This window comes from Congzhengia sp., assembly GCF_037235575.1.
Lineage (GTDB): Bacteria > Bacillota > Clostridia > UBA1381 > UBA9506 > Congzhengia > Congzhengia minquanensis.
This window is the reverse complement of record NZ_JAXUNN010000033.1, coordinates 1-57,671: the sequence shown is the minus strand read 5'-3', so window position 1 is coordinate 57,671 and position 57,671 is coordinate 1. Positions and strand designations below refer to the sequence as shown.

The 57,671-nt window shown below is 46.4% G+C and carries 55 protein-coding genes and 1 pseudogene (1 of these 56 running past the window's edge); 12 read left to right on the top strand and 44 right to left on the bottom strand.

Annotated elements, in window-relative coordinates; genetic code table 11:
* From WIG73_RS08090 to WIG73_RS08065, 6 genes are all read right to left on the bottom strand, one after another.
* A protein-coding gene (locus WIG73_RS08090; protein WP_337400060.1) for an S-layer homology domain-containing protein crosses the window boundary here: on the bottom strand, positions 1 to 212 show its 5' portion. 2,590 nt of this gene lie to the left of the window's left edge; 212 of the gene's 2,802 nt are visible here — the first part of the coding sequence; the start codon lies at positions 210 to 212; its stop codon lies beyond the left edge, outside the window.
* Between the two features lie 104 nt (positions 213 to 316).
* Complete coding sequence (locus WIG73_RS08085; protein WP_337400059.1) at positions 317 to 1,738, bottom strand: spore germination protein; 1,422 nt, start codon at positions 1,736 to 1,738, stop codon at positions 317 to 319.
* 89 nt (positions 1,739 to 1,827) lie between these two features.
* Positions 1,828 to 2,934, bottom strand: coding sequence for a stage II sporulation protein P (gene spoIIP / locus WIG73_RS08080; RefSeq protein ID WP_337400058.1), 1,107 nt, complete (start codon positions 2,932 to 2,934; stop codon positions 1,828 to 1,830).
* Between the two features lie 142 nt (positions 2,935 to 3,076).
* Positions 3,077 to 6,778, bottom strand: coding sequence for a DUF4886 domain-containing protein (locus WIG73_RS08075; RefSeq protein WP_337400057.1), 3,702 nt, complete (start codon positions 6,776 to 6,778; stop codon positions 3,077 to 3,079).
* A gap of 138 nt (positions 6,779 to 6,916) precedes the next feature.
* Entirely contained in the window at positions 6,917 to 7,921 is a 1,005-nt protein-coding gene (locus WIG73_RS08070) for a uroporphyrinogen decarboxylase family protein (protein WP_337400056.1), read from the bottom strand.
* Positions 7,922 to 7,982: 61 nt separating this feature from the next.
* Entirely contained in the window at positions 7,983 to 9,449 is a 1,467-nt protein-coding gene (locus tag WIG73_RS08065; protein ID WP_337400055.1) for an ASKHA domain-containing protein, read from the bottom strand.
* 185 nt (positions 9,450 to 9,634) lie between these two features.
* On the opposite strand from WIG73_RS08065, the gene WIG73_RS08060 reads away from it, so the two are divergent.
* Complete coding sequence (locus tag WIG73_RS08060) at positions 9,635 to 10,273, top strand: corrinoid protein (RefSeq protein ID WP_177680796.1); 639 nt, start codon at positions 9,635 to 9,637, stop codon at positions 10,271 to 10,273.
* Between the two features lie 7 nt (positions 10,274 to 10,280).
* Positions 10,281 to 10,811: a DUF2284 domain-containing protein gene (locus WIG73_RS08055; protein ID WP_337400054.1), complete on the top strand. Its 531-nt coding sequence runs from the start codon at positions 10,281 to 10,283 to the stop codon at positions 10,809 to 10,811.
* A 52-nt stretch (positions 10,812 to 10,863) separates the two neighbouring features.
* Here WIG73_RS08055 and WIG73_RS08050 read toward each other — a convergent pair whose 3' ends face one another.
* Positions 10,864 to 12,015, bottom strand: a complete 1,152-nt coding sequence (locus WIG73_RS08050; RefSeq protein ID WP_337400053.1) for an AraC family transcriptional regulator — start codon at positions 12,013 to 12,015, stop codon at positions 10,864 to 10,866.
* Positions 12,016 to 12,203: 188 nt separating this feature from the next.
* Here WIG73_RS08050 and WIG73_RS08045 point away from each other — a divergent pair, with 188 nt between their 5' ends.
* Positions 12,204 to 13,172 (top strand): biotin--[acetyl-CoA-carboxylase] ligase, encoded by a 969-nt coding sequence (locus WIG73_RS08045; RefSeq protein ID WP_337400052.1) that lies wholly within the window; start codon positions 12,204 to 12,206, stop codon positions 13,170 to 13,172.
* On the opposite strand, the gene WIG73_RS08040 is transcribed toward WIG73_RS08045, so the two are convergent.
* Positions 13,169 to 13,630: a DUF4830 domain-containing protein gene (locus WIG73_RS08040; protein ID WP_249313373.1), complete on the bottom strand. Its 462-nt coding sequence runs from the start codon at positions 13,628 to 13,630 to the stop codon at positions 13,169 to 13,171. The genes WIG73_RS08045 and WIG73_RS08040 overlap by 4 nt on opposite strands.
* Before the next feature lie 181 nt (positions 13,631 to 13,811).
* On the opposite strand from WIG73_RS08040, the gene WIG73_RS08035 reads away from it, so the two are divergent.
* Positions 13,812 to 14,861: an aminopeptidase P family protein gene (locus WIG73_RS08035; RefSeq protein WP_337400051.1), complete on the top strand. Its 1,050-nt coding sequence runs from the start codon at positions 13,812 to 13,814 to the stop codon at positions 14,859 to 14,861.
* A gap of 13 nt (positions 14,862 to 14,874) precedes the next feature.
* Positions 14,875 to 16,404, top strand: coding sequence for a YifB family Mg chelatase-like AAA ATPase (locus WIG73_RS08030; RefSeq protein WP_337400049.1), 1,530 nt, complete (start codon positions 14,875 to 14,877; stop codon positions 16,402 to 16,404).
* 42 nt (positions 16,405 to 16,446) lie between these two features.
* On the opposite strand, the gene WIG73_RS08025 is transcribed toward WIG73_RS08030, so the two are convergent.
* The 27 genes from WIG73_RS08025 to WIG73_RS07895 form a co-directional block, all read right to left on the bottom strand.
* A complete protein-coding gene (locus tag WIG73_RS08025; RefSeq protein WP_337400048.1) occupies positions 16,447 to 17,286 on the bottom strand; it encodes an HAD family hydrolase in 840 nt (279 codons plus the stop codon).
* Position 17,287: 1 nt separating this feature from the next.
* Entirely contained in the window at positions 17,288 to 19,657 is a 2,370-nt protein-coding gene (locus WIG73_RS08020) for a glycoside hydrolase family 38 C-terminal domain-containing protein (RefSeq protein ID WP_337400047.1), read from the bottom strand.
* A gap of 18 nt (positions 19,658 to 19,675) precedes the next feature.
* Positions 19,676 to 19,888 carry a DUF1653 domain-containing protein gene (locus WIG73_RS08015; protein WP_337400045.1) on the bottom strand — a complete coding sequence of 71 codons (213 nt, stop codon included), beginning with the start codon at positions 19,886 to 19,888 and terminating at the stop codon, positions 19,676 to 19,678.
* Between the two features lie 13 nt (positions 19,889 to 19,901).
* Entirely contained in the window at positions 19,902 to 22,280 is a 2,379-nt protein-coding gene (locus tag WIG73_RS08010) for an endonuclease MutS2 (RefSeq protein ID WP_337400044.1), read from the bottom strand.
* Positions 22,281 to 22,298: 18 nt separating this feature from the next.
* Positions 22,299 to 23,240 (bottom strand): tetratricopeptide repeat protein, encoded by a 942-nt coding sequence (locus WIG73_RS08005; RefSeq protein ID WP_249313366.1) that lies wholly within the window; start codon positions 23,238 to 23,240, stop codon positions 22,299 to 22,301.
* A gap of 35 nt (positions 23,241 to 23,275) precedes the next feature.
* On the bottom strand, positions 23,276 to 23,518 hold the full coding sequence (locus WIG73_RS08000) for an RNA-binding S4 domain-containing protein (protein ID WP_337400043.1): 243 nt from the start codon (positions 23,516 to 23,518) through the stop codon (positions 23,276 to 23,278).
* Positions 23,519 to 23,533: 15 nt separating this feature from the next.
* Entirely contained in the window at positions 23,534 to 24,532 is a 999-nt protein-coding gene (gene trpS, locus WIG73_RS07995; protein ID WP_249313365.1) for a tryptophan--tRNA ligase, read from the bottom strand.
* Between the two features lie 75 nt (positions 24,533 to 24,607).
* Positions 24,608 to 25,213, bottom strand: a complete 606-nt coding sequence (locus WIG73_RS07990; protein ID WP_337400042.1) for a TIGR04100 family radical SAM protein — start codon at positions 25,211 to 25,213, stop codon at positions 24,608 to 24,610.
* Positions 25,210 to 25,971 carry a TatD family hydrolase gene (locus WIG73_RS07985; protein WP_337400041.1) on the bottom strand — a complete coding sequence of 254 codons (762 nt, stop codon included), beginning with the start codon at positions 25,969 to 25,971 and terminating at the stop codon, positions 25,210 to 25,212. The genes WIG73_RS07990 and WIG73_RS07985 overlap by 4 nt, the downstream gene beginning before the upstream one ends.
* A 3-nt stretch (positions 25,972 to 25,974) precedes the next feature.
* Positions 25,975 to 26,463, bottom strand: a complete 489-nt coding sequence (gene rnhA / locus WIG73_RS07980) for a ribonuclease HI (RefSeq protein WP_177678086.1) — start codon at positions 26,461 to 26,463, stop codon at positions 25,975 to 25,977.
* Positions 26,456 to 27,421 carry a bifunctional oligoribonuclease/PAP phosphatase NrnA gene (locus WIG73_RS07975; protein WP_337400040.1) on the bottom strand — a complete coding sequence of 322 codons (966 nt, stop codon included), beginning with the start codon at positions 27,419 to 27,421 and terminating at the stop codon, positions 26,456 to 26,458. The genes rnhA and WIG73_RS07975 overlap by 8 nt, the downstream gene beginning before the upstream one ends.
* Positions 27,402 to 27,764, bottom strand: coding sequence for a 30S ribosome-binding factor RbfA (rbfA, locus tag WIG73_RS07970; RefSeq protein WP_249313360.1), 363 nt, complete (start codon positions 27,762 to 27,764; stop codon positions 27,402 to 27,404). Before rbfA ends, WIG73_RS07975 begins: the two co-directional genes overlap by 20 nt.
* 40 nt (positions 27,765 to 27,804) lie before the next feature.
* Positions 27,805 to 30,063: a translation initiation factor IF-2 gene (gene infB, locus WIG73_RS07965; RefSeq protein ID WP_249313359.1), complete on the bottom strand. Its 2,259-nt coding sequence runs from the start codon at positions 30,061 to 30,063 to the stop codon at positions 27,805 to 27,807.
* 75 nt (positions 30,064 to 30,138) lie between these two features.
* Positions 30,139 to 30,441, bottom strand: a complete 303-nt coding sequence (locus WIG73_RS07960) for a L7Ae/L30e/S12e/Gadd45 family ribosomal protein (protein WP_249313358.1) — start codon at positions 30,439 to 30,441, stop codon at positions 30,139 to 30,141.
* Positions 30,442 to 30,705, bottom strand: coding sequence for a YlxR family protein (locus tag WIG73_RS07955; RefSeq protein WP_337400039.1), 264 nt, complete (start codon positions 30,703 to 30,705; stop codon positions 30,442 to 30,444).
* Between the two features lie 3 nt (positions 30,706 to 30,708).
* On the bottom strand, positions 30,709 to 31,737 hold the full coding sequence (gene nusA, locus WIG73_RS07950; RefSeq protein WP_249313356.1) for a transcription termination factor NusA: 1,029 nt from the start codon (positions 31,735 to 31,737) through the stop codon (positions 30,709 to 30,711).
* A 23-nt stretch (positions 31,738 to 31,760) separates the two neighbouring features.
* Positions 31,761 to 32,222: a ribosome maturation factor RimP gene (gene rimP, locus WIG73_RS07945; protein ID WP_249313354.1), complete on the bottom strand. Its 462-nt coding sequence runs from the start codon at positions 32,220 to 32,222 to the stop codon at positions 31,761 to 31,763.
* A 251-nt stretch (positions 32,223 to 32,473) separates the two neighbouring features.
* Positions 32,474 to 32,746 (bottom strand): zinc-ribbon domain containing protein, encoded by a 273-nt coding sequence (locus tag WIG73_RS07940; protein WP_249313352.1) that lies wholly within the window; start codon positions 32,744 to 32,746, stop codon positions 32,474 to 32,476.
* Positions 32,747 to 32,817: 71 nt separating this feature from the next.
* Entirely contained in the window at positions 32,818 to 33,435 is a 618-nt protein-coding gene (gene sigH, locus WIG73_RS07935) for an RNA polymerase sporulation sigma factor SigH (protein WP_249313351.1), read from the bottom strand.
* Between the two features lie 129 nt (positions 33,436 to 33,564).
* Positions 33,565 to 34,494, bottom strand: a complete 930-nt coding sequence (locus tag WIG73_RS07930; protein WP_337400037.1) for an RluA family pseudouridine synthase — start codon at positions 34,492 to 34,494, stop codon at positions 33,565 to 33,567.
* Complete coding sequence (gene lspA / locus WIG73_RS07925) at positions 34,475 to 34,954, bottom strand: signal peptidase II (RefSeq protein ID WP_337400036.1); 480 nt, start codon at positions 34,952 to 34,954, stop codon at positions 34,475 to 34,477. Before lspA ends, WIG73_RS07930 begins: the two co-directional genes overlap by 20 nt.
* A gap of 4 nt (positions 34,955 to 34,958) precedes the next feature.
* Positions 34,959 to 37,757 (bottom strand): isoleucine--tRNA ligase, encoded by a 2,799-nt coding sequence (ileS, locus tag WIG73_RS07920; protein WP_337400035.1) that lies wholly within the window; start codon positions 37,755 to 37,757, stop codon positions 34,959 to 34,961.
* A 55-nt stretch (positions 37,758 to 37,812) separates the two neighbouring features.
* On the bottom strand, positions 37,813 to 38,334 hold the full coding sequence (locus WIG73_RS07915; RefSeq protein WP_249313343.1) for a DivIVA domain-containing protein: 522 nt from the start codon (positions 38,332 to 38,334) through the stop codon (positions 37,813 to 37,815).
* A 61-nt stretch (positions 38,335 to 38,395) separates the two neighbouring features.
* The gene (locus WIG73_RS07910; RefSeq protein WP_337400034.1) at positions 38,396 to 38,956 is read right to left on the bottom strand and encodes a YlmH/Sll1252 family protein; all 561 of its coding nucleotides are present in this window, start codon (positions 38,954 to 38,956) and stop codon (positions 38,396 to 38,398) included.
* Positions 38,957 to 39,158: 202 nt separating this feature from the next.
* A complete protein-coding gene (gene sepF / locus WIG73_RS07905) occupies positions 39,159 to 39,584 on the bottom strand; it encodes a cell division protein SepF (protein WP_177680252.1) in 426 nt (141 codons plus the stop codon).
* Between the two features lie 73 nt (positions 39,585 to 39,657).
* Complete coding sequence (locus WIG73_RS07900; protein ID WP_177680251.1) at positions 39,658 to 40,332, bottom strand: YggS family pyridoxal phosphate-dependent enzyme; 675 nt, start codon at positions 40,330 to 40,332, stop codon at positions 39,658 to 39,660.
* Between the two features lie 20 nt (positions 40,333 to 40,352).
* Positions 40,353 to 41,579: an HlyD family efflux transporter periplasmic adaptor subunit gene (locus WIG73_RS07895; protein WP_337400032.1), complete on the bottom strand. Its 1,227-nt coding sequence runs from the start codon at positions 41,577 to 41,579 to the stop codon at positions 40,353 to 40,355.
* A gap of 165 nt (positions 41,580 to 41,744) precedes the next feature.
* Here WIG73_RS07895 and WIG73_RS07890 point away from each other — a divergent pair, with 165 nt between their 5' ends.
* Together WIG73_RS07890 and WIG73_RS07885 are read left to right on the top strand one after the other, a co-directional pair.
* The gene (locus WIG73_RS07890; RefSeq protein ID WP_177680249.1) at positions 41,745 to 41,888 is read left to right on the top strand and encodes a hypothetical protein; all 144 of its coding nucleotides are present in this window, start codon (positions 41,745 to 41,747) and stop codon (positions 41,886 to 41,888) included.
* Positions 41,889 to 41,949: 61 nt separating this feature from the next.
* Positions 41,950 to 42,885, top strand: coding sequence for an AEC family transporter (locus tag WIG73_RS07885; protein WP_249313333.1), 936 nt, complete (start codon positions 41,950 to 41,952; stop codon positions 42,883 to 42,885).
* Here the strand turns inward: WIG73_RS07885 and WIG73_RS07880 are convergent.
* Both WIG73_RS07880 and WIG73_RS07875 read right to left on the bottom strand, forming a co-directional pair.
* Positions 42,863 to 44,365 carry an amidohydrolase gene (locus WIG73_RS07880; RefSeq protein ID WP_337400031.1) on the bottom strand — a complete coding sequence of 501 codons (1,503 nt, stop codon included), beginning with the start codon at positions 44,363 to 44,365 and terminating at the stop codon, positions 42,863 to 42,865. The two genes, WIG73_RS07885 and WIG73_RS07880, sit on opposite strands and share 23 nt — an antisense overlap.
* Positions 44,366 to 44,434: 69 nt before the next feature.
* The gene (locus tag WIG73_RS07875) at positions 44,435 to 45,655 is read right to left on the bottom strand and encodes a 6-phosphofructokinase (RefSeq protein WP_337400065.1); all 1,221 of its coding nucleotides are present in this window, start codon (positions 45,653 to 45,655) and stop codon (positions 44,435 to 44,437) included.
* 169 nt (positions 45,656 to 45,824) lie between these two features.
* On the opposite strand from WIG73_RS07875, the gene WIG73_RS07870 reads away from it, so the two are divergent.
* The 5 genes from WIG73_RS07870 to WIG73_RS07850 all read left to right on the top strand — a co-directional run bounded on the left by WIG73_RS07870 (position 45,825) and on the right by WIG73_RS07850 (position 50,510).
* Entirely contained in the window at positions 45,825 to 46,802 is a 978-nt protein-coding gene (locus WIG73_RS07870; RefSeq protein WP_337400030.1) for a type I phosphomannose isomerase catalytic subunit, read from the top strand.
* A 34-nt stretch (positions 46,803 to 46,836) separates the two neighbouring features.
* Positions 46,837 to 47,766 carry a hypothetical protein gene (locus WIG73_RS07865; RefSeq protein ID WP_337400028.1) on the top strand — a complete coding sequence of 310 codons (930 nt, stop codon included), beginning with the start codon at positions 46,837 to 46,839 and terminating at the stop codon, positions 47,764 to 47,766.
* Complete coding sequence (locus WIG73_RS07860; RefSeq protein ID WP_337400027.1) at positions 47,756 to 48,352, top strand: XTP/dITP diphosphatase; 597 nt, start codon at positions 47,756 to 47,758, stop codon at positions 48,350 to 48,352. The genes WIG73_RS07865 and WIG73_RS07860 overlap by 11 nt, the downstream gene beginning before the upstream one ends.
* On the top strand, positions 48,349 to 49,365 hold the full coding sequence (locus tag WIG73_RS07855; protein ID WP_337400026.1) for a DUF3048 domain-containing protein: 1,017 nt from the start codon (positions 48,349 to 48,351) through the stop codon (positions 49,363 to 49,365). Before WIG73_RS07860 ends, WIG73_RS07855 begins: the two co-directional genes overlap by 4 nt.
* A 362-nt stretch (positions 49,366 to 49,727) precedes the next feature.
* Positions 49,728 to 50,510, top strand: a complete 783-nt coding sequence (locus WIG73_RS07850) for a copper amine oxidase N-terminal domain-containing protein (protein ID WP_337400025.1) — start codon at positions 49,728 to 49,730, stop codon at positions 50,508 to 50,510.
* 63 nt (positions 50,511 to 50,573) lie between these two features.
* Here WIG73_RS07850 and WIG73_RS07845 read toward each other — a convergent pair whose 3' ends face one another.
* The 7 genes and pseudogenes from WIG73_RS07845 to WIG73_RS07815 form a co-directional block, all read right to left on the bottom strand.
* Positions 50,574 to 51,974: a sodium:alanine symporter family protein gene (locus tag WIG73_RS07845; RefSeq protein WP_337400024.1), complete on the bottom strand. Its 1,401-nt coding sequence runs from the start codon at positions 51,972 to 51,974 to the stop codon at positions 50,574 to 50,576.
* Positions 51,975 to 52,103: 129 nt separating this feature from the next.
* On the bottom strand, positions 52,104 to 52,955 hold the full coding sequence (locus WIG73_RS07840) for an SDR family oxidoreductase (protein WP_337400023.1): 852 nt from the start codon (positions 52,953 to 52,955) through the stop codon (positions 52,104 to 52,106).
* A gap of 13 nt (positions 52,956 to 52,968) precedes the next feature.
* Entirely contained in the window at positions 52,969 to 54,369 is a 1,401-nt protein-coding gene (gene uxaC / locus WIG73_RS07835) for a glucuronate isomerase (protein ID WP_337400022.1), read from the bottom strand.
* 11 nt (positions 54,370 to 54,380) lie between these two features.
* Positions 54,381 to 55,421, bottom strand: coding sequence for a mannonate dehydratase (gene uxuA / locus WIG73_RS07830; protein ID WP_337400021.1), 1,041 nt, complete (start codon positions 55,419 to 55,421; stop codon positions 54,381 to 54,383).
* Between the two features lie 13 nt (positions 55,422 to 55,434).
* The gene (locus tag WIG73_RS07825; protein ID WP_337400020.1) at positions 55,435 to 56,451 is read right to left on the bottom strand and encodes a Gfo/Idh/MocA family oxidoreductase; all 1,017 of its coding nucleotides are present in this window, start codon (positions 56,449 to 56,451) and stop codon (positions 55,435 to 55,437) included.
* Positions 56,452 to 56,475: 24 nt separating this feature from the next.
* Positions 56,476 to 57,237, bottom strand: a complete 762-nt coding sequence (locus tag WIG73_RS07820) for a sugar phosphate isomerase/epimerase (RefSeq protein ID WP_337400019.1) — start codon at positions 57,235 to 57,237, stop codon at positions 56,476 to 56,478.
* 17 nt (positions 57,238 to 57,254) lie between these two features.
* Positions 57,255 to 57,671: pseudogene (locus WIG73_RS07815) on the bottom strand (gfo/Idh/MocA family oxidoreductase); the annotation flags it as partial.

Genomic DNA, 57,671 nt, shown 5'->3' with positions numbered 1-57,671 from the left:
CTTGTAACCGGATCCTCCGGTTTAAATGTACCGTCTTCAAAGCCATTTATAATACCTTCAGCTGTTAAGTCTGTTATTGCCGAATAGTAAGTGTAGTCAGACGGTACGTCACTGAAACTTAGATCAGCCGCCGATGTTACGGTGGGAAGTGCCATGGAAAGCAACATTCCTAAAGCAAGCATAAGCGACACTATCTTGTTTGTCCTTCGCATACTAAATACCTCCATTAATTTTATATTTGATGCTATCATATATTATAACACTAAGGGGATAATTAGTCAATCGTAATAATTTTACTTTTTCGTTACAATTTTTTTTAGTGCATTTTTTCGGTAGAACGAATTTTAAGCCGTAAAAACTTATATTTAAAGTCGTGGGCATTGAACGGAATAATTGGATAAAGATACCCTTTCCCCGTTACCGTTTTATTTGTTCCAATGAGTACAAAAGACAGCACCACGCCAATGATAAATCCCGTAAGATTAAAGAAGTGGCTCAGCACTAAAATAATAATTCGCATAAATTTAAACGCATAGTTTAATTCCACGCTGGGCTGAGAAAAACTGCAAATTGCCACAATAGACATATACAGAATTGTGTCCGGAACAAACCAGCCCGACTGAATGGCAAAATCGCCTAAAATCAGCGCGCCGATGATGCTCAGCGAGTTTCCCAACATATTTGGCGTATTCACCGACGCCAGCTTTAAAACGTCAATGGCCACTTCTAAAATAAGCAACTGAACAACGGGCGACACCTCGTTTGGCTCTGCTATTTGCAGAAAATGAAGCCACTCCGGCAGCCTGTCCATATTTTGAATTGCCAAAAGCCACAGCGGCGTTATCACCAGTGTGGAGAAAAAAATCAGATTGCGGACTGCGCGCATGTATCCGCCGATTACAGGCGGATAATAAAAATCGTCTGCCTCTTGGATAAAATCAAAAATGGAACTGGGCAAAACCATGGCGGAGGGGTCATTGTCCACCAAAATCACAATGTTTCCTTCCAGCACATTTGCCGCTGCAATGTCTGGACGCTCCGTATATCGGATTTTTGGAAACGGGTTGTACCATTTCCGCTTAATCAAGCATTCTGCCAAGCTTTCCTGGCTCATAGTAAGGGAGCGCACATCAATGCTTTCTATCCGCTTTTTAATCTTTTCCAGGGTTTTTTTGTCCACAATATCATCAATATAGGCAATTACCACATCGGTTCTTGACCGGTTCCCCACATTCACCACTTCGGCAACAAACTTCGGGTCGCGAATTCTTCTTCGAATCAGCGCCGTATTAAAGACAACCGTTTCCACAAACCCGTCTCGGGAGCCCCGGAGCACCTTTTCCTTTTCGGGTTCTTCCGTGCTTCTCGCCGGGTAGGTTCTGGCGTCAATTAAAATTGCTTCCTCATAGCCGTCTATCATTAAAATTGCAGGGCCGGACAGATATTGTGTGGTAATTTTCTCCACATCGCTCTCGGTTGAAACCTCAACATAGGAAACGAAGCGAGCCGCAAAATCTTGGGCAGTATTTACGTTTTCAAGCTGGTCCGGCGTCAGCCCCAGGAAAAACTGCATAATTTTCCCCACAACCCCGTCTTTAACAAACCCATCTATAAAATACATAACCGCCTTTTTGCCGCCGATTACAATCTGCCGTTCAATTAAATCAAAGCTTTTTTCTATCGGAAACAATTTTGCCATCATCTTGCGGTTTTCTTCTAAATTACGTGAAAGTTTCATAAATAAGTCCTTTCCGCCGATCAACACCGGCTTTCCATAATAAACACTTAAACTTATTATGTTCCAGCCGGCACGAAAATATCCAATGATTAATATCTTTTCAAAACCTCTGCTATGGCATTGCCAATGTAATATCCCGCATTTTCACACTCCTGAATGGTGTTTCCGGCGGTCCCGACCTCAATAATCATGGAGCCTTTTGTCATGTGCTGGTTAAAGCGTTCCCGCCGTATGTTCACCGGCCTTGCAATTTTCGGGGAAACCTTGTTTAACTCTGCCTGAATCTGCACGGCAAATGCCAAATTATGTTTCCAATCCGGATGTTTTAGCCCTAAGCCGTCAGTGCCAATAACAAACATCACCTGGGCAACCTGCTTGTCCTCCACCGTTGCCACAGGCTTCAGCTGAATGGCTTCGCCGTTTTTCGTCTGTTCGGCGTAATCTCTGTGCACGTCTAACACCACTTCAATGGTAGGATTTTTTTCAAGGTTTGACGTTATTCCCGCCAAAGCTTTCGTATACGAACCGTTGTATGCCGGATAGTCGTTTCGTGTAACGTCATGAATGACGTTTATGCCCTGGCTTTTCAGCCGTTCTTCAATCACCGTTCCAACCCGGGCGACATTTTTGTTGTTGTCTGTGGACCTGGCATCAGGGCTTTCGGCATAGGCTTCAGAAGTGTGGGTGTGCATAATTAAAACATTTGGTTTTCCTTCTTCCATTTTAAAATTCAGTTTTGTGTTTAAAAGGGACTGCACATCCGGCGTATAGGCAGTTTCGTTCCGAAACGTAATGCCGTCTGATGACATGTCAATACTTTTAATTTTTTTTCCTTCGGAGAAACTGATTTCCTCCTGTTTGTCCTGTTTTTCCGCAGCGTTATCTTCTTTTTTTACGCCGCTGTATTTGGCTGAATATTTCTTCGTCATTTCTTCACTGGATTTCACTGACGGTATAACAGCAGAAATCCGGTCGTAAACATTTCGTTTTTCAAATGGAAGTTCCTGCCCGGCACAAAAAATTTTATCAAATTCCGCCATAATAAATGCTCTGCTGGGCTGAATGTTTAGCTTTCCCAAGACGGACACAACAATTCCCACCGCAAACACAACTGCAATTGTATAAATTAAGGTATTAGAAAACACGTCTTTTAAAATAATTGTTTTATGATAATATCTTTTTCTTTTGCCGCGCATAGTATGTACCAATCCTTTCGTCTAAGCAGAAAATGTAAACCGTTATTCTATATTTATTAGCCTGTACGAAAAATTATGATTGATTCCCCACATAAAAAAACACCAAAGCAAACGCTTTGGTGTTTTTTTGAATCATGTAAAATTATTTTGTAAAACTGGAATTTGTGACGGCGAAAGGCTCCCGCACCGCATTGTTCGCCGCTTCTTTCAGCAAGGGCAAAACATCTCCGCCGAAAGACGGCGCATAATTTGCCGGCACATAATCGATGTTGTCAATGGAACGGTTCGTAAGCTTCTTCACCCATACCAACCCGGCCAAATACCGGCCTAAATCCTGTGTTAAATGGGTGCCGTCGCGGTTTAAGGTGTCGCCCAAATGACTTGTCCGTGCATTCTGCACCGCCGTGCCAACAGGAATAATGTTTTCTATATCCTCCTTGGGCAGCACAATTTCCTGTACGTTTTGCGAAATCCGCTCATACATGGTCATCTGGTCATTGCCAAATGCACTTAGTCCGGCATATCCTTCCTGATAAGCCCAGGTCATATGCCAATAAATTTCGCAGCTGGGGTTTGTCTTGTTTTGCTGCACATAGTCAATGAGCTTTGTTAAATTTGGCTCGAAAGAAGATGCAATGCCGGAATTTGCGCTTTGCTGCTGCAGGGTAATCACGTCCCAGTCCTCGTCTACAATGCCATACAACATAGTTTTTTCTGTTTCCGATTTCCATGAACCTGTATTATTTTTTGTATAACGGTAAGCAGGCAGGTTTCCTTCTAAGTTTTTCACATGGGTTTCCAAGGTGCACCCGCCTATGTAAAGATAGGCCACAGTAATGTCTTTTACGCCTGCGTCCTCCGCCAGCTGATAAAAATAGTTTGTGGCGTCCTCGGCATAGCTGTTGCCAATGGCCAGCACCTTAATGCTGTCCCGTTCGCTTTCGCCGGATAAATCTGCTTTTTCGCTGCTGCAAATAGGATTTAAGGTGTCAAGCGAGTCTAACACAAACACCTTTCCCAATACGGCATTATCCGCAAACACCGTTCCGCTGGCTACCAAACCGTCGTCCCCATTTTTTACTTCCGCTTTTGCAACCTCGGTTTTTAAAAGCCTGTTGTCCGCATCATAAAGTGCGGTGACAACGTCGGCGGTTGTTGGCTTGCTTTCTCCGTAAGTTGCCCACAGCTGCCAGGTGGCAGCGCTTTTGTCAAAGGATTTTAATGTGGCCGACAGCTTGCTTTTTGCCGTGCCAGCCAAGCTGATTTCAAATGGTTTCTGGGCATAGATGTAATCATACGAAACAGGCGTAATTTGAATTTTTAACTGCTTGCCGATAGCGCCGGAAGGCACCCGAAACGAAAACGCCCCCTCTGCCGTTCCCGCCATAACAGGATAAAAGCCTTCTGCTTCTGTTCCGGCAAGAATTAAAACCTGCGCCTTTCCCTCGTTTGCCGTCTGTGCGCCGCTGGACACAAAATCATAGGTAACGGAAAGTTCATCTCCAATTTCAAAAACCTCTTTGTCACCGCTGACGGAAACATTTTCAATTCCAAACTGGTAAGGCACTGCCTCCTCCACGTGAATGTTGGCGATGGCATATGCCCCGTCGGACACAAAGGAGAGCCTGGGCATGCGGTAATGCCCGCCCTGATAATTCCACTGGTAGAAGCATTCATACTTTGTCCAGCCGCCGGCCAGCGTCCACGAACCGGGTGTTTTTGCTTCTTCATTTGTGTTTACCCAGCTGTCGCCGTTAAAATATTGATAGTTCCACGCGGTGGGCTCCGCCTGGCTTTCATAGCCGTTTACCGACTTCATCCGCGCAAAATAATCGTCGCTTACAACCGTTTCCCCGTCTGCTGTAATTTCAAATTTGTTATAATCGTGAAACACATTTTGCTGGGTGCCGCTATACAGGTAAAACGGTATGTCCCCCGTTATCCCCGTGGAATTACCGTAACCCAAAAGCCCGTTGGGGTTTTTATCTGTCACGGTGCTGTCCAGCACATCGCCTTTTATGCTTCTGTCCATCATTGCATACAGCGGCATATTTTCGCTGCCGCTTTCCGCCTTTGCCCAAAAACTGATTTTATAGGTTTTCCCCTGGTCAATTTCAACGCTTTGATAAGGCGTCTCGTTCGCCGCCACTTTTAAAACGTTTTTCTTATCCAGCCCGGTTTCTTGCTGAAACGTCGCGTCTGCTGCAATGGTTCCGGCGTGGAACAATTTTGCCGAAATGGTATCCCCGCCCGGGGCGCAGTAATCAGACGATTTTTTCCCGTTTTTATAATAAATTACGCCGGTGTCATTGTCCGCCGCATCTTTCACTGCCATGTCGCCGTTGTAAACAATGTCTAAGGGTGCTATGGTTACATCGTCAATGTAAAGCTTAAAGTCCTCCAGCCCGGCATATACTGTTTCGCCGGTGCTGTTTTGATAGGAATAGATATACTGCACCGCCTCCCCGCTTTCTGTTGTCGCGGTCAGATTGTTTTCCGTTCCTACCGGCACGGCATAGGTTCTTATGGTGAACCGGGTGGTAAAATCGGTGTCGCTCTTTCTGCCGATTGCATGCTCCATATCTTCATACCAAATAAACTCATACTTTTGCCAGTCGTCCGTTATAATCTCTTTTGTGGGGGATTGCAGCCATTTTGAGCGCGTTCTGTCAATTCGTTTGTCCCCCGAACGGTCGGGGATAAACACGAGAGGCTTGTTATTTGCAGCTCCAAATTGCGCCAGCGCCTCAGACCCTTTGGCCCAAAGGCTGATTTTATAGGCCCTGTTAAACCACATTTTGTATGCCGGACCAGCTGCAGAAACCCCTACGTCCACAAACGCGTCCCTCGGCGCTCCCTTATAGGTAAGCTCGATAGAGGATTTCGACGTTTCAGCTAAAGCCTCCGGCACGTTATCCGAAAGCGCCGCATTGGAATTTATGTTGTTCCAGGAAAAATTGGTTTTATTGGGATCCTTTTTCCAGCCGTCGTCTTCAAAGCCGTTGTATATGTTCGGCTCATATCCCACGTTTCCACCGTCTGTCAGCATGCCGCTGTAGGGCATCACAGAAAAATTGTCCAGCAGACAGTCTACATAGGGCGTTGTTCCCGCCGCGCTGCACGCGTCAATATACTCCTGCGTAAAATTCTCAGAAGGACTTCCCGCAGGCTTTCCCAAAGGACTGTTTCCCATAGGCCTGAAATACATTTGGGAAGTAACGGTGTCTTTTATGTAATTTGTGTAGGTCACGTTGTCAATTTTAGACGTTGCAAATGTTCCGTCATACTCATAAATATACTCAAAGGTGTGCCATTCTCCGTCTACCATGTTGTTTCCATAAATATCCTTGTCAATGGATACGCCAAAATATTTATCCTTCAGGGTGACCTGTTCTTCCCCGTTCATTAAAGGCTGTGTGCAGGCAGAGTCTTTGTAAACCGGGACTGTGGAGTCGCCAATAAACACCAGCCGAACTCCCACTTTAGGCGACAGCTTGTCCGAATTTAAAAATTTAACCTCTCCCGTAATCCGAATCTTTTGTCCCGGAATCAACTTCACGCCGGTTACACCTCGGTTAATGCTGTTATAGTTTTGAATCCGCAGCATTCCGGAGGTATTATCCGAATCCCCTTTATAATAGGAAATCTGGTTATCCCCCATCATTGCAAGCCGTGAACCCAGGCTCATTTCTTTGTCAAATGGATAAAAAAACGCCCCGTCCTCCCCCTCGTAAAAGGTTTCAATTACGCTCGGGGTAGCTTCCGCTGACGCCGGGGCCGCTAAAATGCCGCAGACAGACAGCAATACCACAAAGCATAAACACATAGATATTGCTTTTTTCATTTGCTTCACCTCAACTTTATATTTGTTTTTATTGTACCAAATAAAACTGAAAGAGTAAACACTTTTTAAACCATTACACCCCCATTCATTACGGCAATTACAAAAAAACGCTCCGGAAACCGGAGCGTTTTTTATAAGTTACCGATAAAATTCGGCTGTTGCTTCAAAGAACGCATCAATATTTTCCCAGCTTGACATAGGCGGTATGTCGCAGCCGGACGAAATTACGAAATTTTTATATTTACAGCACTTTTGCATAATTTCTTTTGTATTTTGCTTTATGGAAGCAACCGTTCCGTTTCGGAATTCTCCTGCCGGGTCCACATTTCCCATAAAGATAACGTCACCTGGAATGTGCGGCGCGATTTCTTCCAAATCTACGGCGTTTCCAAAGTGATAAATATCTGCGTTCACCGTAAGAATATCGTCAATTAACGGAATTGTGTTCCCGCAGTTATGATATACAACCGCAAAATTTTCACTTTTCACCGCTTCAATAATCTGTTTGATATAAGGAATAGAAAATTCTGCGTTTAAATCGGGAGAAAGCAAACCTGCCGCCGGTTCGGCAATCACTACGCCGTGGGCCCCTGCATCGCGAAATGATTTGATATATTTTATAATAAAATCGGTTGCTTTTTGCAGCGTAGTATGTACCATTTCAGGCTCCACATAGCAATTTACCATAATTTCAGTCATGTCCATCAGCCGCCCCGAAAGGGAAAACGGCCCGATTACCCCTGCCAAAACGGGACGGTCGCAAATAAGCTCGCAGGCTTTTTTAATTGCCTCCGCATATAATGCTGTTCTGCCTGCTCCCATTTCCGGAACCGCCAGCTTCTGTGCGTCTTCAGGCGTTTCAAGCAGTTTTCCGATAACCGTCGGAACTTCATCGTCTGAAAACCGAACCTGCGCGCCAAAGGCTTCGGCTTCAACAGACAAATCCATCATACTGACAGCCGCCGCGCTGTCACACCGGTCGGCAACCGCTTTCATTCCCTTAGCCTGCAGGTCGCTGTCTGAAATCAGTTCCTTCACGCTGACATTTAAAAGCTGTACACACGGAAAGGAAAGGATGGGCATTGCTTTTTTCACATCTGCTGTTCTTAATTCATTTAACCATTGAGAAACTGTTTTTTCCACATTAAGCTCCGTTTCCGCCGTTAAGACACAATCGCGCTGTCCGTCGGCTGTTTTATATTGATTATGCAAAATCAGATGGAAACATCATCTGCTGCATATAGTGCTCCATAAACTGCGGATTCGCTGACAATTCCGCTGTTTTTGCATTTCCGGCAATTTCCTTTGCTTTTTCCAGACATTCTGTACTTTGCAAAATCATTGCTGCGCCGGTTCCTGCTGCATTGCCCAAAACCTGAACCTTGTTTTGAAATGACGGCGGCAGAAGACCGATTGTAATACAGCTTTCTATATCTACATAACTGCCGAAACCGCCGGCAATATAAACGCAGTCAAGCCCGGCTCCGTTTGGAACCAAAGTTTCAATTCCTGCACGAATTGCCGCTTTCGCAAGCTGTATCTGGCGGATATCTGCCGTAGTGATGGTAACTGCGCTGTCCGGAAAAGTAAAATCGTCTTCCATATATCCGCTGTCTTCTATAATTCCTGCTTTTAACAGGCAGGCCGCCGCGTCCATCAAGCCGCTTCCGCAAATTCCTGTGGGTTTGGCATGATTGATTGTGCGGTACCTGATGGCTCCGTTTTCTAACCAAACGCGGTCTATCGCTCCGGATACGGCCGGCATTCCGCACGAAATTCCTGCGCCTTCAAACGCAGGCCCCGCCGCGGTTGAACAGCAGGTAAAGCCGCCGTTGCTCCAATATGCCATTTCTCCGTTGGTTCCAATATCAATTAAAAGCGAAGAGCCGTCTTTTTGCATGTTGCTTGCCAGAATTGCTGTTGTTATATCCGCGCCGACATATGCAGAAATGCACGGCGGCAAGTAAAAGTTTTCCTGAAAAATTCCAAACAGGCTCTTTGGCGTAAACGGCGAAACGGCAATTCCGCTGGGGTCAAGTCCGGAAAAAAGATGAAGCATTGTTGTGTTTCCCGTAATTACAGACAGTTCCACCGGTTCGCCAAATTCCGTTTTCATGGATTCTATTTCGTCCTGCACTGCTTTTTGAAGCGTCTTCAATCCACCCTCGTTTGCAAATTGAATGCGCGAAATAACGTCTGCACCGAACTGCGTTTGAGGGTTTGTTCTGCAAGTCTGTTTTACGCAAAAACATTCGGGCATTTTATAAAAATATCCTGCAATTGTGGTTGTTCCAATGTCAATTGCCATTGCATAACAGTTTTTATCACCGGTAAGGGGACTTTTTCTAAAGTCAGGAAAATATCCGTCTGTTATTCCTTGAATTTGTTCATTTGAAGTAATAAGCGTAATATTCGCATCGCCGGTAACCGATGCATAACAGGCAAGACGAATGTTTGCGCCGATTTCTTCTTTGGTCAAAAAACGTTTTTCATCGCCGCTCATTTCAGACAAATTCCCAACGGCTTTTACTTTGCATTTTCCGCAGGTTCCATTTCCGCCGCACGGACGGGTAAGCTTAAATTCCGATTTTGCAATGATTTCGTCTATCCGCGTTTCGTTAAAAACAGAAATACAAATTTTTTTTGCGTCCGACTGCAGGGTTATTTTCATCAATATTCCTCGTTTCCTTGTCTGCTGTGATATTAGCATAACAAAAAAAGAAACGGATTGCAACTTGATAAAGCAGAATAGATAAAATATTTCAAAAAATCAAAAAATTTTTCTATACAAGATTTGCGGTTTATATTAAAATAAAGATAATATAATATTAAGTAAAAATGAAAGGAAGTTATGAGATGAATATTTTAGAAGAGATGAGCACATTTCTGCAGCAGGGAAGAGCAAAACAGGTGAAAGAGCTGGTTGCCCAGGCAATTGAAGAAGGAATTGCACCGCAGGAAATTCTTGAAAAGGGACTGCTGAGCGGAATGAGTATTATTGGTGAAAAGTTTAAAAACAATGAAGTTTTTGTTCCTGAGGTTTTAATCGCCGCCCGCGCTATGAACGCCGGCACGGAATTGCTTAAGCCGCATTTGGCAACTGCAGGAGTGAAATCCAGCGGAACTGCGGTTGTAGGAACGGTTAAGGGTGATTTACACGACATTGGCAAAAATCTTGTAAAAATGATGTTAGAGGGCAAAGGTCTCACAGTAATTGATTTGGGCGTTGACGTTTCACCAGAAACATTTGTTGAAAAGGCAATTGAGAACAACGCGCAAGTTATCTGCTGCAGCGCATTGCTGACCACAACAATGGTTGAAATGAAAAATGTGGTTGCTAAGGCAGAAGAGAAAGGAATCCGCGACAAAGTGAAAATTATGGTCGGCGGCGCCCCCATTACACAGGAATTCTGCGACAGCATCGGCGCAGATTATTATACAACCGATGCGGCTTCCGCTTCTGATGTTGCGCTGAAAATCTGTGCCGGTGCGTGATTGCGTTATGAAAGAGCTGGAACAAAAAATTTATAATTTCGGTATGGATCACGCCGCTGTTCTGCCCGTGGAGCAAATTCGTTTTGAGCCGTCGCTGATTTCGCTGTGCGAAAGCAATGCCTGCGGAAATTACGACAAGAACTGGACGTGTCCTCCCCGCGTTGGAAACACCGAAAAACTGATTGCAAAAGCAAAAACCTTTAAAAATATATTGGTTTTTCAAAAAATTTATCAATTAGAAGATTCTTTCGATGTTGAAGGAATGCAGGAAAGCAGCCGCAATTTTCAAAAGTTGATCAGAGACGTACATGCATTATGCAAACAAGCGGATTTTCAGTTTCTGCTTCTGGGGGCCGGAGGCTGCCGCTTCTGTGAAGAATGCGCCGCTGTCAGCAACGAGCCGTGCCGTTTTCCGGAGGAAAAAATTGCTTCCCTGGAATCTTACAGCATTCAGGTGTCATCCTTGGCAGAAGCATGCGGTATGAAATATATAAACGGCGCAAACACAGTTACATATTTCGGCGGAATTTTATATTGATTTTATAAACAAACGGAGCCTGTTTTTATAAAAAGGCTCCGTTTTATTGTTATTATTTTGAAGGATTTTTGCGGTATTTTCCGGGAGAAACACCAGTTATGCCTTTAAATATTTTTGAAAAGTAGCTCTGATCGTCAAACCCCACCAGGGCTGCAATGTCTGCTAAGGACAGGGAATGGTCTTTTAAAAGCGTCTTGCTTTTGTCAATACGAAGCCGGTTAATATAATTTACTAAGCTTATGCCCGTTTCCTCTTTAAATATTTTGCTTAAATACGCTTTGCTTAAATATACGTGTCCCGCAACGTCGTTTAACGATATCTTCTGCATATAATTTTCTTTTATAAACCGCTCTGCCTTATAAATGCTGTCCGCGTGCTTCACGTCCTGCAATTCGAACACATAGCTGAAATATTCATTCATCACACTACTCAGCCACACACTGAGCTGTTCAATATTTTCAAAACGTTCCACTTCTTTTAAGTAGTTATGATTAAGCGAAAAAATCTGAGAAATTTCCGCGCCGCCTTCAATCGAAAATCTTGATAGCTGAACAATCAGCTCAGTGATTCGTTCTTTAATTTTATCAAGTTCTCCTGCCGAATGGAAAAATATATGGCCCAGCAGCAGATTTAAAATCTCCTTTGCCCTCTTTTTATTGCCGTTTATAATAGAGTCGCGCAAATCGTTTTCCAGCGAAATCGGATATTGCTCTTTTTTTATGTCCGTGTTTTCCGCCGCCGCGTCATATACGGCATTTAAAAAGTCTTTTGTCTGAATATCTTCCCACTGTCTGCCGAACTGTAACGTCCGGCAAAAAACCGGAACCATAAGCTCGGTTAAATCATTGACGTTTTTCGTGCTCAAATGAGGAATAATACCTAAAAACGCATTTTGTTCTTCGTCAGGCTCGCCCATTAAAATTGGTCCCGCAATTACGCCGTAGTCCATGATATGCATTTCATCACAAATTGCAACTGCAATAAAGATAAACCCTCTCGGGCAGTAATAAATATACTTATCGTCCCAGCGCTGTGCCTCGTAACAGCCGTATAAATGCGTATTGGCATGATCTGGATAGCGCGGGCAGGTTTGGCAGAAGCTGGGTACTTCTAAAAATTTTCTCAGCCGCACATCAAACAAATTACAATCCACTCCACAGAGGCTGATGATATGATTTTTATATTTATTAAATTTTTCATTCATATACCTCATCCCCTTAAAAGTGTACTTTACCGCCTTCAAACGAGTCGCATTGAGCTAATTATACTATTATTTATAAAAATTTTCAATACTATTTTGTAATTTATACAATATCATTACCGCATAACCAATCGGTTTACAATTGACTTTTTCTGCAATTTATTGTAGTATAAAAGCAAGAGGTGAAATCCATGAAAGAAAAATTGTTAGAACTTTTTGAGCAAAACCGCGGAACGCTGATTTCCGGCAGCGACATTGCAAAAAGCCTGGGCGTGAGCCGCGCGGCAGTGAACAAGGCCATTTCCGGCCTGCGGGATTCAGGCTATAAATTCGATGCTACCAGCCGCTTAGGATATGTGTTTTCTGAAAAGAACGACATCATTTCCCCCAGCGGCATTTATAAATATTTAAACGGAAACAAACACAAAATTGTTCATTTAGATGAAGTAAATTCCACAAACACCGCCTTAAAGGAATTGGCGCAAAACGGCGCTCAAGAGGGCACCGTTGTGGTGACAGAGATGCAAACCGGCGGCAAAGGACGCCGCGGCAAACGCTTTTTTTCACCCAGAGGCTGCGGCGTATATTTCAGCCTGCTGCTCCGCCCGCGCTTAAAAGCGGCGGACTCTGTTTTCATTACCGTAGCCGCGTCCGTTGCAGTGCGCCGCGCCATAAAACACCTGCTGCATGCCGACACACAAATAAAATGGGTAAACGATGTTTATTTTAACAACAAAAAGCTGTGCGGAATTTTAACGGAGGCGTCTATGGAAATTGAATCGGGCTATTTAAATTATGCGGTTTTAGGAATTGGAATTAACATAAAACCGCCGGAAAACGGATATCCCGAGGAGTTTGCCTTTAAAACGACAAACCTTTCAGAGATTTCACATCCGCTTCCCGACGATTTAAAAAATAAGCTGATTGCCGAAGTGCTTACGCAGTTCGACAGGCTATATGAAACGTTAGAGCAAAAAGATTATATTGAGGAATATAAAGAGGCCTCCTGCATTTTGGGCCGTAAAATTGAAATTCTAGCCGGGCCTTATGCCGGCCCGGCGGTTGCTGAGGATATCGACAGCGATGCAAACCTTATCGTGCGCCTGCCAAACGGCAACACCGCTGCGCTGAACTCCGGCGATGTGAGCATTTGCCTTTAGTCCAAAAAACGCCGGTCAATGGGCACCATAAAACCGTCTAACGCCACAGTCATGCAGTCGCCGCCAATCATTTTTCCGTCATAAACCAAAATGTTTACAAAAACCTCCGCATCTTCTGCCCCGGGAAAATTTAATGCCCGAAAGGTGTAGCGTATTACGCCTTTTCCGCGGTATTTGTAAAGGTCGAAGCCGCACATTCTCTGCAAACGGTTGTAGCGGTTATAAACATCGTCAAACTCCTGGGGAATATAGACATTCTCCTGTGTTTCGCTGGTCGGGTCAACCTGCCAGCCGTAGCTTTCGGCGCACCGCACCCGGTCCTGTGTGGTGTTAAGTCCGCGGGTAGCGGCGTTTGTTATAAATTCCCCGGCGATGAGCCTTCCCCACAAAATCAGCACCAAGCCAACTAAAATTAAAAACAGAATATGTGTAAAATTTTCTTTTAAAAAGCTTTTCATGGCAAACTCCAATATTTCGTTTTGTATTATATATGATTTTTATTGAAAAGATATGTAAAGACTGATATAATAAAACTTGAAAATATAATTGCGCCTGCGGGCGCAGGTATTAAAGTAAGTTTATTGGGATATTTATCGTATCATCAAATAAAATGATTTGAAACCGGAGGGAAACAAAACGTTGTATATTAAACGTACGCAAAAGCTTACCAAAGCTTCTTCCTGCGCCAGCCTCATCACCTCCCCGGAAAATATTTACTATTTTTCGGGCTTTACCGGGGGCGAGGGCGCGCTTTTTATTGATCAAAACCGCCGCCTTTTGTTTACCGACTCGCGCTATACGGTGCAGGCCCACGAGCAGGCGCCGGATTTTGAAATTATTGATCTTGCAGAAAAAAGCCTCTCTGCATTTTTAAAAGGAGAAAACCTTCAAACCATTGGTTTTGAAGATGATTTCGTGACCTTTCAAACCTATTTGGGATTGGAAAAAATCGCAGATAAATCGGTTTGGCTGCCTATATCAGATAAAATATTAGAGATTCGAATGATTAAAGACGAAACAGAGCTTGCTGCAATTGCCTCTGCGGCAAAGCTTGCCGACAACGCGTTTTTGTATATTTTAACGCAGATTGCCCCGGGCAAAACAGAACGGGAAATTGCCCTTTTGCTGGAATTTCACATGAAGCAAAACGGCGCCGAGGGGCTTTCTTTTGAAACCATTGCGGCCTCCGGCGTGCGCAGCGCCATGCCCCACGGCACAGCCACGGATAAAGTAATTGAAAAAAACGACTTTTTCACCCTGGATTTTGGCTGTAAGTTTCAAGGCTATTGCAGCGACATGACCAGAACCGTGGTTGTGGGAAAGGCCAGCGACAAACAAAAACAAATTTATGAAACCGTGCTTTCGGCGCAGAAAGCCGCCCTGTCAGAGCTCACTGCCGGTGCGATGGCCAACGTGGTGGACTCTGTTGCGCGAAACCTGATTAAAGACGCGGGGTTTGGTAAATATTTCGGCCACGGCTTAGGCCACAGCGTTGGGCTGAAGGTGCATGAAAAACCGTCCCTCTCGCCCAAGTGCAGCGATATTTTGCTGCCTGGCGAGCTGATGACGGTTGAACCCGGCATTTATATCGAAAACTTCGGCGGCGTGAGAATTGAAGATTTGGTGGTTATAAAAGAAGACGGTTATGAAAACCTGGTTGCATCGCCAAAAGAACTGATTGAACTTTAAGGGGGACTTTCACTTGCTGTCAAAAATAAACAGTATGGGGCTAAACGGAATTGACGGATATCTGGTAGGCGTTGAAACAGACATTGGCAACGGCCTGCCGGCCTTTGACGTGGTGGGTCTGCCCGATGCCGCTGTAAAAGAGTCCCGCGAGCGTGTGCGCGCCGCCATGAAGAACTGCGGACTAACCTATCCCACCCAGCGCATAACGGTGAACCTGGCCCCTGCCAACATTAAAAAGGCCGGGCCCATTTACGATTTGCCCATCTGCATCGGGCTTTTGGCAAGCTCCCAGCAGCTAAACGCAGACCTCTCCAATTATGCGTTTGTGGGTGAAATTGCCCTTTCCGGCGAGCTTCGTCCAATTGTCGGCGCGCTTCCAATGGCAATTTGCGCTGCCGAAAACGGAATTAAAAATATCATTCTTCCCGCCCAAAACGCAGCTGAGGCGGCTGTCGTGAAAGATTTAAATGTCTTTGGCGCTGCTAATTTGCTGGATATAATAAAACACTTCATCACAGAAGAAAAGCTTAAAAAAACCGAAATTGACATTGATAAAATTTTTTCTCATCAAACAGACTCTCTGCTTGATTTTGCAGATGTGAAAGGTCAGGAAAACGTAAAAACTGCCTTGGAAATTGCCGCTGCCGGCGGACATAACTGTCTGCTCATCGGCTCCCCCGGTTCGGGGAAAACCATGCTGGCCCAGCGTCTGCCCTCTATCTTGCCGGCGCTTTCTCTTTATGAGGCGCTGGAGGTGACAAAAATTCACTCCATTGCAGGGCTTCTTCCGCAAAACGTTCCGTTGATTACCACGCGGCCTTTTAGAAGCCCACATCACACCATTTCTGCCAACGGCCTTTCCGGCGGCGGGAGTATGCCCCGCCCCGGCGAAATCAGCCTGGCCCACAACGGCGTGTTGTTTTTGGACGAACTGCCCGAGTTTAAAAAAGATGCATTAGAAGTGCTGCGCCAGCCTATGGAAGACGGCGTAGTGACCATATCAAGAGTAAACGCTACGCTAACCTATCCCAGCTCCTCTATGGTGGTAGCCGCCATGAACCCTTGTAAATGCGGTTACTTTGGCGACAGTACGCGAAAATGTACCTGTTCTGAACAGCAAATTCGGCAATATTTGGGCAAAATCAGTGGCCCTTTGCTGGACAGAATTGATTTACATATTGAAGTGCCCGCGGTAAAATACCGCGATTTAACAGACGGAAAACCTGTTGAACCTTCTGCCGAAATCAGAAAGCGCGTGGAGGCAGCAAGAAAAATTCAGGAAAACCGGTTTCAGGGTGAAAAAAATGTGCACTGTAATGCCCAGATGACGCCAAAAATGGTGGAAGAATTTTGCCCGTTAGGAACGGAGGAATCGAAGCTGTTAAAAGATGCGTTCCATAACTTAGGACTCTCTGCCCGGGCGCATAATCGGATTTTGAAGGTGTCGCGGACGGTAGCAGACCTTAAGGGAAGTGAAAACATAAAAAGAGAGCACTTGGCTCAGGCAATTTTTTACAGAAGTTTAGACAGAAAATATTGGTAACAAAAAAACACAGCCCGGCACCAAAGCCGGGCTGTGTTTTTATCATTCTGTTTCATGAAAGTCCTTAAAATTCATTTCCAGCGCCACATTTTGCGCGCAAATCAGATCTAACACTGCAAAAACCGTTTTCTCCAGTTTTCCGGCCTCGCTGTAGTCTGCAGGGGCAATATAATCCACCCGACCCTGGTGCATAATGTCAATCGCTGTTTGTTTTTTATCGCTGTAAACCGCAATGGAGTGCCCGCCATTTACCTTTACCAGTTTCATGCAGGGAACGTCGGTAAACCCGTCGCCAATGTAAATCATGTTTTGAAATGGAATTCTGCGCTTGTTCTCCGGCGTAAATTTGTTCAGTCCCGTGTGGTCCGTCACGTCTAACACACCCTTGTTAATGCGGAACAAAAACTGGGTTTTGCTGGTATAGTTCACCGCCATAGCCGGCCATACGGGAACATTTTGCTCGTCATAAAAAAACTCCGCCGCATAAATTCCTTTAAACTGCTTTGCAATTGGCGTTCCTTCTATAATTTCTTTTAAACCTGAGGAGATAATATAGTGCTCCAAACACAGTCCCAGCTCCTCTGCATAAGCGTTCACGCGGTTGAACCAGGAAAGCACGCCGGGAAAAAGCTCCACCGTTTCGCCTAAGTTTTTAAATTCTTCCCGGTTTAGCAGCTTTTTTCCCCTGGCCTCGGTGAGCATCACATACATATACGCCAAAATTTGATCCATACTGTGCTCTTGGGTAAGCCGGTTACACTTCTTCCAGAACTCCTCCGCCGTCATGCCAATGCCGGGAATGAACGCATACTCCTGCATATCTTTCGTCGACAGCGTTTTATCAAAATCATACAGAATGGCCGCCACAGGTTTTGTTTTCATGCTAATCCTCCTCCAGCATGTTGCTCTCATGAAAGCCTTCGCTGTTTTCTGTCAATGTTTTAATTTCTTCCGGCAGCAAGCTTACGCTGATACTTTTGCCAAACAATGTCACCGTCCCGCTTTGGGGTGCGTCTTTGTCGGGATTAAAGCTCCGTACCACAAGTTTGTCGTTATCCTCCTGCTTCTTCACCACGGTTGTATAAAGTGCATCGTTGTCACAGTTAAAAAAACCGTCGCAAGATTTTAGCGTTCCGGCGTGGTTTGCCTCAAGCAACACCCTGGGCGGATTGTTAAACGCGGTTGCTTCCGCCGCAAGGTTTTGGGGCCGCTGTGTAAACACCCGCAGCCTGCCTTTCGTTTCGCCCTGTCCCATATAACAGTAATCCGCTTTTTCCAGCTCCCTTGTTCTCAAATCGCCGAAAATGCAGTTGCGCAAAAGCGTTAATCCAATGCTGCTGCCGGAAAAATGATAGGCAAAAATGCTGTCCATTGCAACATAAAAGCCGCTGTTTTCAGAAATTAAGGAAATGTGCTCGCCAACCGGCTTTTCAAATTCAGAGGCAGGCCGCGCCTCACAGCCATATGGCGATGATGCAAAACAACGCAAATGATTGTTTCTACCCTGAAGCTCCAATTTCAGCGCAAAGCCTTTTTCTTGCCACAGCACGCGATAGTCGCAGTCAATGTGTTCATTATAAAGCGTGTAGTAAACCTCCGCCACGGAATGGCCAAACCGCCAGGTAGTCTTCAGTTTTGTAAGGCATAGCCCGTCTTCTGTTATCTCTGCCGACTCAAGCGTAAGATATTGTTTTTTATCCTCATAAACCGTCTTATTAAAGCCCCAGGTGTCGCACTGGTCCTCTATGGCATAGGGACGCAAAAAACATTCCGTCAGCAGCTGTCCGTTTTCATACAGTGCAGGTGCGCCGGAGGAAACATCTACACGGAAACGGCCGTGTTCGGCGCCGATAACAGATTTTGGTTTGATATGGCCGCATGGCTTGTTTGTTTTTTTCACGATAAAGGAGCGATATCCCAATGCCGGAATTTCTGCTGTAAACGCGAAGCGGGAACGAAAGCCCGGCACCACCGATTTTTCGCGGATAATCTGGCACGGAATTTTTTCTCCCAGCTCGTCAATCAGTTCAATGCCGCCTTCATACCACGGAAATTCCCAGGCCCACTGCACCTCTGCCTCAATCGCGCCGCAAAACGCCGCACAGTTTAAATTCCAAACAACTAAATTCCATTCGTTGTCAGGATTTTTTCCCGGCATTTTTATGTTGTTCGTCATGGCCTGCAGGGCAAACGTCACAATTTCATTTGTGGTTTGAAGGCTTCTTCCGTGGAGGTTGCGGGCGTCGAAATAAGCATCTTCAATGCAGGCGCCGCCCAAGATGTCGTGAAACTGGTTAAACAAAATGTCCTGCCAGCTTTTCCGCAGCTTCTCTGCCGGATATTCCATTCCAACCAGTTTTTCAGCCAAAACAGACGCTTTTTCTGCGTTTAAAGCTCCATACTCCGCCAACCGGTTGTTTTTCTTTATTTCCGTAAAATTTGAATAAGGCCCAATAAACGTTACCTGAATTTCACCCTTAATGCGGCCTAAATCCTTTCCCTTCTGACGGTCAAAATAGTCCTCCACCGTTCCAAAGCGAAACTGCACCTTGTCTTGATATGTAACACGATATTGCTCAATTTTCGAGATTGCTTCCTTTGTTGGCGCACCGCCGTGGTCTGTTACACCGAACACCACCAAAAGGTCTTGCCCATCGGGATTCTCCGCCACTTTTTTCAGCGTGTCCTCCTCAAAATGCTCGGTGAAAATTTCGCCGCCGTCGCCGCCCACACGGTAAGCCAGCACGCTTTTTCCTGCGCCGCCCTCCCAAACAAAAAGAGGAGCGTCCAGTTCATACTGGGCCTGATTGGGACGCCAAAAACAATAAAATTCAATACCACACCCTGACAGGATTTGGGGAAGATTGGAGCAGTGGCCGAAGCTGTCGATATTAAACGCCGCGCGGGACATTTTACAGAATTTTTGCAGCAAATAGCGCTGACCGTAAAGGCCCTGCCGCACATAGCTTTCGCCGGAAGCGGCATTGGTATCGGCCTGAAGCCACCAGCCCTCAGCAAGGTCCCACCGGCCCTCGGCCACCCGCTGTTTTATCTCGCAAAATAGCGCCGGATTTGTCTTTTCAATTTGCTCCAGCACGGCCGGAGCTGAAAAGGAATAGCAAAAATCCGGCGTTTCCTCCATTCTTTGAAGAGCCGAATGAAAGGTCGCCGTGATGGAGGACAGCGCTTCGTCCCACCTCCACAGCCAAACCGGATCGTAATGGGTGTTTCCTATCATAAAAATGTCTTTCACGCTGCATGCCCCCTATGTTTATTCTCCGATATACGAAAACCGTTTTATCTTTTTTCCGTCCTTCTCAACCATCTCATTCCACATGGCCGCCGGGCGCACCCATAAACCGCAGTCGCCGTACAGTGCGCGGTAAACAACCATTTCCTCCAGCGTTTCCGAATGGAGGCCAATGCCCAGCACCTCATATTCATTTCCTTTAAAATGACGGTATTTTCCCGGTTTTATCTCCATTTTACCAACACTCCTATTTATCTTTCAGCGTAACAACCGTCACGCCCATTTCTCCTTCACCATATCTTCCTGCCCGGTAGCTATCCACGCAGGGGTGCCGCCTTAAAAATTCGCCGATGCCCGCGCGCAGAACGCCCGTTCCCTTGCCGTGAATAATGGTTACCTCATGTAAGGAAGAGAGGTAGCAGTCGTCCAAAAACTTATCCACTTCTAAAATTGCCTCGTCCAGCGTGAGCCCGCGAACATCCTTTTCCATTGATGCGCTGGCCTGCTTCGACGCCTTAAAGGTAGCAGAAATCGTCTTCCCCTGCGTCTTTTTGTCGTGAACTTGTTCTTTTCCGGAGGTTAAATCGCTTAAATTCGTTTTAATTTTCATAATGCCCGCCTGAACAAACAGCGCGCCTTTTTTGTCCGGCAAGGTTAAAACAGATGCGTCGGTGTCCAGCGACACAATGTGAACGGTTTCGCCCAGCTTCACCTTCTTTAAGGTTTTTACTCTGGGCCTGTCTTTTCCTGCGCCCTGTGTAATTTTTTCCGACTCCCGCCTTAAAGCATCCTTTGCTTTTTCCGCCTTTTCCATTGCCTCACGGTAAGCGGTTGTGTTTTTCAGCTCCCGAAACTCCCGCAGCGCCTCTTGGGACTGTTTTTTCGCACTCTCCACAATCGCCATGGCGTCTGCGCGGGCCTGCTGCGTGAGCTTTGCCTTTTTCTCCTCCAGCCTGTCTAATTCCCTGCGCATGTTTTCTTTAAAAATCCGCGCATCCCGGGAGGCGTTTTCCGCCAAACGCCTGTCTTCCTCCGCCCGTTTTCTGCTCTCCTCTAATCCCGCTATTACGTCTTCTAATTTAATATTGTCATCGGTAATCCGTTTTTTTGCGTTTTCAATTACGGTTTCACTCAGGCCAAGCCGTTTGGAAATAGCAAAGGCGTTGCTCTTTCCCGGTACGCCAATCATCAGGCGATAGGTAGGCGAAAGAGTGGCAACATCAAACTCGCAGGATGCGTTTTCCACTCCCTGCGTGGATAAAGCATACATTTTAAGCTCGCTGTAGTGCGTTGTAGCGGCAATGCGCGCGCCGAAGTTTCTTAAATATTCAATAATGGAAACCGCTAAGGCCGCGCCTTCGGTGGGGTCTGTTCCCGCGCCCAGCTCATCTGCCAGCACAAGGGAATTTTGCGTGACCTCATTTAAAATGCCCACCAAATTCACAATATGAGAGCTAAAGGTGGATAAATTCTGCTCAATGCTCTGTTCATCGCCAATGTCGGCGAACACGTTGTCGAACACCGCCATGGTGCTGCCGGAGGCGGCGCTGATGTGCAGGCCCGACTGGGCCATTAACGTAAACAGCCCCAATGTTTTAAGGGACACTGTTTTTCCACCTGTGTTCGGGCCGGTAATAATCAGCGTGTCGTAAGCGTCGCCTAACGATATGTCAATGGGCACCACGCGCGTTTTGTCCAAAAGCGGGTGCCGCCCGCTCTTTATCCGGATAACGCCCTGGTCGTTTAACTCTGGCTCCGCCGCGTTTTGAGAAAGGGACAGCCGCGCCTTGCAAAAGATAAAATCCAGCTCATAAACCGTGTTAAAATTGGCAAGAATTTGTTCTGCAAACTCTGACACAAAGGCGGACAGTTCATATAAAATCCGCTCAATTTCTTCCTTTTCCTTGCCCTTCAGTTCCGTAATTTCGTTGGTCATTTCCACTACGCTGGCAGGCTCAATAAACACCGTAGAGCCAGACGACGATGCGTCGTGAACAATGCCCTTAATTTCATTCTTATTTTCGGCTTTCACCGGAACCACATACCGGTCTCCCCGCATCGTGATAATGGGTTCCTGCAAAAACTTTTGAAACCGGCCGGACGTAATGATAGAATTCAGCGTGTCGCGGATTTTTCCGGCCTGTGTTTTTAATTTTCTGCGAATAGCAAAAAGAGCGGGGCTGGCTCCGTCGGCCATCTCGTCCTCGCTGATAATTTTTTCGTTGATTTCATTTTCAACCTGTTTTAAGTTTTCTAAGGCATCTGAAAGCGCGCGCAGGTTCGTTCCTTCGCTGGGCTTGTCCTCCTCGATATATGCTTTCAGCCTGCGGGCAGTGGACATCGCCGTGCTTAAGGAAAGCAGTTCATGCATGGTCATGGCGCCGCCGCGCCCGGTGCGCATCACCGCGCCGCTCACGTCTGAAACAGTAAAGCCCGGCGCGCTGCCCCGGCGCAGCAGCACTCCCGCCGCCTCAGTGGTTTCCTGCTGCATTCGCTTCACCCGGGCAAGGTCTGTTTCCGGGGCTAAATTTAAAATCCGCTCCTGCACCTTTTCGTTTTGTGTGTAGCCTTTCAGCATGTATAATATTTTATTAAATTCCAGTGTCTGAAATGTTTTTTGGTTCATTTTTTCTCCCATCTATTTCTAAATAAAGGGATCGTTTTCGTCATCTTCTAAATCGGGAAGTTCTTCATATTCAATAACCGGCTCTTCCTCGCCGTCATCGTAATATTCTAAATCCTCCTCTTGTGTTTCCTCGCTCTGGGCATTGCTTGAAAAGGAACCCAGCTTGTGGGGAATGTCTGCATTTTTCTCCTGCAGGCTCTTTTCAAACGTTTCCAGTTCGTCGGCCTTAATGGTAGACATAAACGTAATTCTGCACTTTTTGCCGTCTTCCACCAAATCCAGCGCAGTGTCAAAATCACCGAGCTTCATATACACATAGGCCGCGTCGTAATAGGCCTCCACAAAATAAGGCTTTTTTTCAATCAGCTCATCTGCATATTTCTTCGCCTCGCTGAACCTGCCCATTTTAATGTAAAGCTGAACACAATTATCCAAAATAACAGGGTCTGACGAGTTATAGTCATACGCTTCCCTGTTGTAGCTTTCCGCTTTTCTTCTGTTGTTCTTTAGAAGATACAAATATCCCAAAGTTCCATAGGTAGTGGTGTTAACATAATTCACCGTAACTTCTTCCAACTCTTCAATTGCCTCGTCAATCCTGCCGGTTTTCAAAAGCAGCACCGCTAAGTCTGCCCGCAGCTTCAGCCGGAGTTCGGGTTTCAGCCTCTGAATTAAAAGATGGTTATAAATCTCCTCCGCCCGCTCAGTTTTTCCCTCCCGGAGCAGATAATAAGCATAGGCCTCCTGCTGGCCAATGGTCATGCCGCGCCGAAAGCCGCGCTCAAACCATTCGAGCGCCTTTTCAGGGTCTTTTGAATAAACCGCTTTCGCTCTGGTGGTGCAAAACTCAGAATACCATCTAAAATACCCGTATGCAATCACCGCCAATACCGCTCCGATTCCAATAAAAACATTGAACCGGAACGCCTGTACGATTAGATAAATTACAGCAATAAACAAAATTGCATTCCACATACCCGTTTGCCTGTTCCTTTCTAATTTAACACGCGGTAAAGTTCTGCCGCGCCGTCTTTTGTCGTATGCTCCGCCACCTTTAAAACTTCAAACTTCGAAATTTTTTCGCCGAACCGAAGCTCTAAAATGTCGCCCGTCTTCACGTCGTAAGACGCTTTTACGGAATTTCCGTTGACATATACACGGCCGCTGTCACACGCTTCATTTGCCAGTGTCCGCCGTTTTATAATTCTTGATACTTTTAAAAATTTGTCAATTCTCATATCGTTTCTCCACAATTATTTCGCAATAAATCCTACTTTTTTATAAACCTTGCGCAGCGTTTTGCTGGCAATATAGCTTGCGGCCTCGGCACCCTTTTTATACACCGACTCCACATACTCCTTATCGCCCTGAAGCCGGCAAAATTCTGCCTGAACAGGGGCTAACGTGTCTGCAACCGCTTCACCCACAGCCAGCTTAAACTCGCCGTAACCCTTGCCTTCAAAGTCCTTTTCAGCCTCTTCCACCGTCTTGTTTGTCACGGCGGAATAAATCGACAGCAGGTTTGTCACGCCCGGCTTGTCGGCAGCACTTTTAATTTCGCTGCCCGAATCGGTCACCGCACGCTTAAATTTTCTGATAATGGTGTCTTTGTCGTCTAAAAGCCGGATACAGCCATTGGGATTGGGGTCAGATTTCGACATTTTGTTTTCCGGCGACTGCAAACTCATAATCCGCTGCCCAACCTTTGGAATATATGCCTCGGGAATGGTAAAGGTGTCGCTGTAGTAATGGTTAAACCGGTTTGCAATATCCCTGGCGATTTCAACATGCTGCAGCTGGTCGTGGCCCACCGGCACCAAATCCGCCTGATAGACCAAAATATCCGCCGCCATTAAAACGGGGTAGGTAAACAGTCCCGCATTGATGTTATCAGCATGCTTTTTCGATTTTTCTTTAAACTGGGTCATGCGGGAAAGCTCGCCCATCTGCGCGTTACAGCCCAGAACCCATGCAAGTTCTGCGTGCGCGCTTACGTGGGACTGGATAAAAATCACCGATTTTTCCGGATCAATCCCCGCCGCCATATACTGCATTAAAACCTCCAGCGTTCGGCGCCGCAAATCCGCCGGGGTTTGCCGCACGGTGATGGAATGTAAATCCACAATACAGTAGATGCATTCATAGTCGTCCTGCAGCTTTGCCCAGTTTTTAATCGCCCCTATGTAGTTTCCCAGTGTCAAATCGCCTGACGGCTGAACGCCTGAAAAAATTCTTTTTTTTGCGTTTTCCATGTTTCATTCCATACCTTTCCGCCCGAAATTTTAAAATAACAACTGGCCGGGCCCGCCCAGATGCATTATAATAAGCTATTCAATCAGTTCCCGTACCCGCAGACGCGCGCCTGCGTCTTCTGCAATTTTTCTGCAGGCCTCAATGTCTTCCGGGGGCAAAACGTCAACCACGCTCATAACCACCTCGGGAACAACTTTTTTACATGCTTTTGCAAAATCAATTAACCCCTGAAAGCTTTCTCTTCCATAAATGCTCTTACACAGTTCGTCATATTCCTCTGCGTTTTTTGCATTTAAACTGATAGACACAACATCAATCAGTCCGGAAAGCCGCGGCGCAACATTTTCGCCGTAGAACAGGTTTGCCTGCCCGTTGGTGTTAATGCGGATTTTTGAGTCAAAATTTTCTTTTATAAATTTTGCACAGGCAAGAACCGTATCTAAACGCATGGTAGGCTCTCCGTAACCGCAGAACACCACCTCATCATACTTTTGGGGATTAAACCGTTTTATGTCTTCTATCATTTCTTCCACCGTTGGCTCTTTTTCCAGCCAAAGGTTCACATCGCCGATGCCGCAGTCCTTATCGCGGACGCAGAACGAACACCGGTTTGTGCAGCGGTTTGTCACGTTTATATAAAGTGTGTTTTCAAGCACATAGCATATCGTCAAATAAATCACCTGATACCATAAAATTTTTTGCCGTTCTCCAAAGTTACCTTTGCCAGTTTCTCTGCTGAAATTTCTTTCAGCTCGGCGATTTTAGCGCAGGTGAACTTCACATTGGCCGAATTGTTCCGCTCTCCCCTGTGAGGCTCAGGCGTTAAATATGGGCTGTCGGTTTCAATGAACAGGCGGTCCGCCGGCACCATTTTTGCAACCTCTTTCACCTTCGGCGCATTTTTAAATGTTACCTGTCCGGCAATGGAGATGTAAAAGCCCAAATCCAGCAAAATTTTTGCCATTTCACAGCTTCCGGAAAAGCAGTGCATCACGCCGTTATAATATCCCACTTTTTTCAGCAGTTCCAGCGTATCTTGATGTGCGTCCCGGTCGTGGACAATAAACGGCATGTTTAAAGCCTGCGCCATGCGCAGCTGTTTTTCAAACCAAAGCTTTTGCACATCTCTGCCTGGCTCGTCATAGTGGTAGTCCAAACCGATTTCGCCAACAGCAACCACTTTTTCATGCTTTGCCATGTCCGCAAGGGTTTCTAAATCTTCGTCCTGCATTTCGCCCACCTCGTTTGGGTGAACGCCCACCGCGGCATAAATAAAATCATACTGCTCGGCAAGGGCAATGCTGTTTTTTGAAGACGTAAGGTCTGCCCCCACGTTCACCGCCAGGGAAACGCCTTCCTTTTTTAAGTTTTCTATCACAAGTTCGCGGTCTGGATCGAACTTTTCGTCGTCCAAATGTGTATGCGTATCAAAATACATGGTTTACAATTCCTCCGGAGTGTATCCTTCATCCTCTGCCAAGTCTTCGCCTGCAGCGGCCGCCACAGCCAGTCTGTCGCACCGCTCGTTTTCCGGGTGTCCGGCATGGCCCTTCACCCAATGAAACTCCACATTATGTTCGTCTAACAAAACCAAAAGGCGTTCCCACAGATCCACATTCACGGCCGGGTCCTTCTTGTTCCGCATCCAGCCGTTTGCTTCCCACTTGTAAACCCAGCCCTTTGTAATTGCGTCAATCACATATTTGCTGTCGCTGAAAACGCTTACGTTACAGGTTTCGTTTAACGCTTCCAGGCCTTTAATCACCGCCAAAATTTCCATGCGGTTGTTGGTGGTGAGCAAAAACCCTTCCGACAGTTCTTTCGCGTGGCCTTTATATTTTAGAACAACGCCATAACCGCCGGGGCCGGGATTTCCACTGCACGCGCCGTCTGTAAACAGCTCAATTGTCTTAAGTCCCGCTTCAAACATTGGATTCTCCCAAATTTTCTGTAATAATGTTCACTAACTTCTGTAAAACTGCGTCAACGTCCCCTTCCGCAACAAAGGCTGCTGCGTTTTTGTGTCCGCCGCCGCCAAACATGCTGGCCGCGCGAGACACGTCTAAAACGTCTTTCCCGCGGAGGGAAACGCGTTTTGAGGTTTCGTCCTTATCCTTTACCAAAATTGCCACCTCAACGCCAACCACACTCAGCGCAATGTTGGGCAGCTCCTCAACGTCGTCATATTTTAAACCGTATGTACCAATAAAATCCTCCGGGCATTTGAGCATTGCCACTCTGCCGCCGGCAAAAAATTCAATTCGTTCCGCCGCCTTGCCCATGAAAATCAGTTTTTCATATTTTACCGTATCGTAAAGAATTTCTGTAATTTTCCTGTGGTTAATGCCGCGGGACAAAAGCGCCGCGGCGGTTTCAAAGGTCTCTGGAGTGACATTGGAGTATTTAAAATGCCCCGTATCTGTGGAAAGCCCTGTATACATAGCTTCACAGGCAGCAACCGGAATATCCTCCGTCAGGCGGCACGCAAGCTTATACACAATCTGTGCCGTGGCGGCACTTGCAACTTCCTTGTGACACCAGTTGCCAAAACTGTCGCCGGAATAGTGGTGGTCTACACTTAAAATACAGGGAACCGCCCGGCAGGTGTCAGCTAAGGTTCCCATACGTTCAAACGTAGCGCAGTCCAGCACCAGGGCGGTGTCCGCATCACTTTTTGTGTTTTTCCCGCCGATAACGTATTCGCTGCCGAGGTAGGAAAACCGCCCAGGCAATTCCTTTTCCAGATAAATGACCGCTTCTTTCCCAATAGATTCCAACACATACTTCATCGCGAAAGAAGATCCCAGCGCATCTCCGTCAGGGTTTAGATGTGTAAAGATTGCAACCTTTTTTGCTTTATTCAGTTTTTCAACTATCTTCCCCAGCATTCGTTTTTGCCTCCTTGTGAAGAAGTTCATTGATTCTGGCGCCATGTTCAATGGAGTTGTCGTCTTTGTAAATAATTTCAGGGGTGTACCGCAAATTCAAGCGGTGTCCAAGCTCCCTGCGGACAAAACCTGCTGAGTTTTTCAGTGCTTTCAGCGCTTCCTTCTTTTCTTCTGCGCTGCCGAAAATGCTCACATATACTGTGGCATAGCGAAGGTCGGGCGTAACGGAAACCGACACGACGCTTGTCATCATCGGAACGCGGGGGTCTTTTAAATCCCGAAGAACATCTGAAAGTTCACGGCGCACTTCCTCATTAATTCTGTTGATACGGTTTGCTGCCATACAAGTTACTCCTTTGTAAATAGAATAGGGTTTCTATCTATTATCTCTCAACTTCCACCATATTAAACCCTTCAACGACATCTCCTTCTTTAATATCGTTGAATTTTTCGATAGAAAGGCCGCACTCATAGCCCGAAGCCACTTCTTTCACATCGTCTTTAAACCGCTTTAAGGAGGCAAGCTCACCCTCGTGGACAACAATACCGTCGCGCACCAGACGCACCTGGGTATTTCTGGTAATGGTTCCGTCTGTCACATAGCAGCCGGCAATGGTACCCACGCCGGACACTTTAAACGTCTGGCGGATTTCCGCATGGCCTGTAACCTGCTCGCGGAAGGTGGGCTCAAGCATACCCTTCATGGCGGCTTCGATTTCTTCAATTGCCGTGTAAATAACGCGGTAAAGCCTGATGTCAACACCCTGGCTTTCGGCAGACGCCGCCGCGCCCATGTCGGGCCGCACATTAAAGCCAACAATAATGGCGTTTGACGCATAGGCAAGCATCACGTCGGATTCGCGGATAGCACCGACGCCGCTGTGAATTACGTTTACACGCACTTCCTCGTTGGAAAGCTTTTCTAACGACTGTTTCACCGCCTCAACCGAACCGTTTACGTCGGCTTTAATGACAATGTTTAAATCTTTTATCTGGCCTTCTTTTACTTTATCAAAGAAATCGTCCAGCGTTACCACATTGTGGCTGCCGATACGTTCCTCTTTCGCTTTTTGTTTTCTCTTCTCAACAACATTTTTGGCCATGCGCTCGTCATCAACTACATAGAACTCATCGCCGCCCTCCGGCACCTCGTCAAGGCCTAAAATCTCAACCGGAACAGACGGGCCTGCTTTTTTAATTTTCTTCCCCTTGTCGTCAAGCATTGCACGAATATGGCCAAACGCTGTGCCCGCCACAACGGTGTCACCGATTTTCAGCGTTCCGTTTTGTACCAATACAGATGCAACCGGGCCGCGGCCTTTGTCAAGCTTCGCTTCAATCACCGTTCCCTTGGCCTTTCTGTTGGGGTTCGCCTTTAAGTCACGCATGTCGGCAACTAAGAGCACCATTTCCAAAAGGTCTTCAATGTTCATTCTCTTTTTCGCAGAAATCTCCACGCAAATGGTGTCGCCGCCCCAATCTTCGGGAATAAGGCCGTGTTCCGTCAGCTCCTGTTTTATCCGGTCAGGGTTTGCGCCTTCTTTATCAATTTTGTTAATTGCAACCACAATGCCCACATTGGCGGCCTTTGCGTGATTTATGGCCTCAACGGTTTGGGGCATGATGCCGTCGTCCGCTGCAACAACCAAAATTGCAATGTCCGTCACCTGGGCACCTCTGGCGCGCATGGCAGTAAACGCCTCGTGTCCGGGCGTATCCAAAAACGTAATTTTTCTTTCGTTTACCCGCACGCGGTAAGCACCAATGTGCTGCGTGATTCCGCCGGCCTCTGTTTCAATCACATTTGTGCTTCTGATGGCGTCTAAAAGTGAGGTTTTACCGTGGTCAACGTGGCCCATAACAACCACTACGGGAGAACGGTCTTCCAACTGTTCGGGGGCGTCTTCAAAGTCGTTAAACAAAATGTCTTCGTCGGTTAAAATAATTTCTCTTTCCACAATCGCGCCAAAATCTTCAGCAATTAAAGAGGCGGTGTCAAAGTCAACCGACTGGCTGATAGAGGCCATAACGCCCAGCATCATCAGTTTTTTAATCACCTCAGTTGCAGGAACCTCCAAACGCTCCGAAAGTTCTCCAACGGCAATTTCGTCAGGAATCTTAACTGTAATGGGACCCTTGTTCACCTTTTCTTCTTTTTGTGCTTTTGCCTTGTTTTTCATCTGATTATTGTCGCGGAATTTGCTGCCCTTTTTCAGCTTTTGCTTTTTCACGCTGTCGTCAGACACATTTGTCGGAACCAATTCTTCGATGACTTCGTCGTCAATTTTATTCAGTTCAACGACGGTTTGACGCGTGTCAACATGGCGAACCTTTCTTCCGATTGGCTCGTCAGCCGCTGGAGTACTTTCCTGGGCCGGATTGGGGTTGGATTCCGCCGCCTGTTTGTCCTTTTTGCCTTTTTTCGCCGGTTTTGGTGCTTCCGGTTGTTTTCCAAACACGGGAACGGGAACCTTTTTGTCGTAGGCCTGTGTCAGCCGTTCAAACAAAACATCAAGCTCCTCCTGCTCCAACGCGCTCATATGGTTTCTGGTCGGAAAACCAAATCCTGCCATAAGGCCGATAATCTCTTTCGAGTTTGAATCCAGCTCCTTTGCCAGTTCATGTACTCTCACTTTCGTCATAAACGCCACCTCCGAAATTTCTATCCTTCAAGCCGGCAATCCGCCGGCATCTTACACAAATATCCAAAAATTTATTTAAATTTGTTCCAATATTTTTAAAAGTCCATTTGAAAAGCCCTCGTCCGTCAGGCAGATTACACTTTTGTTCTGGGCCCCGGTAAAGTGCCCCAGCTCTGCTTTGCTACCAAACACCACGGCCTTGCAGCCAAACACATCACATGCCCTACTGATCCGCGCCTTAGCTTTTTCCGACGTATCGGCAGCAATCACCGTCAGGTGCGCCTTTCCCTCTTTTAAGGCTTTCATTGTCAAATATTCGCCCGCTTTCACCTTTCCGGCCTTTTGGGCAAGGCTGATAAAATTTAATCCTTTATTCATTTACGCCTTCCCCTCCCGAGCGTCTGCCAGCGCCGCATAAACGCCTTCCGGCACTTTCTGCCGAAACGCCCTGTCCAGCGGCCGTTTTTTTAACAAAGCCGGATCTTTTAAACACGCGGGGCAGATATAAGCGCCCCTGCCCTCTTTTTTATGCGTGCTGTCCACAAAAAAGCCCTCTTTTGTTTTCACAATCCTGCAATAGTTTTGTTTTTCGTCTTTCCTGCGGCAGCAAATACATTCTCTTATGGGTATGTGCTTCCCCATATGCTATTCCTCCGGCTTAATGTCAATTTTCCAGCCTGTCAGCTTTGCGGCCAATCTGGCGTTTTGCCCTTCCTTGCCAATGGCCAGGGATAACTGTCCGCTGGGAACCAGCACTTTAGCGCTGTGCTCTTCTTCGTTCACTTCACAGCTCACCACGTCAGACGGGCTTAAAGCCGCCGAGATAAACTGCGCCGGGTCTTCGCTGAATTTAATAATGTCAATTTTCTCGCCGCCCAGCTCGTCACAGATTACCTGCACCCGGGAGCCGCGCGGGCCAACGCACGCGCCGACAGCGTCTACATTTTCGTCCTGGGAATAAACTGAGATTTTAGACCGCGAACCGGCTTCCCGTGAAATGGACTTTATTTCAACAACGCCGCCACCGCATTCGGGCACTTCCTGTTCAAACAACTTTTTCACAAGCCCCGGATGGGTTCTGGACAAAATAATCTGCGGGTTGTTTCCAGCCAGCTTCACTTCAGCAACATAAAACTTCATTCTTGTGCCGGGTGTGTAATGCTCGCCGGCAATCTGCTCATTGCCTGGCAAAATCGCCTCTGTGTCGCCGCCAATTTGCACCGAAATATATTTTCCTTCATTTTTCGTAATCAGGCCTGTCACCATAGAGTTTTCCCTGTCACGGTAAATTGTAAACACCTTGTCGCGCTCTGCTTCTTTAATTCTCTGCACAACCACCTGTTTTGCCGTCTGCGCCGCAATCCGGCCAAAGGATTTTGGCGTAACCTCAAAATTAACAATGTCGCCAATGCTGTATCCTCCGTGCAATGCTGCCGCTTCCTCCACAGAAACCTCTAAATTGGGGTCTTCCACTGTTTCCGACACGGTTTTCTGCTGATACACCTTAATTTCGCCGGTTTCTTTGTCTATGTTTACAACAACGTTCTGCGCGTGTCCATAATTCTTTTTATACGCGGTAATCAGCGCAAACTCGATGGTTTCCAGCAAAGAGTCCTTGCTGATATTCTTATCCTCCGCAATCTCTGCGAGCGCGGTCATAAATTCCTGATTCATTTTTTCTAATTCCTCCAAACAGTTTAAAACTCAATGCTAAGCCTGATTGATGATATTTTATCCAAAGGAAGCGTTTTTGCTTCGCCGTCTATTTGAAATGTGACTGTTTTCCCGTCAAAACCATTCAGCGCTGCGGTAAATTCCTTCGTCCCGTCCACAGGCGCAAACAGTTTCACGTCGACATTTTTACCCATGCATTTTTCAAAGTGCGTTTTATATTTAATTGCACGGTCAAGCCCCGCGGAAGACACCTCTAAAAGATAGGCCTGGGGAATGGGGTCTTTTTCGTCCAGCACCGCCTCCAATGCGCGGCTTACAGTTTCACAGTCGTCTAAGCAAATGCCGCCAGCCTTGTCGAGATAAACCCGCAGCACGTGATTCGGCCCCTCTTTTTGAAACTCAATGTCCCAAATTTCTACGTCTGCTTCTGCCGCAATGGGCTCCAAATATTTTAACACCTGCGATTCAATTTTATTAAAAGCCAATTTTAACTTTCACCTCTTTTGCGTCCGTCAAACCGGACTGAAACAAAATATACGGATACAATACGAAAGAGTGGGAACATACGCCCACTCTTTCTAACCACAATATCCACATATACATTATAACAAATGCAGTCTTAAAATGCAAGTACTTTTCTTAACATTTTTTCCTAAAACTTAAATAATATGTAACTTGACGTTCCTTCGTACAGCTTACGATACAAATGTACGAAAACATTGCGGTTTTTGCCCGATTATTGTTTGTGCTTTGCGAAACATTCGCTGCAGTAAACCGGACGGTCTTCTTTTGGCTCAAAAGGCACCTGTGCCTCCGCGCCGCAATCAGCACAAATAGCAGTATGCATTTCTCTGTTCTGTCTGATGCTGTTCTTTCTTGCAACTCTGCAATCTTTGCAGCGGCTGGGTTCGTTTTCAAAACCCTTTTCAGCGTAAAATTCCTGTTCGCCTGCTGTGAATACGAATTCAGCACCGCAATCCTTGCATACTAATGTTTTGTCTTCGTACATGGAAAATCCCTCACTTTGAAAAATAAAATTATTTATTGCAGCAAAATTGCTTACAATCGTTTTTTTAACCCTTATTCTCCGGCAATATATTTTTCTATTTTTTTCTTAATGCGCGTCAGCGCGTTGTCTACAGCTTTTGGCTCTTTGTTTAAATACGCTGCAATCTCTTTATACGATACGCCGCTCAAATAAAAGCCCAGGACTTTATTTTCAAAGTCGCTTAACAGCTTGCTGATTTCAAACTCCATGCCTCGGGCATTTTCTTTCTCAATCATAATGCTTTCCGGATTGATATTCTGTGAATCGATAAATCTGTCATAAACATTGTCTTCCACGGTGCCGTTGTCTGTCCCGTGGATAGATATGTAATGATTCAGCGGATTGTTTTTTTTGCGCGTGGAGGTCTTAACTGCCGTAATCATTTGCCGGACAATACAAACCTCGGCAAATGTTTTAAAGTTTGCACGTTTTCCGCCGTCAAACGATTTAACCGCCTTATAAAGGCCAATCAGCCCCTCCTGAATCAGGTCTTCCCGTTCTGCGCCCGCCAAAAAATATGGGCCGGAACGTTTTTTCACAAATTCTGTGTATTTACTGACAATATGCTCCATTGCGCTGGTGTCTCCCGCCTGTGCAAGCGACACAACCTGTTCATCTGAAAATTCTTTAAATTCTACATTCTTTGCCAAAGTTTTTCTCAATCCCATCATTTCAGACAGTAAACACACTTTACATATACATAATGTAATTATATTCCAATATACAATTTTAGTCAAGATATTTTTTTAAATTCCAAAAAACTTTAGTTAAAATCACCATTACAGGGCTTGTAATTTGTCTAATATGCACAGAAAATAGTCCGGCAACGCGCTGGTAAATTCAACATATTTACCTGTCGCAGGATGAATGAATCCCAATTTTTGTGCATGAAGCAGCTGGCCGCAAAGCCCTGCGGATTTGGCGATCCGGTCTTCTTTTAAACCATAAACAGGGTCGCCGACAATATGCTTGCCGATGCTTTTTAAGTGCACGCGGATTTGGTGTGTGCGCCCCGTTTCCAACCGGCACCCCAACAGCGTATAGCCTTGGTAGCGCTGTTTTACAGAAAAGTGCGTCACGGCGTCCCGGCCGTCCTTTAAAACGGATGCGCCGGCAATCATGCGCTTTCTGTCTTTCGGGTCCCGGCCAATGGGCTTGTCCACCGTAAGCTCGTCCCAGTTTGTGCCGCCGTGAATCAGGCAGATATACTCCCGCGTCACGGTGTGGGCCTTAATCTGCTCCGCCAAAGAAAGGTGCGCTGCATTTGTTTTGGCCACCACCAAAATGCCGCTGGTGTCCTTGTCTATTCTGTGCACAATGCCGGGCCGAATCACGCCGTTCATGGCAGACAGATTCCCTTTCGTGTGGAACATCAGCGCGTTTACCAGCGTACCGTCAAAATTTCCTGCCGCCGGATGCACTACCATGCCCTGAGGCTTGTTCACCACAATGATGTCTTCGTCCTCATAAACAATATCCAGCGGAATATTTTGCGGTTCGGCATTTACAACACGAGGCTCGGGCATTTCTACCCGGACCTCGTCTGATTCCTTTATTTTATAGTTTTTCGCGGCAATTTTTTCGTTTACCGCAACACAGCCGTTCTCCAACAGCTTTTGCGCCGCCGAACGTGTAAAGCCTGCGCGTTCTGACAAAAACACGTCGAGCCGCTTTCCGCAGTCCACCACCTCAGCCTTTATTCTGTCCATCGGCCTGCTCCTTTTTGTCACTGAAAAATATCACATATACGGCAAAAATAACCGCGCCGATTGTCACAAAACAGTCTGCAATGTTAAAAATCGGAAAGTGAATCAGCCGGAAATCAAAAAAGTCAATCACATAGCCCAGCCTCACCCGGTCAATCAGGTTTCCAACCGCGCCGCCAACCATAAAGGTCAGCGCTGTCATCAAAAGTGCGTTTTTCGGACGCTTCACCGCCACATATACAACTGCAGCGGCAATTACCAAAAAGGTCAGCACCGACAAAATCCAGGTATAGTCAGCAAAAATACCAAAACCAGCTCCCGGGTTTTCACAATAGGTCAAGTGAAACACGTTATTAATGAGCGGAACAGTGCCGGTTTGCATTAACTTTTCCGCCGCAACGGCTTTTATCATCTGGTCAAAGGCCGTGATGAGTATTACTCCTGCAAAAAAGGGTATGAGCAACGGATTAGTCCTCCTTCAAAACGCTCGCGCACCGTGCGCAAAGAGTTGGATGGTCGTGGAACTGTCCAACGGTTTTGCTGAACATCCAGCACCGTTCGCATTTTTCGCCTTCCGCCTGGGTGACACGCACCTGAATTCCTGTTTCTCCTGTGTGCGTACCGCCGTTTGCTTCGCTGACCGGTTTCACCGATACATCGGACACGATGAAGTAAGTTACCAAGTCGTCTTTCATACCGGACAAAAGGTCGTAAAGTGCGCCGTCTGCAAAAATTTCCACGTCTGCGCCCAGCGAATGGCCGATTACTTTTGCCGCTCTTGCATTTTCTAAAGCTTTGGAAACGTCTGCTTTTACTGCAAGAATTTGATCCCACTTTGCTTCAAACGCCTCGTCATAAAGCTCCGGCGTTGGTTTTGGCATGTCGTTTAACAAGACAAATTGCTGATTCTCTTTGTCGGTATGCGGCATAAACGACCAAATTTCCTCAGCAGTGTAAGCCAGCACAGGCGCTAACAGTTTAACAAGTGCATCTAAAATCTTATACATTGTCGTCTGTGCCGCACGGCGTGCGGGGCTGTTTGCTTTCTGCGTGTAAAGTCTGTCTTTAATGACGTCTAAATAGAAATTGCTCATGTCCACAATGCAGAAATTATGAATTGCGTGCTGCACAATGTGGAACTCATAGGCTCTGTAAGCTGCCAGCACTTTTTCCGTCAGTTTGGAAAGGCGAATCAGCGCCCATTTGTCAATTTCCTGTAAATCGGAAAATTCCATCATATCTGTGTTGGGGTTAAAATCGTGGATATTTCCCAGAATATATCTTGCCGTATTTCTGATTTTACGGTAGGACTCAGACAGCTGTTTTAAAATGCCGTCGGAAATGCGCATGTCGGTTTTATAGTCCGCCGAAACAACCCACAGCCTTAATAAATCAGCGCCGTATTTTTCGATAATGTCCTGGGGGCTGATGCCGTTGCCTTTTGATTTTGACATTTTGTCGCCGCTGTCGTCCACAATCATGCCGTGGGTAATAACCGTTTTATAAGGCGCAACGCCTCTTGCGGCAATGGATGTTAAAAGTGACGACTGGAACCAGCCGCGGTATTGGTCGTTGCCCTCTAAGTAGAGGTCTGCCGGGAACCGAAGGCCGGGCTTCACATCTAATACACCTGCATGGCTGGATCCGGAATCGAACCACACGTCCATAATGTCTTGCTCTTTGGTAAACTCCGTGCACCCGCAAGCTGGGCACTTTGTACCCTCAGGTAAAATATCTTTCGCGTCGGTTTCATACCAGGCGGTGGAACCCTTTTCGCGGAACAAATCCGCCACTGCCTGAATGGATTCTTCCGTAATCAGTTCTTTTCCACATTCCTTACAGTAGAAAATCGGAATTGGAACGCCCCACGTCCGCTGTCGTGAAATGCACCAGTCTGTTCTGTCCAGCACCATTCCCGTAATGCGGTCTTCGCCCCATTTGGGAATCCACTGCACCTTTTTAATTGCCTCAACTGCGTCATCTTTAATGTCGTCAACCGAAGCGAACCACTGCTCTGTTGCGCGGAACACGATGGGCTGGTGACATCTCCAGCAATGGGGATATTGGTGAATGATTTCTTCTATTGCATAAAGCGCGTTTATCTCTTTTAACTTCTCAATGATTTTTGCATTGGATTTTTCGTAGTATAAGCCCTTAAACTCGCCTGCAAGCTCGTTTAAATAGCCCTTTCCGTCCACCGGGACGATGATGGGAATATCCTTATAGTTTCTGCAGGCAACATAGTCCTCCGCGCCGTGGCCGGGAGCTGTATGAACGCAGCCGGTGCCGGCGTCCAATGTCACATGGTCGCCGTTAATCACTAACGATTCCCTGTCTAAAAACGGGTGCGCACAGCGGATAAGCTCTAATTCCTTGCCGGTGTAGACTGCAACCTCCTCATACTCGGTTATGGAACCTGCCTGCATAACAGTATCAACAAGCTCCTTGGCAATTACATAATATTCGCCGTTTGCTTTTACTAAGCTATATGCAAAGTCTGGGTTTAAGGCAATTGCCACGTTGCCCGGCAAGGTCCAGGTTGTGGTGGTCCAAATCACAAAATAAATGTCGTTTTTATCAATTCCGGTGTTTTGGAACACACCATTGTCATCGGTTACACGGAATTTTACATAAATGGAGTTTGTTTTGTCCTCCTGATATTCGATTTCCGCTTCCGCCAGAGCTGTTTCACAGTCTGTGCACCAATAAATTGGCTTTAAGCCTTTATAGATATAGCCGCGTTTGGCCATTTCTCCAAAAATTTCAATCTGTTTTGCTTCAAATTTGGGGTCTAAGGTGATATAAGAATTGTCCCAGTCGCCCAAAGCGCCCAAACGCTTAATTTGGGTTTTCTGGTTTTCAACCTGTTTTAAGGCAAAGTCACGGCAAATGTCACGGAATTTCACAACACCGGCCTCGTGCCGGTTCACGCCGAGCATTTTAATAACCTGCCGTTCAATGGGCAGGCCGTGGGTGTCCCAGCCGTGAATGTAAGGCGCTTTATAGCCGTCCATGTTTTTAAACCTGGTAATAACGTCTTTCAGCGTTTTATTCAGGGCGTGGCCCATATGCATGTCGCCGTTGGCATAAGGAGGGCCGTCGTGCAAAATGAAAAGCGGTTTCCCCTCGTTGCTGTCCATCAGCTTTTCATACATGTCCTCATCCTGCCACTTTTTTAATGTCTCCGGCTCCCGCTGCGGCAGATTGGCGCGCATGGGAAAATCCGTCTGCGGCAAGTTCAGCGTCTTGCCGTAATCCTCTGCCATAATATCTCTCCTAACTGTTTATGTTAAATAGTGTATATCAAAAGAATGAAATAAATTACTGCTCTGTTACTTTTTTTGTTTCTTCTTGATTTTGCTCATGTTTAACCTTTTCAATGCGTTTTGTATGTTCCTTTTCCTCTGGAAGTTCGTCGAGCATTTGAACAAACGTGTTTAACACCGTCCGAAGCTTAGCACGAAGCAAGCTGGAACGGCCCTCAATTTCGGCGCACTCGCGGTTTAACGCCTGAATACGCCCGTCCATATCGTTTAAAAGCTCCTGTGCGCGAACCTTTGCGTCTTTCACAATATTGTCCGCCTGCTCGTGGGCATTGCGAATAATCTCGTCGCTGGTTCTCTGGGCTGAAATGATTGCGCTGCGCATGGTTTCTTCCATGCCCTTATAGTTTTCAACCGCATCGTTTAAAATTGCGTTTTTGTCTTTTAAGCTGGCGTTTTCGCGGTAAATTCTCCCATAGTCTTTCACCAGTTCACCCAAAAATGCCTCAACTTCCTCCATGTCATAGCCACGAAAGCTCTTTTTAAACTCTTTGTTTTCCAAATCCACAGGCGTAATCATAAGCTTTCAAAACCTTTCTGCCCACAAAATTTTAAAATTGCTTACCGCGGGCGGATAAACGTTAAATATATTTTTTCAGTTCCACAGCCAGCCTGCCCTTTTTCGTTTCGCCACAGATGTTCTCCAGCACGAATCTGCCGTGATGGCGAACAGAAATCACGTCGCCTGCGCAAAGCTTTTTCGACGTGTCCGCAGTCTGCACAAAATTCACGCTGACGTTTCCGCCCAGAATACTGTCCTGAGCCTCGCTGCGCGAAAAGTTTGCCGCAACACCGACAACCGCGTCGAGCCTGGCTGATGCAACAACACATCTTACCATCTGAAACGCGTGCTCCAGCGAAAGGGAAACCTCCTCCGGGCAGAGGGAAACCTCAACTCTTTTCCGGCCCACGGTTTTTAAGTGGTAAAGCAAAAAATCGCGCACCTGGCTGTCGCTCATAATAACCGCCCTGTCCCCGTCAACAAAAATATCTCCTGTCATTTCACGTTTTATCCCCAGCCCTAAAGCCGAGCCTAAAATGTCCCGGTGGGAAAGGCCTGAAACCCCAGTAAGCAAAATAGGACTGATAGGGAACGCACGCTCGTCGGGTTCTAAAAAATCGGGGAAAAATCCAATCTGCACCCGCTCGCAGTCCGACGCGCCACCAAACGCTAAAATATGAATAAATGGCGACGGTTTAAAACGTAACTTGAATACAGCCAGATCATGAGGGCTTACAAAACGAGAAAAACGAACACTCTTGTACTTCAGTACAGACTGCTCGAAATCCTCACACCGTTTTAGCCACTCATTATCCGCTGCAACTGTGTTTTCGTTCTTCACTTTAATTTACGAAAGGAAACCCTTTGATGTTGTCCTGATAATTCCCCGTCACTTCCACGTTAGCAGGCGTAATCAGGAAAATTCTGTTGGATACGTTTTGAATCCGTCCGGCAACGCCGTAAACAGCGCCGGATAAAAAGTCAACCACTCTGCGGGTTGTGTCGTTGTCCAGCTTTTCCAAGTTGGCAACAACGGGCTTTTTGTTTTTGAGATGGTCTGCCGCGTCTTTCGCGTCGTCAAAATTCTGGAACTGGATGACTACGACTCTGGAAGGCGCGCCACCGGAAATGGAAGACACCTTTGCCTTTCTGCCCAAAGGCATAGCAGGCTCAACTGCTTCATCCATATCTGTTTCCGTGTCGAAAAATTCTTCGTCGTCCTCCTCCGCAATTCCTATCCACTTCAGCATTTTGTTCATTGCACTCATAAAACATCCTCCTATGTAACTATTTTCTGGTTTTCTGCGTTTGTTGTATATATTCTAAGTGGTGTAAACGAAGTTATTGAAACAGCGCACTGCCAATGCGCACTATGGTGGCTCCCTCTAAAATGGCTTCGCGGAAGTCGCCGCTCATGCCCATAGACAATTGCCCCATATTTATATTATCGTATTTTTTGTCCCGTATGTCAACAGATAATTTATGTAAACCGTAAAAAAACTTTCTGCAGTCGTCGGGATGGTCGGTTTTCGGCGCCATGGTCATCAGTCCACAAACCTGAATATTTTTCAGCTGCGAAAGGCTTTCCATGAGCGGGAATGCGTCCTCCGGCTGAATGCCGAACTTGCTTTCCTCCCCAGAAACGTTCACCTGAACTAAAATATTTGCTGTTCTGCCTGCCATCTGAAAACGACGGTCAATTTCTTCTGCCAGCTTTAAGCTGTCTACCGAATGAATCATGGAAACCTTGTCGGCTATGTATTTCACTTTGTTGGTCTGCAAATGCCCAATGAGGTGCCAGGCAGGTTCGTCTTTTAACGTTTCATATTTATCCAAAAGGCTTTGCACCCGATTTTCGCCAAGATTTGTAACCCCAGCGTCTATCAGTTCTTTTGCCTGAGCCGCCGTAACGGTTTTTGTCACGCCAACCAAGGTAATATCCTCCGGTTTTCTGCCGCTTGCTGCCGCTGCCCGGGCAATCTCCTCCATTACGCGCTTAACATTGTCTTGTATCAATTTCTATTTTAACCTCCAAATCACTGTGAAACAATTACTCTGCCGTCGTAATATTCCGGGGCGGACGTTACCACCTCGTCATAAGACTTAATGGGCTTTTCACTGCTTGCAGCGGAAACAACCGCTTCTTCCTCTGTGCTGTAAACAATATTAACCGGAATGAATTTCATCACAGCGCCCCGCTTGATGAACAGCCCCACTGCATTGTCCACCGTGTGCAGATATTCAACTTTTACTTTATAGCCCGTAACACTCTTTTTCACAAAATCCACATTTACAACACGTTTTGCCAAAAGCCCGTCAACATATGTGCTGCATTCGGCCACAACGGTTCTTTCGTTCTTTTCGTTTTTATCGGATACGTGCCGAACCGTAGCCGGACAGTCGCTGGCGGAAAAGTCTGAAAACCGCACCTTTACGCTGTCGCCCACCTGAATATCGCCGCCGAAGGAATCGGCAACGTTCACTGCAACATAATAGGAATAGTTGTTTACAATTTTATAAGTGTAATTGCTGCCGTCCTGACGGGTGATTTCTCCGTTTTTGTCCCGGTTAATCACTTCTTTTACGGTGTTTGGCGTTAATGTTGAAATTGCATCCGGCGTAAGTGTTTCTTCAAACCCGTCGCTGCCCTCAATAAAAATTCCGGGGGAGGAGGCAACCACCACGTTTTCGATTTTGCCAAGCTGCGATTCCAACACCGATTTTTCAGCCTGAAGCTGAACCAAATCGTTGGAAAATCCTTTCTTTTCTCCCTTTGCAACGGCCTTTTGATCCGCTAACGTACTGATGCGGTATTTATATTCGGAAATGGACTCTAAATCGTGTTCTGTCACTTTTACAATCACCTGGTCCACAGTGTCCGCTATTTCGCTTTCAATCTTTGTCGCGTCGTTAATGAAAACCGAATCGCCTGCATTGCTGTCTTTCATGGCGTTAATTTTTTTATTCACATCGGCAAGCTGCGTTTTCACGCTTTCATCCGTCGTCCCGCCGTAAACTGTGGCAATCAGCTGGCCGTTTGACACCCGCTGGCCGTTTCTCACCGAAACCTCTGCAGCGCCGCCGATGGAAACCGAATTTACGCTTTCAGATTTCACCAAAACACCCAAACCGGAACTGCTTTCTTCAATTTTGTCCGTCTGGAGCATTTCCACGGTGATGCGTGTTTGAAAAAAGCCTCTCACAACGTAACACACCACCAGCACGGCAAACAGCACGACAGGTATGATCCATTTGTTCTTCATAATTTTTCTCCTGTGTGTTGAACCTACAATTTCACAAATTTGTAACAATTTTATTTATAATATCATACTTTTTCAGATTTTGCAACGGATAAACGCAAAAAAATTAATTATTTTGTAAAAATATTTTGAAAAAATCATACATTGATATTGAGAGGAGTGAAATTTATGGGGAAATTCAGCTTGTGCGAACTGCTGCGGATTATAGACGAAATAGAGTTTAAAGAGCTCCGGCCCATTCTGGACAAAAAGTGCGGCCCCTGCAAACCAAAAAAACCGAAAAAAGAATGTGAACCGCCGAAATGCCGTTGACGCAAAGCGGTTTTCGGTATATAATAAACGCAGTTAAATTTTACATAGGAGCAATGAATAAATGGAATTAATGGTTTACACGGCAAACGCCGTTCTGCCTGTTTTTGTTGTTATTTTTGTTGGGCTTTTGCTAAATAGGTTAAACTTTTTCAGCGAAAAAACAAAAAATGAAATTGTAAAGCTGGTGTTTTATGTAGGCACTCCGTGCCTCATTTTTCACAACATATCCACGTCGGACATTCACCAAAGCTTCGACGGCAAATTTTTTCTTTTCACACTGGCGCTGATTTTGGTGCTGATTGGCGTGGTCATTGCCATGTGCTTTTTTATTCAGGACAAAAAGAAAAAGGGCGCGGTCATTCAGCTGGCCTATCGCTCCAATTTCGCCATCGCGGGCATGCCCATTGCCGTCAACCTGTTGGACGGAGCCGGCGTGACTTTAACCGCCGTTACTCTGTCGTTCGTAATCATTTTGTATAATGTTTCGGCGGTTATCATTTTGTCGTACTACGGCGTAGAGAAAAAAAGCCCCGGCGCAGTGATTCTGGGAATTTTAAAAAACCCCTTAATTATCGGCACCGCGTTAGGACTTTTATTTGCTGTGTTTCAAATTCCCGTATTCCCCATTGCAGAAAAAAGCATTAAGACCTTAGGTGACATCGCCTCCTGCATGGGGCTCATCATCATCGGCGCTTCCATCACCCTCCGTGGATTTCAGGAGGACAAGGCCTATATTTTGTTTGCGTCTTTTCTGCGAAATCTGTTCGCGCCGGCGTTTGTGTTAATTACCGCGGCCCTGTTTGGCTGGCGGGGAAACCACCTCATGGTGCTGGCCATTATGAGCGCCTCCCCTGCTGCGGTGAACTGCTTTGCCATGGCAAAGCAGATGGGCGTTTCAGCTGAAATCAGCGCCTACGGCATTTCCATCAGTTCGGTTTTAAGCGTGTTCAGTATTTTTATTTCCGTTTATCTCATTAAATTTTTTGGTCTCGCTTAAAAACGGTTTTGCCGTCCTTAATGGTTTCTAAAACTAAAATATCCTTTACGCACTCCCGCTGAATTTTCAGCGGGTTTTGGCTGACAATAATCAGGTCAGCCTTCTTGCCCTCCCGAATGCTTCCTTTGTCGTTTTCTTCAAAGCATTGATATGCTGCATTTTTCGTCACGGCCAAAAGCGCGTCGTAAACGGAAATGCGCTCTTTCTCTGAAAGGGCCGCGCCGTCTTTTGTTTTCCTCGCAGCCGCACAATAAATGGTTTCGAACATATCCGGGCGAATCACCGGTGCGTCCTGGTGAAGTGTAAACCGCACGCCGCACCGCTCTGCCGTTCCGCAGGGACTGATGCGCCCCGCCCTTTTTGCCCCTAAATTTTTCATGTGAATATCACCGAAATAGTATGTGTGCGCCACAAAAAAAGAAAGCGAAATGTCTTTGCCGGCAATCCGTTCAATTTCTGCATCTGAAATGGTCTGGGCGTGAATCACCACCGGGCGCGGAGGCATGCGCTTTTGTTCTAAAAGCGCGTCAATAAACTGTTTTGCTGCCATATCACCATTTGCGTGGGCAATCACCTGCAAATTATGCCGGGAGCAGGTTTCAAGATGAGCGCGCAACGCATCGTCGTCCATTGCACGAAATCCTGTTCCGCCGCCAACATACGGCTCTTTCATCCATGCTGTTTTCGTTTGGGGCGAGCCGTCTAAAAACAGCTTCGCACCGCACATCTTAACGTGATTTTTATACTGCTGCCAAATTTGTGCCAGTTCTTCTTTTGCTTTGTTCAAATCCCGCGCATCGGCATATACAACAATATCGGCGCAAAACAAATTTTCTTTCACAGCCTCGTTATAAAACGAAAACAGCTCTTGCGGCACGCATGCATCCTGAATGGTGCAAATCCCATAGGAAAAATATTCGTTTTCAGCTTTCCGGTACGCCTCTTTCAGCTTTTCATAGCCCGGCATGGGGATTTGTTTTTCTGCCTCATACAGCGCGGTTTCCTCCAAATAACCGTCTTTTGAATCAATCCCCAAAAGATGCAGCGCACAGGAGGAAAAAATTCCGAAATGCTTGGACTTTCCGCTGACGAACACAGGATTTTTACACACCTCGTCTAAATCGGTTTTCAAAAGCGTGCCGGAATATCCAAACGCCAAAATCCATTCGTCAGGGCCAATGCGGTTTTTTTCAATGTAAGCAGACAAAGCCTTTTTCACCTCATCTGCACTTTGACAGTTTTCCAAATTGAGCTGCAAGGTCCCGTTTGCCACGGCAGAGATATGGCTGTGAGAGTCTACAAACGCCGGCATCAGGGTTTTCCCCGCCAAATCGCAGTCAACAACATTCTCCGGCGCAAGACGCCTTGCTTCCTCCCCGCTGCCAACAAATGCAATTCTGCCGCCTAAGGTGAGTACCGCCTCTGGATATGCCCCGTGCTCCATTGTTAAAATATCGCCGTTTCTATAAAGTACGTTCATGATTTCCTCCACAGTTTCGTTTTGCCTATTTTTCCCCAAAAAACCAAAATATATCCAAAAAAAGGAAGCTTACGCTTCCTTTTCTAACACCAACATTTTCGGCAGTCCGTTTTCAAATTCCACCGGAACTTCACCGGCAATCAACGGCGCGGCATATTGAATAAAGTCTTCTGTTACGTCGTTTCCCCGCTCGCTGATAAAATGGCGGGGCACCGTTTTCTCTTGGTTTGCCGCCGCGGCAATATTCACCGCCACACATTCAGACCGATAAGGCGCATTTGACATTCTGGCAATGGCGGTCATAATGCCCGTTTTGCCCTTAAGCGCCAGTTCCACCGCACTGCTGCCTACCTGAAACGATTCTGATATGTCGGTTTTGCTGAGCAAATGACCGGCGCAGCGCTGAGAAACGTTTAGCTCAATGCCCCGGGCCTTAAATCCAAACTTTTTCCGAACAAACCCTTCTAAAACGCGGGCTGTTCCGCCCAGATATTTGTGCCCGAACACGTCCACAATGCCGTTGGACACCGCCTCACAGACATATTTTCCGTCTTTCGTGCGGGCACCTTCCGAAATGGCCACCACAATATTTTTCTTATTTTTAGATATTTTTGCAATGTCGTCGTAAAACTGACTGAAATGAAACGTATGCTCCGGCAAATAAATTAAATCCGGCCCAAAACCCTTATACCGGGCAAGAGCAGACGCGCCTGTGAGCCAGCCGGCATTTCTGCCCATAATTTCAATTACGGTCACGGAATTCACGTTATAAACAGAAGAGTCGGCCGAAATTTCGCGGACGGTAGACGCAATATATTTTGCGGCGCTGCCAAATCCCGGCGTGTGGTCGGTACCCGGCAGGTCGTTGTCTATGGTTTTGGGAACGCCCACAAACCGGATATCCTTCCCCTTTTTCAATGCAAAAGCGGAAAGCTTTAACACCGTGTCCATAGAGTCGTTTCCGCCTATGTAAAAGAAATATCGAATTTGATACTTTTCCAGCACGTCGAATATCCTGTCGTAAATCGGGCTGTCCTCCTCCGGCAGTTTAAACCTGCAGGAGCCTAAAAATGACGCCGGCGTTTTAGAAAGCAACGACAGCTTATCTTCATCACTGCCCAAACTGCTCAGGTCGACAATCCGTTCTTCCATCATGCCGCTGATGCCGTTTAACATGCCGAAAATCTTCCCGATTTTTTCCGATTCGCATGTTTTTTTAATTACGCCGGCTAGGCTGGCGTTAATGGCCGCAGTGGGCCCGCCGGACTGCCCGACAATTGCATTGTACATTTCATTCACAGCAAATTTTCCCCTTACAATTTTTTGCCGCAAAATTTGGCGGCTTTTTTATTATTTTATACGAAATGCGCGAAAAACACAATAGAATTTGAAATATTATTTACATTTTTTTAATTGTGTGGTAAAATGAAACAGGAAATTCCACAAAAGGAGTCTTAACATGATCAAACCATTTCGGCTTAGTCCCGCATTTAAAGACTACATATGGGGCGGAAGCAAGCTAAAATCTGCTTATTTTAAAGATACACCATTTGATAAAACAGCAGAAAGCTGGGAGCTTTCCTGCCATAAAAACGGGGAAAGTACCGTTTTGGGCGGTGAATTTAACGGCCAGCCCTTAAGCCGCGTTATCCGCGCGTATCAGGAAAAAGGAATGAACATTGTCGGAAAAAACGCTGCGCAGTTCGACCAGTTTCCGGTTTTAATCAAGCTTATTGACGCAAAGGCCGACCTGTCCGTTCAGGTTCATCCGGACGACGCCTATGCCATGAAACACGAAAACGGCAGCTACGGAAAAACCGAGGTGTGGTATGTAGTGGAGGCGGAGCCAGGCGCAAAACTGGTTTATGGCTTAAATCAGGACATGACAAAAGAAGCTTTTTTATCCGCGGTGCAAAACAACACCTTAACGGAATATTTAAACTTTGTTCCGGCAAAACCGGGCGATGTGTTTTTTGTGAAATCCGGCACCATTCACGCCATTGGGGCGGGGCTTTTCATCTGCGAAATCCAGCAGAATTCCGACACCACCTACCGGGTTTACGACTGGGGCCGCACAGGAGCAGACGGAAAACCCCGTGAGCTCCATGTGGAAAAGGCGGCCGATGTTTCCTGCCTGGCAAAGGAAATAAAAACAGACTTTACGCCTAAACTTTTATCTCAAAAGAACGGCGTGGAAATTTATGAGGCGGCGTCTTGTAAATACTTCACGGCAAAAAAATATACGTCTCATGCAGAAGTAACCTTAAAAACCACGCAAAACTCATTTTCAAGCGTCACATTCCTGTCCGGCGAAGGCACCATTCAAGCCGGCGGCGAAAGGTTCCTCTTCCGCAAAGGCGACACCTTTTTCTTCGCCGCACAGGAGGCGGAAATTTTGGTTTCAGGCGCATGTGCGTTTTTAGAAACGACGGTATAATATATTTTTTATATATCTTAAGGAGGATTTTTAAATGGGAAAAGTTACAACCAATGTTACAGAGTACAAAAATTTTGGCAAATGTTTAGAAATTGCAAATGGCATCGTTAAGCTGCTTGTGACAATTGACGTTGGCCCCCGCGTGATCAACTATTCATTCATAGACGGGGATAACATGATGTTTGAAGATGTAAACAGGGATTTCAGCGAATCTGGCCCGGCCTTTGACAAATTCGGCGGCGGCACCTGGTATATCTATGGCGGACACAGGCTTTGGACCAGCCCTGAGGGCATGCCCAAAAGCTATTATCCTGACAACGAGCCCGTGCCCTATGAACTGATTGAAAACGGTGCGGTGTTTAAGCCTGCGGCTCAGACCTGGAACCAATATCAGTTTGAAATTGCTATTACCTTAGACCCGGATTCCAGCAAGGTGAGCCTGACGCACAAAATCACCAACTGCGCCGCCTGGGACGTTAAGCTTGCCCCCTGGACGCTGACGGTTTTATCTCCCGGCGGGTTTGAAATTGTGGCCCAGCCCACGAAAGACACAGGCCTTTTAGGCAACCGTTTAATGGCGCTTTGGCCGTATACCAACATGATGGACGACCGCGTTACCTGGGGCAACAAATACATTGGCTTAGAGCAAAAGAGCGGCCATCCGGACAAATTTAAAGTGGGAATTAACAGCGAGCACGGCTTTGCCATGTATTTTAACCACGGCGACCTGTTCATCAAACAATATGCCCCCATTGAAAACGGGTGTTATCCTGACGGCGGCATGTCTTTCGAAACCTTTACCAACGCGCTGTTTTTAGAAATGGAAACCTTGGGCGAAATCTCCTCTATTGCCCCCGGCGCCTCTGTTACCCACAACGAGTGCTGGTCGCTGTTTCAAGAAGCGCGCCCGGAAGGATATTGCGAAAAAACAATCGATGCATTGGTAGAAAAATATGTTAAATAAACTGTTAGTTGCCACAGGCAATCAGGGAAAGCTCAAAGAAATCCGCGAAATTCTAAGCGACATTGAAGTGCTGGGCCTGTCTGACGTGGGCATTGAATGTGACGTAGAAGAAACCGGAACAACCTTTGCAGAGAATGCATATATTAAAGCCTTTGAGATTTCTAAACGCACGGGGCTGCCTGTTTTGGCAGACGACTCCGGACTGGAAGTGGAAGCGCTCGGCGGCCGCCCCGGGGTTTATTCCGCCCGGTTTGCCGGCGAGCACGCCACAGACGACGAAAACGTAAACAAACTGCTCGCGGAACTAAAAGACGTTCCAAAAGATAAGCGCGGGGCACGGTTTGCATGCGCCATGTGCCTTATTTTTCCCGACGGCAGAAAAATTGAAACCTTCGGCACAAGCTGCCCGGGAATCATTATTGACAGCAAACGCGGCGAAAACGGCTTTGGCTACGACCCGGTCTTTTTCGCCCCGGAATATGGCAAGTCCTTTTCAGAGATGACGATGGAGGAGAAGAACAAGGTAAGTCACAGAAAGGCGGCGCTGACTGCCCTTTCTGAAAAACTAAAAGGAGAACGCTTATGAAAAAAAGAATACTTCTGCTGGCCCTTGCCGCTATGATGCTGGTTTCCTCCTGCGGGAAGCCAAAAGACAATCCGAACGCACAAAATAATCTCTATGCTGTTGAACCGGAGGAAGAGGTAGACCCGTATTATGCTGAAATGAAAGAAAAAGAACATGTGCGTCCCATCGCTGTTATGATTGATAACGACAGCGAAAAAGCCCGCCCACAAATTGGGCTGGAAAACGCATATCTGGTATATGAAATTGTGGTGGAGGGACAGTCCACCCGCTTTATGGCTTTATTTAAAGACTATGGCCTGGAAAAAATCGGCCCTGTTCGCTCTTCGCGCCATTACTTTTTAGACTATGCAATGGAAAACGGCGCGGTCTACGGCCATGCGGGCTGGAGTCCCAAAGCCGCAAAGGACATTTCCGCTCTGGGCATTCAAAATATAAACGGCGTTTTAGGCGACGGCTCTTGCTTTTGGCGGGACAACACCTACGACAAAACGTGGCATAACCTATACACCAGCACGGTGAAGCTTTCAGATTATGCAAAAAACAAAAAGGGATATAGCTTGGAAACAGATAACAAAATTCCCGACTATAACAAGGTTGACACGGTGCCGGAGGGCGGCGAAGAAATTACAAAGGTCGCGATTCCCTACGCCAAGTTTTATAAGCTGAATTATGTGTATGACGAAGCAACAAAGCGCTATGTCCGCTATGTGAACGGTAAGGAACACGTTTCCCAAACCGGCGAGGCGCTCAGTGCCAAAAACATTATTTTATACCAGCTTAAAAATACACCCCTGGCAGACGGGGAAAACAAAGACAGGCAGGATTTATCCAACCTCGGCAGCGGAACGGGGTATTATTTGTCCGACGGGAAAATGGTGAAAATCAACTGGTCGAAACAATCCCGCGAAGCAAAAACCGTTTATACGTTAGAAGACGGCTCGCCCCTCATGTTAAACCCCGGTAACACATACATACAAATCGTGCCAATGTATGCAACACCCACATTTGAATAAAAATCCGATAAAGCAAACAGTAGACTTTTTGTAAGTCTGCTGTTTATTTTTTGAAAAATATGGACAAAAAGCAAATATAGTGATATAATAATAATTGCCAAACAAAATTTTAATATTCAAGCTTATTAAGTATGTGTACTTTTTACTTTTTTGGTAAAAATACAGATGCTCTATTTTGCATATACTTGATAAGTTATGTTAAAATTTTGTTTGGCGACAATTGGAGCTATGTGTTTTTCAGCGTGTGGCTTCGGCTGCACGCCTTTTTTAATTTACAGAACAAAAGTGTGGTGCATAATAAAACGTTCTAAATCAAGGCAGTGCAGGTATTATATAAAAAATATTTAAAAGGAGATTTTATTATGAAAAAGAAATTTCTCGCCATTTTATGTACTACCGTAATGCTTATATTTTCTTGTATCCCTGCATATGCCAATCAAAATATTAAAGTATTGGTCGACGATTATCAAGTTTCATTCGATGTTCCTCCACAACTTATTGGCGGAAGAACAATGGTTCCGTTAAGAGCTATTTTTGAAGCATTGGGGGCTGCTGTTGAATGGGATGATTCCACGCGAACAATAACAGCTTATAATGAAGCATATCTAGTAAAATGCACCATTGGTGAAAATGAGATGATTGTTAACAACGAAAAAGTAGCCATTGACGTCCCCCCTATGATTGTTAATGATAGAACATTAGTACCCGCAAGATTTGTTTCAGAAGCCTTTAACTGCGATGTATCGTGGGATGCAGATACCCGTACTGTATTCATTAAAACAAAACCTATCGATTATAATAACATCGAAAAGGGCTCTGGCGACACCCCGAATGATTCTCACAGAGATGATACTATATTGTATTATCCAAATACTGTTGTTCCTGATTATACATATGTGACCGGAATTGAATTAATGGATACCACTGAATTTGACGACGGCGGAATGTTGTATGCATACGAAAACACAAAATTTGGTGAATATAGTGAAATGGTCGATTACGTCGGTTATCTGCTTGAGCATGGTTGGTCAGAATATGACACCAAAAAAACTGCCGACTCTTTAACCGTTTTTCTTGTAAAAGATACCGCAATGGTTGCTGTATCTTTTGAAGCAAAATATGATGAAATCTGGATTCTTCCTTAATTAAAGCTACGTAAAAGAGATACAAACAATTCTGTTTGTATCTCTTTTGTTTTTTGTCTTACTTTATTTTATCTTTTTAAAATATTCTTTTGTTTCTTTAATGACAACGCCGCTTAAAACGGAAAGCGCAATTAAGTTGGGGAACGCCATCAGACCATTAAACACATCTGCAATGTTCCACACCAGCGAAACCGTCATGTAAGGGCCGATTAATATTGCCAAAAGGTAAATCCAGCGGTAAACCGAAACCGCTTTTTTGTTTCCGCCGGTTAAATATTCTAAGCACCGCTCGGAATAATAATCCCAGCCCAAAATTGTGGTAAAAGCAAAAAACACCAAACAAATCATTAAAATAAACGAAGCCACAGAGGTTGCAAAGGGAAGCCCCTGCTGAAACGCCGCAGTGGTTACCGCAACGCCCTCTAACCCCTCAAATTTCCACGCGCCGGTTAAAACAATGGTCAGGCCTGTCATAGTGCAAATCACGATGGTGTCAATAAACGTTCCCGTCATAGAAACCAAACCCTGGCGCACAGGCTCTTTAGTCTTTGCCGCGGCAGCTGCAATGGGCGCGGAACCCAAGCCGGACTCGTTAGAAAAAATGCCCCGGGCAACGCCCTTTTGCATGGCAACAATCATGCTGCCCACAACACCTCCGGTAACGGCCCTGGGGTTAAAAGCGCCCTGCACGACCTGAACAAACGCATCGGGAATTGCTCTGTAATTGAGCACCAGCAAAATCAGGCAGAACACCACATAGGTAATGGCCATAAACGGCACAATCACCTGGGTAACGTTTGCAATGCGGCGGATTCCGCCGATGATAACCAGCGCCACACAAACAGTTAAAAGCAGGCCAGCTATCACCACATACCAGGAATATTCTCTGCCAAACAGGCTCACCATGTAGTTGTTTGCCGGGTCGAAAAAGTTTTTCACAGCCGAAGTAATCCCGTTAATCTGCGTAAAGGTTCCGATACTGAACAGGCCCACGCAAACGCCGAAAAATGCAAACAGCTTGGCAAGCCACTTCCACCGTTTTCCCATGCCGCGCTCAATGTAGTAAAACGGGCCGCCTAAAACATGCCCATTTTCATCCACCGTGCGGTATTTAATTGCCAGCACGCCCTCGGCATATTTTGTCGCCATGCCGAAAAACGCGGCCATCCACATCCAGAAAAGCGCTCCTGGGCCGCCGGAGCACACTGCAGTCGCCACACCCACAATGTTTCCCGTTCCGATTGTGGCAGAAAGCGCAGTGCACAGCGCGCCGAAGCTGGAAACCTCGCCGTCGCCGCCCTCCTCATTTTTCACCATGAACTTTAATGCTTTGGGCAAATGACGTATTTGAAGCACGCCCAAGCGAACGGTCAAATAAATTCCTACTGCCAGAATAAAAATAATCAGCGGCATGCCCCAAACAATGTCGTTGATTTTCAGAACAATTCGATTCAGTGCATCCATGCTTGTTTTCTTCCCCATTTCTATCGATAATATTCAATAATATACCATATAATTTCCATTTTTGCAAGTATTTTTGACAAATGAATCACAAAAAAGCCGGGAAGCAATTGCTTCCCGGCAAAAAGATGCTTAAACTCCGCTGTAGGCCGCAAACCCGCCGTCAACAGGAATAACAACACCGTTTACAAAGGACGCCGCCTCGTCAGACACCAAAAATAACAGTGTGCCGATCAGTTCCTCCGCTTCGCCGAACCTGCCCATAGGGGTTTGCGAAAGAATTTTTTCCGACCGGGGCGTCAGGCTCCCGTCGGGATTTTTCAAAAGCGCCCTGTTCTGGTCTGTTACAAAGAACCCCGGGGCAATGGCGTTCACGCGGATGCCCACTTTTGAAAAGTGCACCGCAAGCCACTGTGTAAAGTTAGAAACAGCCGCTTTTGCGCCGCTGTAGGCCGGAATTTTGGTGAGCGGGCAAAACGCGTTCATGGAGGACACGTTTAAAATCACCGCGTCTTTTTTGCCGATTAAATCCTTGGCAAACACCTGAGTGGGAAGGAGCGTTCCCAAAAAGTTTAAGTTAAACACAAAGGACACGCCGTCGGGGTCCAAGTCGAAGAAGGACACCAAATCCTCTTTGTCTTCGTCGCCGATTTCGTAGTATTCTTTCGTGGTCGTACCCCGAGGGTTGTTGCCGCCGGCGCCGTTTAACAAAATGTCGCAGGTGCCGAACGCATTGTTCACTTGCTTTTTCGCTTCTTCTAAGCTTTCGCGGCTTAAAACATTTGCGCAGACGCCAATGGCTGTTCCGCCGTCTGCTTTGATTTCGTCGGCAACCGCGTCCGCAGCTTCTTTCCGAAGGTCTAAAACGGCAACCTTTGCCCCGCAGGAGGCCAGCGCCTTTGCGAACATGCCGCAAAGCACGCCGCCGCCGCCTGTAACAACTGCGACCTTGCCCTTTAAGTCAATATCAAACGGTAATTTCATCATCAATCTTCCTTTACATTAAAAAATAGTTTTTCGCGTTGTTAAAGCAAACGTCTGCAATGAGTTTATCTAAAATTTCCCGGTCGTCGGCATACATGCCGTTTTCCACCCAGCCGCCGATTAAATTGCAGAGAATTCTTCTGAAATATTCATGCCGGGGGTAGGACAAGAAGCTTCTTGAATCTGTCAGCATACCCACAAAAGAGGCCAGCGCGCCAAGATTCCCCAAAGTTTTCATCTGATCTACCATACCGTCGATATGGTCGTTGAACCACCATGCCGAGCCGTGCTGAATTTTGCCTTTAATGCCGTCACCCTCAAAATTGCCCGCCATGGAAACCAGCAGAGAGTTATCGATGGGGCTTAAGCTATACAAAATAGTTTTCGGAAGATTCCCGTCAATCAACAGCGTGTCCATAAAGCGTGAGAGTTTTTCCGCCAGGTTCACGTTTAAAATCGAATCAAAGCCCGTGTCGGGGCCTAACTTTTTAAACATGGGTGTGTTGTTGTTGCGGATTGCCGCAGCGTGAAGCTGCATTACCCAGCCGCGCGCAGCATACTCTTTTCCGCAGAACAGCATAACTGCCGTCTGATATTTTTCAGCTTCACAGTCGCTTACCGTTTCACCGCTGAGCGCCTTTTTAAAGATGGCGTCTACCTCGTTTTTATCCGCCTTTAAGAACGGAACGCTCACAATGCCGTGATCGGAAATTCTGCTGCCTGCCTGGTGGAAAAATTCAATTCGTGACCGGAGTGCATCATACAGCCCGTCGATGTCAGATATAGTTGTGCCGCAAACCGCGCCCAGCTTTTCGATATATTCGGCAAATCCGTCCTTTTGAATGTTCACCGCCGGGTCGGGGCGGAACGTAGGTTTCACGATTGTTTTAAAATTTTTGTCTTCCGCCAGAGCGAGGTGATATTTCAAATCGCTGGTGGGGTCGTCGGTGGTGCCGATAAACGCCACGTTAGACTTTTCAATGAGCTTTCTTGCAGAAAAGTCGCCGCTTGCAATAATCGCATTCGCTTTTTCCCAAATCTTAGGTGCAGTTTTCTCCGTCAGCGTTTCATAAATACCAAAATACCGCTGCAGCTCTAAGTGCGACCAGTGGTAAAGCGGGTTGCCCGCCGCAAACTGAATGGCCTTTGCATAGGCCAAGAACTTGTCATAGTCAGAGGCGCTGCCTGTAATTTGCTCTTCCGGCACGCCCATCCAGCGCATAAAGCGCCACTTGTAGTGGTCGCCGCCCAGCCAAACCTCGGTGATGTTTTTAAACTGTTTATCCTCATAAATTTCTTCTGGGGACAAATGACAGTGATAGTCGTAAATCGGCAAATCCTTAGCCACTTCAAAAAACAGCTTTTTGGCCGTTTCTGTTTCCAGAAGAAAATTTTCGTCCATAAATTTTTTCATTGCGTTCTCCCTTACTTGTCTAATTTTTCAAGGGTTTCCCAGATACCGTTAATATAGGTCGCGCCCAGCGCCCTGTCATATAAGCCATAGCCCGGGCGGCCTGTTTCGCCCCAAATCATTCTGCCGTGGTCGGGGCGCACGTATCCGGTAAAGCCCGTGTCGTGATACGCCTTCATAATTTTTACAATGTCTAACGACCCGCAGGAGGAAAGGTGTGCAGACTCTTCAAAAGAGCCGTCCTCCGTAATTTTCACGTTCCGCACATGAGCAAAATGAATTCTGTCAGCAAACGAATAAATCATGTCCACCACGTCGTTCGACTCTGTTACGCCCAGCGAGCCGCTGCACAGCGTTAAGCCGTTATATTTGCTGTCATAAAGCTTTAAAAACCGCTCTAAGTTCTGCTTATCTGTAATAATTCTCGGCAGGCCGAAAATGCTCCAGGGCGGGTCGTCCGGGTGAATTGCCATTTTGATGTGCACTTCTTCGGCAACTTTAATCACCTTGTCTAAGAAATATTTTAAGTTGTTCCACATGTCTTCTTCTGTGATTTTGCTGTAGCTTTCTAAAAGCCGCGCCAAAGAGTCTTTTGTGTAGCTTGCGTCCCAGCCCGGGAGCGACAAATCGCCCTTTACCGGGTCCATATGCGCCACCTGGTCTTTATAGTAAACTAAGGCGTTGGAACCGTCTGAAAGCTCATGGGCCAGGTCGGAGCGCGTCCAGTCGAACACCGGCATAAAGTTATAGCACACACAGTCAATGCCGAATTTAGATAGGTTTTTCAGGGTTTGGCAGTAATTTTCAATATATCTGTCCCGGTCTCCCGTGCCCATTTTAATGTCCTCGTGTACCGGAACGCTTTCAATGACAGAAAGCTTTAGCCCTGCGCTTTCAACCTTTTCTTTTAATGCTTTAATTTTTTCCTCCGGCCAAACCTCGCCAACCGGAATATCATAAATGGCGGAAACAATTCCTGTCATTCCCGGAATCTGGCGGATTTTAGAAAGCGTTACCGGGTCATCGTCCCCATACCATCGAAAGGTCATCTGCATGTTTTTTCCTCCTTCAGTCTGTTAATTTTACCTGTTTTTCTCCGTCCTTTGCGCTCTCATAAATGGAGAATAAAAGATTTGACGTATCGACCCCCGTACTTAAGGCCAGATAGTCGTCTGTTTTGTTTTCAAGCGCTTTATAAAACTCGTCAATCACCTGTGCATGGCCGGAGCCCCAGCAGGATTTTCCCGGGGTGTTCATGTCGTTACCCGCAACAATCCGGGGCGCTTCCCCGTTTTTAATCTCATACAAAAAATTGTCGCTGTAGCGGATCCTGCCCAGTTCAAACTCAGCGGTTAGCTGAAAAGGCGTTGTTGTAGTATATGCATTGGACGCATAGAAGCAGCCCCGCATACCGTTCTCATAAAACAGCAGCGCGTCAGCCGTGTCCTCCACCTCAACAACGCCCGCAAGGCGTTTTGTAGAGATGGAGGCTTTCACCGCCTCAATTTTTCCGCCGATGTAGCCCATTAAATCCAAAAGGTGCACCGCCTGGTTTATCAGCACGCCGCCGCCCTCGGTTGCCCATTTCCCGCGCCATTCGTCCTGGGCGTAATAGGCTTCGTCCCTGTCCCAGGTCATAAAACCGGAAATAGCAAGAAGTTTGCCGAATTTTTTGCTGTCTGTCAGTTCCTTTAACACCTGAACAGCGTTATTCTTCCGGTTTTGGAACATGACACAAACCTTTTTCCCGAAGGTTTCCTGAGCTGAAATTAGCTCCTTAAGCTCAGCCTTGTTCATGGAAAGAGGTTTTTCCAATACCACATGCTTGCCGGCAGAAAGCGCTTTCACCGCCATGTCCTTATGCAGGTAATGGGGCGTACAGACATGAACAACGTCAACGCTGCCGTCTTTTAAAACTTCATCATAATCAGAAACCGCGCGGCAGCCATACTCGGCCGCCCCAATCTTTGCCCTGTCCGCCTGAATATCGCAAATCACGCTAAGGTTCGCAAATTCCGCCGTTTTCAGCCCCGCGGCATGGGTGGGACCAATGTTGCCGTATCCCACAATTGCGGCATGTAACATAACGCTCGTTCCTTTCCGGCCGTTTTAAATAAAGCCCTTTGTGGTCAAATTTTTATAGCTCAGCGCCATGCTGGCAAACGCGTCGCCGTCCGGCGCGTTGTCCTGTTCCACCATAGCATAGCCTGCTCCTGCTTCTTCACATGCTTTGATAATGGAATCCCAGTTTAAGTTGCCTTCCATAACCTCACACATGGTCACCGTGTTGTTTGGCAGGGCTTTTAAATCTTTAAAATGCACCACAATGGCGCGCTTACCCAGCTTTTTAATATACGCCGCCGGGTCGATTCCTGCAAACGCAAACCAATATGTATCTACAATGAAACTGATGTCTGTGTTTTCTACGATATAATCCATAATAAACTTGCCGTCAAGCTTCACAAACTCAAACCCGTGGTTGTGGTAACCAAAGGTAATGCCCTCTTTGCCCAGCTCCTCTGAAAATTTATTAAAGTGGTTAATCGACTTTTTTAAGGCGTCCAAATCCTCACGGTATTCGCCGGGCATTGCACCAATACCGGCAATTTTGCAGTCCATTGCTTTGTGGTCCGCAATAACGCCGTCAATTTCGTGAATATATCTGTTCATGCCCATGTGGGTGCAGACAATTTCCAAGCCGTGTTGGTCGGCCTTTTCTTTAATGAGAGAATACGGCATAGGCCCCAGTCCTGAAACCTGAATGGTTTTGTAGCCGATGTCCGCAACTTTTGCAAAAGTGGGGTCTAAATCCTCCGGTTTTTCCAAAAACGTACGCAAGGAATATAACTGTGCTCCAATTCGTTTATCCATAACTTTAATCTCTCCTTTTAGTGTGTCGACGACATGGAATCTGCGTCCAGCGTTTTTTGTTCTTTCACTTCTTTTTTAAATGTAGAGTTTTTAATTTTCTCCTGAAGCAGTTCATAAAACTCGTCGTGGGGGAAATTCGTCACGTCCGCCCACTTGTTTGTAAACGCACTGTAGTGAATGGCGTTAGAAATGGTTAAGCCGTTTATTCCCTCATAGCCCGGCGCAAGCAGTTTCTCCCCATCTAAAATGGCTGCAGTAAAGTTCTTTAAAATTCCTACGTGCTGCTCTCCGCCGGAGGAATCCACCGGAATGTCGCAGTTCCAATATTCTAAGCTGCCGAAAATACTTTCTGTGTCTGTCCGGTTATATTCACGCTCAGACATAATATTTCTCTTAAATTTAATTTTGTTGTCTTCAATAATCAGCTGGCCCAT

What these genes read in the sequence shown, in the direction of transcription:
- WIG73_RS08040 (WP_249313373.1), bottom strand. Translation starts at nt 13,630, where the DNA reads ATGAAAAGCTTTTTAAAAGAAAATTTTACACATATTCTGTTTTTAATT.
- WIG73_RS08060 (WP_177680796.1), top strand. Translation starts at nt 9,635, where the DNA reads ATGAATATTTTAGAAGAGATGAGCACATTTCTGCAGCAGGGAAGAGCA.
- WIG73_RS07870 (WP_337400030.1), top strand. Translation starts at nt 45,825, where the DNA reads ATGATCAAACCATTTCGGCTTAGTCCCGCATTTAAAGACTACATATGG.
- spoIIP (WP_337400058.1), bottom strand. Translation starts at nt 2,934, where the DNA reads ATGCGCGGCAAAAGAAAAAGATATTATCATAAAACAATTATTTTAAAA.
- WIG73_RS07860 (WP_337400027.1), top strand. Translation starts at nt 47,756, where the DNA reads ATGTTAAATAAACTGTTAGTTGCCACAGGCAATCAGGGAAAGCTCAAA.
- WIG73_RS07960 (WP_249313358.1), bottom strand. Translation starts at nt 30,441, where the DNA reads ATGAATAAAGGATTAAATTTTATCAGCCTTGCCCAAAAGGCCGGAAAG.
- rbfA (WP_249313360.1), bottom strand. Translation starts at nt 27,764, where the DNA reads ATGGCAGCAAACCGTATCAACAGAATTAATGAGGAAGTGCGCCGTGAA.
- sepF (WP_177680252.1), bottom strand. Translation starts at nt 39,584, where the DNA reads ATGAGTGCAATGAACAAAATGCTGAAGTGGATAGGAATTGCGGAGGAG.
- WIG73_RS08065 (WP_337400055.1), bottom strand. Translation starts at nt 9,449, where the DNA reads ATGAAAATAACCCTGCAGTCGGACGCAAAAAAAATTTGTATTTCTGTT.
- WIG73_RS08055 (WP_337400054.1), top strand. Translation starts at nt 10,281, where the DNA reads ATGAAAGAGCTGGAACAAAAAATTTATAATTTCGGTATGGATCACGCC.
- WIG73_RS07930 (WP_337400037.1), bottom strand. Translation starts at nt 34,494, where the DNA reads ATGGACAGAATAAAGGCTGAGGTGGTGGACTGCGGAAAGCGGCTCGAC.
- WIG73_RS08015 (WP_337400045.1), bottom strand. Translation starts at nt 19,888, where the DNA reads ATGGAGATAAAACCGGGAAAATACCGTCATTTTAAAGGAAATGAATAT.
- WIG73_RS07820 (WP_337400019.1), bottom strand. Translation starts at nt 57,237, where the DNA reads ATGGATAAACGAATTGGAGCACAGTTATATTCCTTGCGTACGTTTTTG.
- WIG73_RS07885 (WP_249313333.1), top strand. Translation starts at nt 41,950, where the DNA reads ATGGAATTAATGGTTTACACGGCAAACGCCGTTCTGCCTGTTTTTGTT.
- WIG73_RS07855 (WP_337400026.1), top strand. Translation starts at nt 48,349, where the DNA reads ATGAAAAAAAGAATACTTCTGCTGGCCCTTGCCGCTATGATGCTGGTT.
- WIG73_RS08025 (WP_337400048.1), bottom strand. Translation starts at nt 17,286, where the DNA reads ATGAAAACAAAACCTGTGGCGGCCATTCTGTATGATTTTGATAAAACG.
- ileS (WP_337400035.1), bottom strand. Translation starts at nt 37,757, where the DNA reads ATGGCAGAGGATTACGGCAAGACGCTGAACTTGCCGCAGACGGATTTT.
- WIG73_RS08045 (WP_337400052.1), top strand. Translation starts at nt 12,204, where the DNA reads ATGAAAGAAAAATTGTTAGAACTTTTTGAGCAAAACCGCGGAACGCTG.
- infB (WP_249313359.1), bottom strand. Translation starts at nt 30,063, where the DNA reads ATGACGAAAGTGAGAGTACATGAACTGGCAAAGGAGCTGGATTCAAAC.
- WIG73_RS07890 (WP_177680249.1), top strand. Translation starts at nt 41,745, where the DNA reads ATGGGGAAATTCAGCTTGTGCGAACTGCTGCGGATTATAGACGAAATA.
- WIG73_RS07975 (WP_337400040.1), bottom strand. Translation starts at nt 27,421, where the DNA reads ATGCTGGGGAAGATAGTTGAAAAACTGAATAAAGCAAAAAAGGTTGCA.
- rnhA (WP_177678086.1), bottom strand. Translation starts at nt 26,463, where the DNA reads ATGTTTGAAGCGGGACTTAAGACAATTGAGCTGTTTACAGACGGCGCG.
- uxuA (WP_337400021.1), bottom strand. Translation starts at nt 55,421, where the DNA reads ATGCAGATGACCTTTCGATGGTATGGGGACGATGACCCGGTAACGCTT.
- WIG73_RS07865 (WP_337400028.1), top strand. Translation starts at nt 46,837, where the DNA reads ATGGGAAAAGTTACAACCAATGTTACAGAGTACAAAAATTTTGGCAAA.
- WIG73_RS07915 (WP_249313343.1), bottom strand. Translation starts at nt 38,334, where the DNA reads ATGATTACGCCTGTGGATTTGGAAAACAAAGAGTTTAAAAAGAGCTTT.
- WIG73_RS07940 (WP_249313352.1), bottom strand. Translation starts at nt 32,746, where the DNA reads ATGTACGAAGACAAAACATTAGTATGCAAGGATTGCGGTGCTGAATTC.
- WIG73_RS08075 (WP_337400057.1), bottom strand. Translation starts at nt 6,778, where the DNA reads ATGAAAAAAGCAATATCTATGTGTTTATGCTTTGTGGTATTGCTGTCT.
- WIG73_RS07875 (WP_337400065.1), bottom strand. Translation starts at nt 45,655, where the DNA reads ATGTACAATGCAATTGTCGGGCAGTCCGGCGGGCCCACTGCGGCCATT.
- WIG73_RS07895 (WP_337400032.1), bottom strand. Translation starts at nt 41,579, where the DNA reads ATGAAGAACAAATGGATCATACCTGTCGTGCTGTTTGCCGTGCTGGTG.
- WIG73_RS07985 (WP_337400041.1), bottom strand. Translation starts at nt 25,971, where the DNA reads ATGTATTTTGATACGCATACACATTTGGACGACGAAAAGTTCGATCCA.
- WIG73_RS07955 (WP_337400039.1), bottom strand. Translation starts at nt 30,705, where the DNA reads ATGGGGAAGCACATACCCATAAGAGAATGTATTTGCTGCCGCAGGAAA.
- WIG73_RS07850 (WP_337400025.1), top strand. Translation starts at nt 49,728, where the DNA reads ATGAAAAAGAAATTTCTCGCCATTTTATGTACTACCGTAATGCTTATA.
- WIG73_RS07845 (WP_337400024.1), bottom strand. Translation starts at nt 51,974, where the DNA reads ATGGATGCACTGAATCGAATTGTTCTGAAAATCAACGACATTGTTTGG.
- trpS (WP_249313365.1), bottom strand. Translation starts at nt 24,532, where the DNA reads ATGGAAAACGCAAAAAAAAGAATTTTTTCAGGCGTTCAGCCGTCAGGC.
- WIG73_RS07840 (WP_337400023.1), bottom strand. Translation starts at nt 52,955, where the DNA reads ATGAAATTACCGTTTGATATTGACTTAAAGGGCAAGGTCGCAGTTGTT.
- WIG73_RS07825 (WP_337400020.1), bottom strand. Translation starts at nt 56,451, where the DNA reads ATGTTACATGCCGCAATTGTGGGATACGGCAACATTGGTCCCACCCAT.
- nusA (WP_249313356.1), bottom strand. Translation starts at nt 31,737, where the DNA reads ATGAATCAGGAATTTATGACCGCGCTCGCAGAGATTGCGGAGGATAAG.
- uxaC (WP_337400022.1), bottom strand. Translation starts at nt 54,369, where the DNA reads ATGAAAAAATTTATGGACGAAAATTTTCTTCTGGAAACAGAAACGGCC.
- WIG73_RS08000 (WP_337400043.1), bottom strand. Translation starts at nt 23,518, where the DNA reads ATGAGAATTGACAAATTTTTAAAAGTATCAAGAATTATAAAACGGCGG.
- WIG73_RS08050 (WP_337400053.1), bottom strand. Translation starts at nt 12,015, where the DNA reads ATGAATGAAAAATTTAATAAATATAAAAATCATATCATCAGCCTCTGT.
- WIG73_RS08010 (WP_337400044.1), bottom strand. Translation starts at nt 22,280, where the DNA reads ATGAACCAAAAAACATTTCAGACACTGGAATTTAATAAAATATTATAC.
- WIG73_RS07880 (WP_337400031.1), bottom strand. Translation starts at nt 44,365, where the DNA reads ATGAACGTACTTTATAGAAACGGCGATATTTTAACAATGGAGCACGGG.
- WIG73_RS08085 (WP_337400059.1), bottom strand. Translation starts at nt 1,738, where the DNA reads ATGAAACTTTCACGTAATTTAGAAGAAAACCGCAAGATGATGGCAAAA.